Origin of the sequence: Corynebacterium sp. MSK004 (genome assembly GCF_030232515.1) — a bacterium.
Classification (GTDB): Bacteria; Actinomycetota; Actinomycetes; order Mycobacteriales; family Mycobacteriaceae; genus Corynebacterium; species Corynebacterium hesseae.
This window is the reverse complement of record NZ_JASPKB010000003.1, coordinates 1-57,044: the sequence shown is the minus strand read 5'-3', so window position 1 is coordinate 57,044 and position 57,044 is coordinate 1. Positions and strand designations below refer to the sequence as shown.

The window sequence follows — 57,044 nt, the reverse complement described above, 5'->3', positions numbered from 1 at the left end:
CAAGCGACGAATAGGCATTGTGTTGGTGAGAGGGCACAGGCCGAGATCGCAATCGAGTGCGGCTTTCAGGTCGGCTGACTGGACGATACCGGGGGAGGGCAGATCTTCAGGCTGGGCGCCCTCTTCATTGGTTTCCGCCGACCACACGCCTTGTTCGGACCTAAACAGCTCGAGGCTTCGCCCCCATCCGTCGCCTTCAACGTTCACCGACACACGTTCGGTCACCCAGTTCTCCGCGGCGTGCAGCTCCCACGTGGCCTCGTATCCATCGCCGTATTGCACTCCGGAAGCGGTCAAACCGGCTCCTAAAAAATGAACTGCGGCCTCGTTCCGGATGAGGGGAGTCTCGACATGCTCCCACTTATACGTGCGCTCCATGGTGAGGATTTTACAACGCTCGATGGTGCGAAAAGGCAGGTAGCTTTCGATTTGGACCGCGTACCGAGGACGAGGCTTACCGGCAGAATGGTGTATTCAGTAAGTCCGCGACGCAGAAGAATCCCATGAATGAGAGCACGGCCCACACGGCCGTTGCCATCTGAAAATGGGTGAATCGTTTCGAATTGAGCGTGAGCAATCGCGGCTTGGATGAGAGCACCGTGCTAAGCGCCATCTAGGTAAAGGCACAGGTCTTCAACGAGGTCACGGACTAGGCGTGGGGGGCGCTGGGATGAACTCGGCCCCAATGGGTGTGTGGTTACTTCCACCGGTCCAGTTTTGAATAGTGCGAAGTCCAGTGGAAATAGAGCCCTTCTCCCCCACCCACTCTCTTCGAAGCTTTTCGAGAAGCTCGACAGAGATTGTCGGTTCGGTGGCAAAGCTTTTCTCAATGGAACGCAGAACGGTGAGGTTGCGGGCAACCTCTTCCGCGCTTTTCCTTAAAGCCGCGGACTTCCTCCTCTTGGGCGAGTTCCGCGAGGACAACCTTATCGACGTTGGGCGCAATACCTTCAATGCGTGAGGAGGAGATCGCCTCAGAACGCATGAGTAAGCGGCCACAGACTCCAACTGGCCGGAAGCAGCATGACGGTTGAGCCTCAAGATCTCTCGCTCGATACGCGCTGCTCGGCTGGTGAGCTCTGGAGAAAAAGTCCACGCCTTACTAGCAAGATGGGCAGGGACATACGCTTGAAAAGGACCTACGGCCTTATCGCGCCGGGGAATGCCGGATCCTGCGTCGGGGATCCAGCTCTCGGTAACGTAGTGGGGCATGTAGAGGCTATCCATTCGTCAAACCCCAATGAGTGGTTGGATAACTCTTATCCAACCACTCATTGGGGTTTAGGTGCTAGATAACTCTTAAACATTCGGGCTTTAAGGCTGAAATGTAGCCTCAATGAGAATGCCAATGACAATCCCATCTGACCGGCCGCGCTGACCTCGGCCAAATCCCCAGACCTCGATCCCGAAACCTCCTGGTGGGTGGTGGGGCGTCGCCAAGCGCTTGGCGACGGCGACCTGCAGGTTGCGGGTTTCAGGTCTGGGGAAATGCAGTGGAGGCTGGAAACGCCGAAGCTCGTCGCCTAAGTCAACTGCGCAATGAGAACATCAATGACAACCTCAATGAGAATTTTGTCATTGAAGCGCTCAATGTTAGCTATGGCGGCTATAGCTGCACCGCGCAGTGTTGGAGGTGGAGGAGAAGGAATGCAGTTAGTCGCGGGGCTGCAGGCGCTTGACCAGCTGGTCGTGGTGGACTGGGGCGAGGCAGCCGGCGTCCACGACGCGCCGGGCTAGCTCCTTGTCCCCCATCTTGGCCGCGAAGGCCATGCCCATGGTGATGTCGTGGTCGGGGCGGCCGATAAGTGTAATCTCATCGCCAGGTTTGATGCGGCCAGGCTCGATGATGCGCAGGTAGGAGCCACAATCGCCGCGCTCCGTGAAGGATTTGAGCCAGCCCGGCTCATCCATCCAGCCGGAGAAGGTGGCACAAGGCGTGCGCGGGATAGACACTTCAAGCACGCACTCCCCCACCTGAATTCGCTGGTTAATCAGCATGTTCGGCCAGGAAATCCCCTCGGTGGTGAGGTTTTCCCCAAAGTAGCCATCACGCAGCACACGGTTGAGCGTGCCCTCCCAGTAATCGAGCTCCTCACGGGCGACGGCATACACGGCCTTCTCAGCGCCGCCGTGGTGGGCGTGGTCACCGATGGAATCCCCCACCACGCCGGAGCCGTCACCGTAGTTGGGCCCAGGTATCTCCAGGTCCAGGAAGGGGCGCGGCTGCTTATCGATGCCCGTGTACTCGTGCCGCCCGTGCGGCTCCGGGCGGCGGACAGCGACGTTCGTGGAGATAACCTTCATGCTCACCTATTGTGGCACACCTCACGCGCTCACATGTCGCGATCGCGGAAGAGAGCTTCGGCCGTCACGAGGTCGTAGAAGAAGAGGCGGGGGGCAAGCGGGAGGACGTCGGCAAGCATGGGCATGTCTTCCTTGAGCAGCGGGCTTTCCATGATGATGTCGTTCGCCGCAGCGCGGGAGGCCAGGGCGAAGGCATAGGAAATATAAGGCATCCACGCAGCGGCATTGAGCTCGTCGGCGGTGTTTCCGCTGGCAAAGGCGCCCAACGCGATGAGGGTGTGGCTAACGGACATGTCAACGCCCGCGTTTTGCACCAGCGAGGCCAGTGCCGTGGCGTCCTTGCGCAGGTGCTCGATGGTGCCCAGCGCATCGAGGGCGCCGTTGTTGGCAAAGCACTCGCGCAGCGCGGCGACGCGGCCGGCCTCCCCCATCAGATCATCGACGGGCGGTGTGGGGCTGTGAATGGTCGCAGCATTGAGCAGCATCGGGCGGGTCAGGCCATCGGCACCCGACTCGCGCACTGCGGTGAGCTCGGAGTTCTCGCTAGCGGAAGGATCGAGGAGGAGATCCAGGTAGCTATCGACGCCGGACTCGTCGGCGGCCTCCAGCGGGGAGTGGAACAAGCGCGTGCGCGCGAGTGAGCGGGCCTGCTGGTTTACGCTGACGCCGGTGCGAGCCAGGGCGTGGACCGCGGCCTCCGGTTGGGCGCGCAGCCGGTCGATGGTGCTGTCGAACATCGCTTGCAGCTTCGGGTTCGGGCTGCGCTGCGAGAGCACGTGGAGCGCGCGGAAGGTGCCCCACAGCTGTTCCGGAGTCCAGTCCTTTGAGGCCAGAGCTGCGGGCGAGCCTTCCGGCGTGATCACGATGGAGGCGCTGGAGGGGCGTGCGGGAGCAGCGAGGTTAGAGGAGGCACGGAGCTCGCGGACATCGACAAGCAGCGAGCCCTGCTCAGCAAGGTCGGCGGGCAGCTCAAACCCCTCTTCGGTGGGCGTGAGTTGGGTAGGCGCCACCGTGGGCCCGGCCAATGGCCAGACCCAGCCCACCAAATCTGCCTGCGGTTCTGCGTTCTGTTCAATGATGATTTCATCGCCATTGAGCAGACCACGGCTGACGAACGGGGACTTGCGGACGGTGGCCAGCGCCGCATAGATCAGGCTGGTGGATGCGGATGCTTCGTACTCGACAATGCGCCGCTCCAAGCTGCGGGCCTGGTGAGCCTCGCGCTCCCCCGCCGGGAGGGAGTCCAGGTAATCCTCGTAGGACAGCGTGGACCACATCAGGAAAAGCTCGGCCGTTGGCTGTTTGCGCACGGCGTTGGCCAGCGCGGCGTTGGGGACGGCGAGGCTGGTGACCGCCTGCGTGGTCTTCGAGGTGCGCGCCAGCTCCTTGATTTTCTGGCGGCCGTCGATGGTGACGAACTTCGCCAGCGGCAACGGGCGCGGCGAGTGGACGGTGAACATATCGTCCTGATCGAGCTGGCCAGCGAAAATTACTGGCTTATCGGAGTGCTCAGTGGGCTCTAGGCCGATGCGCTTGACGCGGCTGAACAAAGCCTCGGGCCAAACATCGAAATCCAGCTCATAGCCGGCTTCACTGGCCACGACCTCGCGGCGCGAGACCTCGGTGTCCTCGAAGGTGCGCAGGCCTTTTTCCAGTGCGATGGGCTTCTTTGGCGGGGAGGCCAGCGTGTAGCTGAAGGTCGAGTGCGCGCCGAGGGCATCGATGATGCGGAAATCCATGCCGCGCGGACCGTCGTTGGTGGCGCGCATGTGGAGGCCCTCGGCGAGGGAGATGAAGCGGACGTCGACAAGCTGCTCGTCGTGCCACAGCGACACCTTGTAGCGGCCCACCCACGGGTCTTCGTAGAGGTCACCCGGGAAAGGCTCGGCGATGCCTGCGTCGAAGGTCTGCTCCGAAATCTCCTCCTGCTCGCCCCCGAGGGGCGCGTAGGTGAGATCGATGCGCCACTCCCCTTCCGCAATGAGGTGCACGCGCGGCGACTTGGTGAACACGGGCTCGTTATCGAGGCCCCGGGCGTTGGGCAGGGTGGCGACGTCGAAGTCCCACTCGAAATCGCCGTGCTTGGCGACGTCCACCGGTTCCCTCTGCGGTACCCTCACCTGATCCGGTAGCGGTCCCACTTCCCAGCCGGCCCAGATGCCGAGTGGCTCAGCATTCTCGAGCGTGCCCTGCGGCGCGATGAGGGTGGTGCGGTCATAGACGATGAACGGCGCCTCATCGGTGATGCCGGTGAAGGTGACGGTCTCGATGAGGTCCTCATCGCCATCGCGCAGGGTTACCTCGATGCGGGTAAAAGGCCCAGGGATGCCGACTTCCAGCGGTTCTTCGGTGGCGAATTCGCGCACCGAATGGGGGCGATCGATGAAGTGAGACTTGACCACCCACCGAGGATCAGACAGATCTGCCTCAGGATAGGTAGCCGGCAGCTCCAGCATGAGAATGTTGCTCCCCCGGCGCAGTGAAATCCGGGGACCCTGTTCGGTGAGGTCAGTGGTGACCAACGGCGTTGTGGGAAGTGAATAAATCTCCGCGCTCATTTGCTTCATCATAGGACACGGCGGGGTGGTGTTGCCATGTCGCTGGTAGGCGGCCTGACTGTCCTATCCGTAGGACAGGTGTCCTATTGATAGGACAGTTGGCTATAGTAGGGCCATGGACCCAGTACAACTCCTCAAGAAAAGCCCGCTGAGCCTGAGCGAAATCTCGCGGCGCTCGGGAGTGTCGCGAAATACGCTCAATCTGTGGTTGCGTGGGACAGCTCAACCGAGCTTGACCGGGTTGGCCAAGGTAATGCGCGTGCTCGGATACGAGGTTTCCGTACAGGTACACCGCATGAGTGATGCCGCGGCCGCGACAGCCGCCAGAGTGCTTCTTGGGGAACTCGCAAGTGAGGAGCCAGACGTTAAAGCCTGGATTGACCGCTTCGTGCAGTGGGGTGACACCCCGGCCGGCGGCGGTAGCTGCCAGGCTCTCATTGAACGGGCCGCGTGGGCCTCCAACCCATATGGCCGCCACGGGGCTCTCCACTTCTTACCGTCAAATCCCATAACGCTTGCCTCAGCGGTTGATGCGAGCGGGCAACCATGGGCGATGTCGGGTGCCTTTGCAGCTCAACAAGTCTCGGGGCATATCGCTGGTGAAGGAGAACCTCGATCAACATTGATTTGGTGCACAAATCCAGCAGACATCGTGCCCTCGTTGCCCACTCGGATTCGCGCGAGTGCTGAACCCGTATCCGGAGGGATCACCCTCGTGCCTGTCGCTGGTGAAGAGCTCGCCGGCGCAACTAATGAAGCCGGAATACACTACGTATCACCGCATCAGCTTGCCATTGATGTGTGCGCAGAAAACTACATCGGAGGGGCATAGGTGATGAGAAGAGCAACGAGCCGAGTGAGCTGGGAGCACCATGAGCGGCCGCACGTTTCGGAGTTAGGGACTGACCGTGCGTTATTTCGATTAACCAAGCAACTTCCTGACTTGGTGTGGAACGCTGCCGCGCTGGAAGGAAACACGTTTACCCTCCCGGAAGTCCGCACGTTGCTCGATGCCGGACTTTTCCGTGGTGAAGGCGACGCAGAGGGGGACGGCGGTGGAGTGCGGCTCATGGATGGCGGGTTCATCCCTTTCGACCCTGCTGATGAATTGGGTGAAGCCCATGCCGATTTGCTGGTTTCCCTCCAAGGGCTTGACAACCCAGTCGAGCAAGCGTTGGCCTATTTCTGCTCAGCCACGCGTAGCCAGTTCTATTTCGATGGGAATAAGCGGACCGCCAGGCTTGTGGCGTCCGGTCTCTTGTTAAGCCATGGATACAGCTCATTGAATATCCCCCACGCTAGGCGGCTGGAGTTCAACCTTGCCCTCGATGAGCTCTTCCATGCTGACGACGCCACAACGCTGATGGATTTTCTGTACGACTGCCTAGCGGAGTCCTCCCAGTAAGCGCAGTAGGCCCTCCGCTTCCGAAGCGGAGGCCTACGTGGGGGCTGAATGCTCAGCGCATCCTTTAGTGCATAGTGCTGTAGTGCTTAGCGGAATATCTTCTGCAGAGCGGAGAAGTCAACCTTGACCACGCCGACAGACTGCAGGAATGCGGCGATGGCGCCGAGCAGGGCAGCCACAACGCCTGCGCCCAAGAAGCCGGCGCCGACGGGGTGGCGTGGCTAAAAGGAACAGAGTTGACGACACCAGCGGACTTGTTGTGGTCAATTGCCTGCTCGGAGATTTCTTCAGGGAGTGGCCGTATGGGGACTTGCCCAGAACACCGTTGACGTCGGCAAGCACTGCGTGGACACCATAAAAGGACAAACGGTGAACCCCAGGAGGTGGGATTCACCGTGGTGAGTGAATGGGCAGATTATGCCATCTGCAGCGTGGTCACGCAGGTACCGCCTTCGTCAGAGGTATCCAGGGGAACCTCGCCGGTCTTGCCGTCCTGCTCGATGGTGATGGTGCCCTTCTTGTCGGCCGGCAGCCAGTAGCCAATGAAGCCGTTGTCGAACGTCGTGGTGTCTTCGTTGACTAGCTCATTTCCTTCGTCATCCGTGATGGTGACGTGGATGTCTTCCTGGCTGAGCTCACCGGTGCAGGTGGTCAGGGAGTGGTTGAAGCAGTCGTGCGTACGGGAGAGGTACGGCGCGATGGAGAGGTAGAACTTGTCCTCCGGCAGCGGCAGGGAGGCCTGACCCTGTTCAGTAGCGAGGATGAGCTCGTTCGGGCGCACGGATGCGAGGAGATCGCTATTGCGTTCGTCCTTGGACTGGCGGTCCAGCTTGTCCACGATTTCCTGGCCATCCAACCCTTCGAGATCGAACTCGGCGAGGATCTCCTCGGCGGAGACCTGCTGGACCTCGGTGGTGGCAGCGGCGCTCTTCGAGGCTTCGCTCGGTACGGGGCTGTCACTAGAGCAAGAGGACAGGGTGATGGCTGCGGCGCAGGCGGCAGCAAGAGAAATGAGGCGTTTCATAAGTCTTCCGAATAGGTCCGATTGTGTTGACCCAAGCCTATACCCCACCGGGGTATCAATCAAAGAAATGAGAGAAGGATCATCTTTTTGCGCCACGCGGGATAGACTGTTCCTTATGACTGATACTGCAGGCACAACGCTGCTGCCCTGACCATCGTGGACTCGGTGGGCAATGCGCTTGCCGACGGCGACACGGTCACCATCACTAAAACCCTCAAGGTCAAGGGCGCGCAGCAGCCGCTAAAGGCCGGCACGAAGGCGCGCGGCATCCGTCCCACCGCGGCCTCATCGCCAGCGTGTCGGACTCAGCAGTTACGCTGAATTACATGATTACCGGCGCACTCAAAAATAATGTCGACCGCATCTGAGACACCTTCTGGTCCGGCGGCATTTCCAACCCTGTATCCGTCATCGAGCAGTTCACCTACCTGCTCTTTATCAAGGACCTCGACGAGCGCCAGGTCCAGATTGATAAGCGCCGGGCGCTGGGGGATCCCACCGCGACGGAAGACATCTTTGACGCCAGCCAGCAGGACTTGCGGTGGCGCAACCTCATTGAGGACCGCGACATCGCCCGCCGTAAGGTCACCATCATCAACAAGGTCTTCCCCTTTATCAAAGCGATGGGCGGCAAGGGGTTCCAGGAGCACATGGCCAACGCTTCCTTCGATATCGAATCTGAAGCCACGCTCTCACGCGTCATGGAACTCATTGACCAGCTGCACTTCTCCAACAAGGACATGAAGGGCGACTTGTATGAGTACATGCTGGACAAGCTGTCCACCTCGGGTACGAACGGCCAGTTCCGCACGACCAGCCACATTATCGAGCTCCTCGTCGCGCTCATGGAGCCCACACCACAGCAGCGCATCATCGACCCAGCGTGTGGCACTGCCGGGTTCCTGGTGGCTGCCAATGATTGGATTGCCCACCATCACCGCGCAGACCTGTTTAACAAGGACACGCGCACAACGTTTACCAATGAGGGTCTGACAGGCTTCGACTTTGACAAAACCATGGTGCGCATCGCGGCGATGAACATGTTCATGCACGGCTTTGAAGAACCCAACATTTCTTACCGCGATTCGCTGCAACAGCTGCCCACAACGTTCGATGAGGCCTTTGACCTTGTCCTGGCCAACCCGCCTTTTGCGGGCAGCCTGGATAAGGATGCCGTCGATCCCAAGCTCAAGTCGGTGACGACGGCCAAGAAGACGGAGATTCTTTTTGTCCACCGCTTCCTGCAGCTACTCAAGCCGGGCGGTCGCGCTGCGGTGATTGTCCCTGAAGGTGTCCTCTTCGGCTCTACCAAGGCGCACAAAGCCCTTCGCAAAACCTTGGTTGAGGATCAGCGCCTTGATGCGGTCATCAAACTGCCCTCCGGCGCATTCAAGCCCTACTCGGGCGTGTCCACCGCCGTCCTGTGCTTTACCCGCACGGACTCTGGCGGCACTGATGAGGTGTGGTTCTATGACGTCACCGCGGATGGCTACTCACTGGATGACAAGCGCATTCCGCTTCTTGACGCCCCTCTGCTCGGCCCCTCCCCTGCCTCACACATCCAGGACCTTAGCGATCCCGCGCTTGCCGAAGACCCCACACCCGTCACCCTTACCCAGGAACAACTCAAGCTCAATAACCTTCCGGACGTTGTCGCCCGTTGGCACTCCCGCACCACCGACGAGCGTGAGCGTGCCCGCACGGACTACTCCTTCACCGTGCCGAAAGACGAGATCGCCCAAGCCGACTACGACCTATCCATGAACCGCTACAAGGAGATCGTCCTCGAAGCGCAAGAAACCCGTGACCCCATGGACATCATTGCCGAAATCGAAGAACTCGACCGTGACATCACCCAAGGCCTTGCCAACCTCAAGGCCATGCTCAGCGAGGGGAAGGGGAAATAGCATGGTGAGCACTGCAAAGCATGACTGGCCGATGGTGCGGTTGGGGGATGTGTGTGAGCTGCAATATGGCAAGGCCCTTAAGAAAGAGGACCGGGTCGAAGGGGAATATCGTGTGTTTGGCTCTGCCGGTTCGGTTGGGACCCATGTAGAGGCCAATTTTGTAGGGCCTGTCTCTGTAGTTGGCAGGAAGGGCAGTGCTGGATTCGTAGAGTGGTCCTCCGGAAACTGCTGGATTATTGATACGGCATTCGGTGTATTTCCGAAGTCTGAGGAACAGGTTGACTCTCGATGGCTGTACTGGCTACTAAAGGATTTGCGACTTGGACGGCTTCAAAAGCATGCGGCTGTTCCAGGGATCTCTAAGGCAGACGTGGTCGAAGAAAAGTTTCTTCTCCCTCCCCTCGACGAGCAGCGTCGTATCGCGGCGATTTTGGATGAGGTGGATGAGGCGCTGTTTAGGGTTAATCAGTCCTTGGGAGACTTGCTCCAGCTTAAGCAAGAATTGTTTACGGATTTGTTCCTAAGAATTGAGCGGGAATCGACAATAATTGGTGAGTATCTCGAATCCACTCAGTATGGAACTAGCGACAAGGCGAACGAGAATGTCGGCATTCCAATACTGCGAATGGGAAATGTCTCTTACAACGGTGAAATTGATCTTTCAGATTTAAAATACGTTGAACTCGACGCCAGCGATCGAGAGAAATACTCGCTGAAGGCCGGTGATTTACTCTTCAACAGGACGAATAGTAAGGACTTGGTGGGAAAAACTGCTGTCGTCCCAGAGTTGCAGGAGGAATATACGTATGCAGGCTATCTAATCAGATGTCGAGTAAACGATAAAGCGGTTCCTGAATATATCTCTGGGTTCCTCAATTCGGTGCTTGGTAAGAAGATATTGCGAAACACCGCAAAAGCAATTGTGGGAATGGCGAACATCAACGCCAACGAGTTGAAGCGGTTGCCGATTCCTCAAGCATCATTGGACGAACAACAAGAGTTCGCATTCTTAACATCGCGAATCGACGACGTTGAATCTCAAATGAAGCGCCAGAGGAAGCTTCTGCAAGAACTACAAGAGTCCCTATCCACCCGCGCATTCCAAGGAGAGCTCTAATGGCTGTCGAAAGATGGGAGGCCTACTTGGTATCGGTGTTGGAAGCTCTTCACGCAAATGGAGCTGAGCTCCGACGTAGGGAGATCATCGAGATAACTGCGTCTTATGCGGGCATTACTGACGAAGAGAGGCTTGAGACCATTGCATCGGGGCAGTCTCGTTTTGAAAACCGCGTTGGGTGGGCGTTGACATTCCTTAAGAAAGCGAATGCCATTACTTCGCCGGCGCGTGCACGCTTTCAAATTACAGACTTTGGCCGTGACCTGTTGGCGCGCTACCCCGAAGGAATGACAGAGAAGCAGCTGTTGGGAGAGATTGCGGGCACGGAAGCGGCACTTACGTGGCGGGGCAGGAATCCTGGGCGTAAGGCTGGGGACGAGGTAAGCGCTGATAAGCAAAGCGTCCTTCCAGAGGCCGAGAGCGAGCTCGACCCGGTAGAGCAGGTGGAAACCGGTGTGTCTCGCAACAACGAATTCGTGGCTGGTGAGCTGCTGACTCGGTTGCACGACAATGAGCCGGCGTTCTTTGAACAGGCAGTGCTGGACTTGCTCATGGCCATGGGATATGGCGGTACGCAGGGCAAGGCTACGCGCACGCAACTGTCTAATGATGGTGGCATCGACGGGATTATTGACCAGGATGCGCTGGGGCTGTCCCGCATTTACGTGCAGGCTAAGAGGTATGCGTTGGATAAGAGCATCGGTCGTCCGGCTATTCAGGGATTCGTAGGCGCGCTGCAGGGTGCGCAGGCGGATCGAGGGGTGTTCCTGACTACAGCGACGTTTTCAGATAAGGCGCAGGAGTATGCGGATGCGGTGTCGTCACGCGTCGTTTTAATCGACGGAGACAGGTTGGCGAAACTGATGATCCGCTATGGCGTGGGTGTGCAGGTCAAGAGGACCGTGGCGCTGGTTGAGGTGGATGAGGATTACTTTGAGTAGTTCGGCGCTGTGTTTGCCTTTTCGAATATTTCGAATTGCTCTATGATGGCCTCATGAATGAAGTACGGAATCGCCCTCACACGACTCTCCCGCCGCACGACCTAGAAGCAATGCTCGACGTGAGCAGGTTCCTGGACCAACTGGAGGGACCTGCTGCGCTTGTGGGGCCTGACGGACAGACGGTAAATCTGCCCGAAGAAGCATTTAGCGTGCTGGCAGACGTTGTCCGGGCGATGAGACAAGGAAAGGCCATTACCCTTGCGCCCGTAGACCAGTTGCTCACGACGCAGGAAGCAGCAGATTTTCTGGGCATTAGTAGGCCGACTCTGGTGAAAAAACTTGAGGACGGGTCGATAGCGTTCGAGCGTCCCTCAGGAGGCAGGCATAGGAGAGTTCGGCTCGTTGACTTACTGCAGTACCGGGATGAGCAGCGGACTGAACGTCGTAAAGCACTGCGAGAGCTAGCGTCTGAGGCCCAAGCTGCCGGGGCCTATGGCGTAAATGCCGCAGACGCAGCTGACATTGCGCAGATCCTCAAGGATGCCCGTAAGGAAGTGGCAAAGAAGGCGCGGCGTGGCTAAATTTTCAGCGCTTCTTGATGCGTGCACGTTGGTGCCGATATCGCTTGCAGATACCTTCCTGTCGTTAGCGGAAGCTGGGCTTTATCGCCCACTATGGAGCGACCGGATTCTGGAGGAAACGCAGCTTGCGGTGAAAAGGATTCGTCCGGGGCTTTCGCCGGAGTCCGTCGAGCGGCGAATAGCCGTGATGCGAGACTTCTATGAAGACGCCAATATCACCGACTGGGAAGTACTCGAAAGCGTAGTTTCCTTGCCAGATCCTGATGACGCGCATGTCCTGGCAGCTGCCATCCAAGGTCGGGCGGATGTCATTGTCACGTTCAACGTCAAAGACTTTCCGCGGGATGAGCTCCAGCGATTTGGCATTGATGTGCAGACACCGGATGAATTCCTGCTCAACCAACTAGATCTCGATCCAGATGAAGTCTTAGATTGCCTTGTCCGACAAGCTCATGCCTTGCGTTATCCACCCGTACAACTAAAGGAACTTCTAGGCAGTCTCGAGCGATTGAATCTCCCAGGGTTCACGTCTGAGGCTCGAAGGCATTTGTGGCGAGTGCGATAAGTGAAGCCCGATGATGGCTTTCCCGGTGTGGTGAAAGTGTTATTTTGGCATTGATGAGGCGGAATTAACCTTTAAGCTAGACGTGATGTCGGCCCGTGTTGTCAGCACCCTGTGATGTTAAAGATTTACCTAATAAAGTCGGAACACCAAAATGAATGCTCCTACTCCACCCCATGATTCCCGCGGTGCCGCTTCAGGCGGACCTACCCGCAGCAGCAATTTCGGTTTTGTGCGCTACGTCTGGCCCACGGCGTATGAGGAGTGTCTGAAGGTAGAGCGGTTCGTGGATGCGGATCCGGTGATTTCCTGCTTCTATGCGCGCAAGGTACTGGAGCGGGTGGTGAACCACATCTGGGCATTCCGGAGCTTAGGTGATACTCGGTATCTCAGCTTGGCGGAGATGACCAGGGACCGTGGTTTCCTTCAGTGCGTGAAGAACGAGACCATTCTGCGCAAGATGACCATCTTGCGTAAGAGCGGTAATGACGCCGCGCACGCCGATGACATGGAGGGCAAGCAAGCGCCGGCCACTCCGCAGAAGGCGCGGGCAGTGGTAGCGCATTTGTATGACCTTATGGCGTGGGCGGTGCGTTATCACTCGGCTAACCCGAAGGCCGCGCCGGGCCCGCAAGCGACTTTTGATACCAGCCTGCTGGGCCAGAGCGCAGCTGATGCTTCTGGCATCCACGTTGCTGGGCGCTCCCAAGCGCAGACCGCCGCGTACCTCAAGAAGCTGGCGCAGCAGGATGAGGAGCTAAAGAAGAACCGGCTGCTGCTCGATGAGGCGCAGGAAGCTGCCCGCGATGCAGAGGAGAAGCGTCTTCGTGAGGCGGCCCAGTTCGAGCTCAAGCGGCGGAGTGCGGAGGTTCGCGCGAAGGCGGATCTCGCCGATGCGCAGGAACAAGCCGAAGCAGAGCGTGCGGCTGCACAGAATGTTGAAGAGAAGCTTGCTGCCAAAATTGAGGCGCTTGAGGCGAAGTTAGCCGAGCAGGAAGCGGCCGCAGCCGAGCGCGCCGGGGCGGGAGCACCGTCGGCTGCGCCTTTGGCGATCGGTGAGGCCGAGACTCGCCGACAGCTCATTGACCCGATGCTGGAAGTGGCCGGTTTTAGTGGTGACTCCGTCACCCGGGAGCTTGAGCTACACGGCATGCCTAACACGTCCGGTGTCGGTTATGCGGACTATGTCCTGTGGGATGATGACCGCACACCGTTGGCCGTCATCGAGGCGAAGAAGTCCATGGAGTCCATGAGCGTGGGCTCCCACCAGGTGAAGCTGTACGCGGACTGCATCGAGCGCGAATACGGAATACGGCCTGTCATGTTGTGCACTAATGGTTATCACATCGACCTGATCGATGATGCGGCCAACCTTCCTGGTTCTGGTGCGGGCTATCCCGCCCGTGAGGTGGAGGGCTTCCCCACCGCGCAGCAATTGCGCCGCATGATTGGCCGGCGCACCATGCGCACCCTGTTGAGCGAGACGCCGGTAGACACGGACATTGCTGGCGGCGGCGCCCGTGCGTACCAACTCGAGGCCATCCGTGCGGTGACGGAGACGTTGGAGGCGCGGAGGCGTCGCCAAGCATTGCTGGTCATGGCAACAGGAACTGGTAAGACGCGTGTGGCCGTGGCCACCGCCAAGCTGTTGCGTCAGGCCGGCTGGGTGGGCAAGGTGCTGTTCCTGGCGGACCGCACTGCCTTGGTCAACCAGGCGCACAAGGCCTTTGTGAGCATGTACGCGGAGTCCACGCCCGTGAACCTCATCAAGAATCCTGAGCAGGTGGGTGATGTGTATGTCACCACCTACAACACGATGATGAATCTCATCGGGGATGACGGTGACAAGCCGGCAAGATTCGGGCCTTTCGACTTTGACCTCATCATCGTGGACGAGGCTCACCGCTCCGTGTACAACCGCTTCAAGCGGATCTTGGAGTACTTCGATGCCTACGTAGTGGGGTTGACGGCGACGCCGAAGAGCGAGATTGACCATGACACGTATGCACTCTTTGAGATGGAGGATAAGACTCCGTCCTTTGAGTACGGACTTGATGAGGCCGTGGCAGACGGAAATCTTGTTCCCTTCAAGACGGCTCGGCAGGACTCGCTTTTCCTGCGGCGGGGCATGTCCTATGACGAGCTTTCCCCGGAGGAACAGCTGGCATGGGACACGTCCGACTGGGGTACCGATGAGGACGGCGGGCGCTTGGATCCGCCTGGTCAGGTTTCTTCGGCGGAGATTAACCGCTACCTGTTCAACAAGGACACCATACGCAAGGTCCTGAAAACCGTGGTGGAGAACGGGATCCGCGTGGGCGGCGACCAACTGGGCAAGACCATCATCTTCGCCCGGACTCAACGTCACGCGGAGCTCATCAAGCAAGTCTTTGACGCTACGTTCCCGGAGTATTCGCGCACTGGAGCCTCCGTGATTACCACGCACACGAAGTATGCGCAGTCGGCATTGGACGACTTCGCAGATCCGGACGGGGACGTCAACATCGCGATTTCGGTGGACATGCTTGACACCGGCGTGGACGTGCCCGAGGTGGTCAATCTTGTGTTCTTCAAACCTGTCTACTCCCCCACCAAGTTCTGGCAGATGGTGGGCCGAGGGACGCGACTGCGCCCGGACCTCTTCGGCCCGGGGATGGACAAGACGCACTTCCTCATCTTCGACTTCTGCGGCAACGTGGACGAGTTCTTTAAGGGTGAAGCCCGTGAATCGGCCACGGGCCGACCACGGTCGCTGTCGGAAAAGCTCTTTGATGCCCGCGTGGGGTTGCTTGCTCAGTTGGATAAGCACGCTACGGCCCCAGAGATGCGCGCCGAGCTTGCTGATTCCCTTCACGGCTCGGCGGCGTCTATACCGCTAGGCCACATCATGGTCCGCCCCAGCGACAAGGAAACCTTGCTGCGATACCGCGAACGCTCTGCGTGGGATGAGCTAAGTGAAGAGAAGGCTGAGCAGCTGCGCCGCCATATTGCGCACTTGCCGCTGGACACGATGAAGGACTCTGAGACAGCTAAGCGCTTTGACCTGGTGATTTTGAAGCTCCAGGTGGGGCTGCTCGACCACAGCCCGGAGTTCGCGGCACTGCGCCAACGCGTGGAGGGTATGGCGAATGATCTCATGGCCGTGAGCTCCACCATCCCCATGGTGGCCGAGCGGCGGTCCTTCCTCGAGCGCGCGCTGGATCCGGAGTGGTGGAAGAACGTTACGGTCGAGGACCTCGAGACCATCCGCATCGGCATGCGTTCGCTCATCCAGTTCGTGCCCAAGGGAAAGCGCAACGCCGTGACCCTCGACATCCAAGATGAGATGGGTGAACTCACGATCGATGATGAGATGCCTGGGCGGCTGCCCGGAACAGGCTCTTACCCCTCTCAGGCCGAACAACAGCTGCGTGATGTGCTGCAGGAACACGACAACGTTCTCGCGATGATCAAGTTGCGCAGTGCACGCGCGCTTAACGCAGAGGATGTTGCCGCGTTGGAAGCCATGGTGGCTCAGGCTGGCGGGGGAAGCGTGGGCTTCGAGGAAAGCATTGACAAGCTGCGGGAACGCATGGGTGGAGACAGTATTCCTGCCTTCATTCGCCGCTTGGTGGGCCTTGATGAAGCTGCAGTCCAGGAGCAATTTGCAGACCTTCTCAGCAACACTTCGTTCAGCGCCGCCCAAATCCGCTTCATCAAGATGCTGGTGGACGTGCTGGTTCACAACGGTGGCGTGGCCTACGAGGAAATTTTCCAGCCGCCCTTTGATGAAGAGGGCTCTGTCGTCGATATCTTCTACAACAAGACCGATGTCATCGTGGATTTGCGCAAGCGCCTTGAACGGATTGAAGCAACGGCACAGGCTAACTAAGTGCCGCCGCGCTGCGGGAAAGGACGCGGTCTAGCTGGGTCTAACTGGGGTGATGTCCGTGCGGTGACTACACTGTCTAACCATGACTAACCCGAGCGATAACACCACCCACCGCTACACGCCGGAGCTCGCCGCGCAGATTGAAAAGGCCTGGCAGCAGTACTGGAAGGACAACGGCACGTTTAACGCGCCGAACCCAGTCGGTCCGCTCGCGGAGGAGGGTAAGGAGCTTCCCGCGGAGAAGCTGAACATCCAGGACATGTTCCCCTACCCTTCGGGCGCAGGCCTTCACGTGGGCCACCCGCTGGGCTATATCGCTACGGATACCTATGCGCGTTATCAACGCATGCTGGGCAAGAACGTCCTGCACACGCTGGGCTATGACGCCTTCGGCCTGCCGGCGGAGCAGTACGCCATCCAGACAGGTACGCACCCGCGCACCACGACGGAGGCGAATATCAAGAACATGCGCCGCCAGCTGGGCATTCTGGGCTTGGGCCACGATCCGCGCCGCTCCGTGGAGTCCACCGACCCCTCCTTCTTCAAGTGGACGCAGTGGATCTTCCTGCAGATTTATAACTCCTGGTTTGATGAGGAGCAGCAGAAGGCGCGCCCGATCTCTGAGCTCATCAAGGAGCTTGAGGTGGGCAAGCGCACCACCAAGGACGGCCGCTACTACGCGGATCTCACTAAGGAAGAGCAGCGCCACGCGCTCGACGAATTCCGCCTGGTTTACCTGTCCAACTCCACCGTGAACTGGTGCCCGGGCCTGGGCACGGTGCTGGCTAATGAGGAGGTCACCGCGGAGGGCAAGTCCGAGCGCGGTAATTTCCCGGTCTTCCGCAAGAACCTGCGCCAGTGGATGATGCGCATTACCGCCTACTCCGATCGCCTGCTCGATGACCTGGAGCTTCTGGATTGGCCGGAGAAGGTCAAGTCCATGCAGCGCAACTGGATTGGCCGCTCCCGCGGCGCGGAGGTCACTTTCCACGCTGAGGGCTACAACATCGACGTCTTCACCACTCGCCCGGATACCCTTTTCGGCGCGGAGTATGTGGTGCTGGCTCCGGAGCACGAGCTTGTCGACGCCCTCCTCTCCCCCATCCCCTACGAGGATGACGTCGACGAGCGCTGGACCTTCGGCCACGATGATCCGAAGGAGGCCGTGGAGGCCTACCGTGCTTCCATCGCCGCGAAGTCTGACCTGGAGCGCCAGGAGAACAAGGAAAAGACCGGCGTCTTCCTGGGCACTTATGCCACCAACCCGGTCAACGGCAAGAAGGTCCCGATCTTCATCGCGGACTACGTCCTCACCGGCTACGGCACCGGCGCCATCATGGCGGTCCCGGCGCACGATACCCGTGACTACGAGTTCGCCACCGTCTTTGGCCTGCCCATTACGGAGGTCGTCGCTGGCGGCGACATCACCAAGGAGGCGTATACCGAGTCCGGAAAGGCCGTAAACTCCGCTAACGATTCCCTGGACATCAACGGCATGTCCAAGGATGAGGCCATCGCCGCCATCATCCCGTGGCTGGAGGAGCAGGGCGTGGGTCGCGAGAAGATCCAGTACAAGCTGCGTGACTGGCTGTTTGCCCGCCAGCGCTACTGGGGCGAGCCCTTCCCCATCGTCTACGACGAGGCGGGCCAGGCCTACCCGCTGCCGGAGTCGATGTTGCCCATCGAGCTGCCTGAGGTGGAAGATTACAAGCCGGTGTCCTTCGACCCGGATGATGCCGAGTCCTCCCCGCAGCCGCCGCTGGCCAAGGCCCGCGAGTGGGTTGAGGTGGAGCTGGACCTGGGTCTTGGGGATGGCCCCAAGACCTACTACCGCGATACCAACGTCATGCCGCAGTGGGCAGGTTCGTCCTGGTACCAGCTGCGCTACATCGATCCGACGAACGATGAAGTCTTCTGCGATCTGGAGAACGAGCGCTACTGGACGGGCCCGCGTACAGAAGAGCATGGCGCCAACGATCCGGGCGGCGTAGACCTCTACGTCGGTGGCGTTGAGCACGCTGTGCTGCACCTGCTCTACTCCCGCTTCTGGCATAAGGTCCTCTTCGACCTGGGCTACGTGAGCTCCAAGGAGCCCTACCGCCGCCTGTACAACCAGGGATATATCCAGGCCTACGCCTACACCGATTCCCGCGGCGTCTACGTCCCGGCCGCTGAGGTAGTAGAACGCGATGGCGCGTTCTACTACGGGGATGAAGAGGTCAACCAGGAGTACGGCAAGATGGGCAAGTCCCTGAAGAACGCCGTGGCCCCGGATGACATCTGCAACGAGTACGGTGCCGATACCCTGCGCGTGTACGAGATGTCCATGGGCCCGCTGGACACTTCGCGCCCGTGGGCGACGAAGGACGTCGTCGGTGCGCAGCGCTTCCTGCAGCGCCTGTGGCGCTTGGCTATCGACGAAAACTCTGGCGAGCTGTCGACGACGGACGCCGAGCTTTCCGAGGATGACCTGAAGCAGCTCAACCGCACCATCGCCGGCGTGCGCGATGACTACGAGAACCTGCGCCTGAACACCGTGGTGGCCAAGCTCATCGAGTACGTGAACTACCTGACCAAGGCCTACCCGAAGGGCGCTCCGCGCGCCGCGGTGGAGCCCTTGGCCCAGCTGGTATCCCCTGTTGCCCCGCACATTGCGGAGGAGCTGTGGAAGCGCTTCGGTCACGAGGAGACCATTACTTACGAGTCTTTCCCGGAGTTCGATGAGAAGTACCTCGTCGACGATGAGATTGAGGTTCCGGTGCAGATCAACGGCAAGGTCAAGGCCCGCGTCATGGTGCCCGCCGATGCCGACCAAGCCACCGTCGTGGGCGTGGCAAAGAGCGATGAGCGCATCGCCGAGCTGACCGCTGGCAAGAACGTGGTCAAGGAGATCTACGTCCCGGGCCGCATGGTCAACCTGGTGGTGAAGTAAAACCAACGCGGCCCCGATCTCGGGGCTGGGGCTGGGCCAGAGCTAATCCAGCTCTTGGTTCAGCTCCTCGCGCACCTTGGTGATGATCGCGCCAAGGAAGCCCTCGCAGCCATCGGTAATCATGGGAAACGTGGAATCATCCTCAAGGACGCCCAGCGTGAAGAGCAGGTCGCGGGTGATGGCGTGCGTGTAGTCGTATTCCGGGTTGAACTCCCACTCGCCGCGGAATAAATGGACTAGTTCGAAGGACAGTTGAGGAATGCCCTCCGGTTCGGCGTAGGCATAGGGGATGTTGTTCAGGACGACCTGCGTTGCCCAGAGCGGATCGCTCATGGCCTTGCGGCCATACTTGGTGAGCTTGATATCCGTCGCCGTGGTCTTGATCCAATCCAAGTCCGTCAAGAAACCCCGCAAGTTCAGCAACGGCTGGTGGTAGTCCTCGCGCTTGACCTCATCAAAATCATTGGGGCTATTCAGTCCCTCCTTGAGCCGCGCGACGGCCGCCTGCTTGAGGTAGCCGGCCCCGGTCAGGCGTGGATATTCCTCGATGACCTCGAGGTATTCGCGTATACGCTGGCCTACGTGGAGGGCGGTGGCGTCGTCAAGCGCCGGCAGCTCATAGTCGGGGCGCAGCTCCGGGTAGGCTTCGTGGATGTCCGCGCGCCATTGTTTCAGCAGCTCCGGGGAGGGCACGGGGATGTCCTCGAAGGGTGTGGAGCGGAAGGGATCGAGCGGGAGATCCCCAGGAAGCGCGGGCTTGGTGCCGCCCTCGAGGTTGGCGGCCTCCGTGCCCATGGTGGCCAGGCGCTGTGCCACTGCTGGCGGGAAGAACGTGGTGAGGCGTTGGTGGATTTGGTCCAGTGTGTAGTTGGGGAAGAGCGCGAAGATGCGCTCCATACTATCCGTGGGCACGGCCATGTAGGCCATGGTGGCCTGGACATCGAGGACCACCTTGAACATCGCCTCGGCACTTCCGAGCTCACTCATCAGATCGGGACCCTCACCGGCGATAAGCGCGGGAAGGCCCATGACGACGCGCGAGCTATCGGCCACGCTGATGCTGATATTCCAGGCGCCGTCCGAGGGGTGGTAGTGCGCTACCTCCCGGAAAGTCTCGAAAAAGTCCTGGTCGATGATGCTGAGGACGTCGATTGGCGTGCCTTCCTCACCCACGAGGATTCCCGGATGAGAGGGCTCGAGGCCCAACGCGGCGTGAACGATGATCATCATCTCGCCCACGGTGAGTTCCGCGGGGGCGGCGACGAAGCGGGACGTGGTGAAGAAGGGATTCTCCACGTCGATGCGGACGTTCCTAGCGAGGTTCATAGTGACCGACAGTATTAGAAAACCGTGCTAGCCGCGCGCCAACGCTTCGCCCACACGCTTGCCAGAGTGGATGCATCCGCCGAGGAAGGTGCCCTCCAGCGCATTCTTGCCGTGCATGCCGCCGCCACCGAAACCGGAGGCCTCACCGCAGGCGTAAAGGCCGGGGAGTACCGTGCCATCGGGATTGAGGCACTGGCCATCGAGGTTGGTCTCCAGGCCACCGAGCGTCTTGCGGGTCAGGAACTTCAGGCGCACCGCGATGAGCGGGCCCTTGGATTCATCGAGGATGCGGTGCGGGGGAGCCACGCGGATGAGTTTGTCGCCGAGGAAGCCGCGGGCCACGCGCAGGTAGTTGACTTGGGCGTCCTTGCTGAAGGGGTTGTGCAGCTGAGAATCGCGGTCTTCCAGGACTTTTCGAAGTTGGGTCACATCAATGGTGGGGGAGCCCTCTGGAGAGATTTCGTTCATTCCAACGACGAGATCCTCCAGGTTGTCTTCCACGACCCAGTCGATACCGTTGTCCATGAAGGCCTTGACGGCCACGTGAGTGCCGGGGCCCAGCTTGCCGGCGAGCTTCTTGAATTCCTTATCTGTCAGATCCGGGTTCTGCTCCGAGCCGGAGAAGATGAACTCCTTGTCCACGATGGCCTTGTTGAGCACGAACCAGGAGTAACCGTGCCCGGTCTGGCCAATGTAGGCGAGCGCGGCCAGGTTGTCGGTGCCGGGGAAGAGGTTGGTGGGCAGGCGGTTGCCTTCGGCGTCGAGCCACAGCGCCGAGGGCCCAGGGATGATGCGGATGCCGTGGCCGGGCCAGATGGAGTTCCAGTTGGTCATGCCCTCGGTGTAGGCCCACATGCGGTCGGTGTTGACCACGGAGGCACCGGCCTGTTGGGCGATGTCGATGCCGCGGCCGTCGACATGCGCGGGAACACCCGTGACCAGTTCCTTCGGGCATTCGCCCCAACGCTCAGTGGGCCACATCTTGCGCACCTTCTCCAGGTTGCCGCCGATGCCGCCGGTGGCGATGACCACGGCGGAGCCGCGGAGCTCAAAGTGCTTGACGACGTCCCTCGGGCTCGCCTCACCACGCGCCTGGCTGGTGGGGGAGAGGACGCTGCCGCGCACGCCGACGACGCGGGGGCTACCAGTGTCGTCGTTGTCGACGACGAGCTCGTCCACGCGGTGGCGGAAGTGGAATTCGACTTGGCCCTTCTCTTCTGCCTTAAGGAGTGGTTCGCGGAAAACGCGCACGACCTCTGGGCCCGTGCCCCAGGTGAGGTGGAAGCGCGGCACGGAGTTGCCGTGGCCGGAGGCATCCCCGGAACCGCGCTCGGCCCAGCCGATGGTGGGGAGGACGTTGAGGCCCAATGACTTGAGGTAGCCGCGCTTTTCATTGGCGGCGAAGCGCACGTATTCGCGGCCCCATTTCTCACCCCAATAGTCGTGACGGTCCTCCTCGGTCACTGGGTCATAATCGGCTGAGTTGGTCCAGTCCCGCCACGCCAACTCTTCGGAGTCCTTGACCCGCATCATGGATTGTTCGGGAGAATTGACATAGTACAGCCCGCCGAGTGACCAAAAAGCCTGCCCGCCGAGGTTATTGCGGTTTTCTTGTTCAAGGAAGATGACGTGCTTGCCACCTTTGAGGGCCTCGTAGCCGGCGACCATGCCGGCGAGGCCGCTGCCGACGATGATGACGGAGCCAGTGGTCGAGGTAGTTTCTTTCATGACAGTAATGATAAAAGAAACTCGCCCGAGTTGTGTGACTTGGCTCGCAATTCAGTGGTGCAACTTAGCCGTCGGCCCCGCATGATTTAAGTCTTCATCGCTTAGCTTCCTCCCGGACCCCATCGTTTCGGGCAGGGGATAGGCGTTGAGGGGTTTGTCGGTTTTAGGCTCCTGACCATGGGGTTGGGGTGGGCTAGATGCCAAGAAATAAAAACTCAAAACGGTACCTATAGGTTGGCAGGTAGGCTAAGATTCTCGCTAATACTCGTCGTACGCGGCCCGTATAAACAATTCCTGCGGTCTTGCTCGTGCGCGATATTTGCTCAAGAAGAAAGTTCTCTCATGACCACATCAACCCCGCACAAGACTCGCTCAACGCGCGATACCTTCAATACGCGCTTTGTCTTCCTCATGGCTGCTATCGGCTCCGCCGTTGGCCTGGGTAACATCTGGCGCTTCCCGTATGTTGCCTATGACAACGGTGGCGGTGCCTTCCTCATCCCGTACATGGTTGCCCTGCTCACCGCCGGTATTCCCATCCTGTGGTTCGACCTGGCTATTGGTCACCGCTTCCGTGGTTCCGCGCCGCTGGCCTTCCGACGCATCAGCAGCCGCTGGGAGGGAATCGGCTGGTTCAAGGTCGGCGTGAACTTCTTCATCGCCATCTACTACGCCGCCATCATTGCCTGGGCGGCGCTCTACACCGTTAAGTCCGTGACCCAGGCATGGGGCGATGATCCTGCGGAGTACTTCATGGGTGACTTCCTCCAAGCTGAGCCGGAGGCGACCTACTCAGGGCACATCGTCCCGTCCATCCTTGGCGTCATGATCCTCGTGTGGATCGTCTGCATCGCCACGCTGGCCACGAGCATCAATGAGGGTATCGGCAAGCTGACGTCCATCTTCCTGCCTGTCCTGGCCGTCATGTTCATCATCCTGGTCATCCGTGCCTTCTTCCTCGACGGCGCCGCCGAGGGCCTCAACGCCTTCTTCACCCCAGATTGGTCCGTGCTGAGCAACCCGTCGGTGTGGATCGCCGCCTACGGTCAGATCTTCTTCTCCCTGTCCATTGGCTTCGGCATCATGATTACCTACGCCTCCTACCTCAAGCCGCGCACCAACCTCACCAACACCGGCCTGGTTACGGCCTTTGCTAACTCTTCCTTCGAGGTGCTGGCCGGCATCGGCGTCTTCGCCACCCTGGGCTACATGGCCGCCCAGCAGGGCGTGGCGGTGGATGAGGTGGCATCCTCCGGCATCGGCCTGGCCTTCATCGCTTTCCCGACGATCATCAACCTCATGCCGCTCGGCGGACTGTTCGGGGTCCTCTTCTTCGGCTCTCTCTTCCTGGCCGGCGTGACCTCGCTGATTTCCATCATGGAGGTCGTCGTCTCCGCCGTGGCAGATAAGTTCAACATCTCTCGCCGCGTTTCCGCCATCACCGTAGGCGGCACCATGGCTGTGGTGTCGTGTGTTCTTTTCTCCACGTCCTCGGGCCTGGTCACGCTGGACATTATGGATAAGTTCACCAACAACCTGGGCATCGTCTTCGGCTCCATCTGCGCTCTGGTGGTCGTCGGCTGGGTCACCGGCCGCCGTCGCGAGATCCAGCAGCACCTCAATGCTGTATCGCAGTTCAAGGTCGGTGGCTTCTGGCAGTTCCTGACCTTCATCGCCACCCCGCTGCTGCTGGTCTACTTCCTGGTCAACGAAATCCTCACCATTGCCCGCGAGGGCTATGAAGGCTACTCCTCCACCCAGATTGGCCTCTTTGGCTGGGCGGTGTTGGGTCTCATCCTGCTTGCTAGTTTCCTCATGCCGCTGGTGGCCTTCCGCGGGAACAAGTACCTCGATGGCATGGAGACCTCGGACTACGGCGTTCCCGTAGGTGGGCGCCCAGCCGGCACCCCGAACCCGTTTGCCACGGCTAACACCGCTACACAAACCGCGGATGACAAGTAACGAGTATTAGGAAAGGTCAACGACAATGACTACAAGCGCAATCCTGCTCTTCATCCTCTTCGTCGTCGTCATCTGGGGCGGACTGGTGATCTCCTCTATTTGGCTGGCCCGCAGCGACGATGACACCACGGGCGAGCTGGGCAATGCCCTCGGCACAGACGACGAATCCCTGTCCCACCGCGTGCACTAAACAGCGGGACGCGGTGCGCTCTGCTCCCGCTTAAATCTCAACCACCGTGCGGCCGTGGCGGGAGCCGGCGCGTAGCTCGGTGGCTGCGGTGGCGACGTCGGAAAGCGGCACCGTTTCCGTGATCGAGTTCAGCATGTTGAGGTCGAGGTGTTCGTCGAGAAGCTGCCAGGCAGCCTCGCGCACCGCGCGGGGCGCGTCGACGGAGTTACCGCCGGCCAGCACGATGCCGCGCAAGATGAACGGCAGCACCGAAGCGGGAAGATCCGGGCCGGCCGCCATACCGGTGGCCGCAACCACACCACCCCAGCGCACCTGCGCCAGCACGTTGGCCAGGACGGTGGAGCCGGCGGTGTCAATCGCGCCGTCGTACAGCGCCTTCTGCAGCGGGCGGCCGGTCTCCGACAACTCCGCGCGGTCCAGAACGTGATCTGCGCCGAGTGCGGTGAGGTAGTCCGACTGAGAATCCACGCGGCCGGTCACGGCGGTGACCTCGTAGCCAGCGGACTTGAGTAGCTGGACCGCGACGGAGCCCACGCCGCCAGTGGCGCCGGTGACCAAGATATGGCCCTGTGTCGTGCCGTGCGCGCGCAGCTGGTTCACGCAGATAGCGGCGGTGTAGCCGGCCGTGCCAATCGCGGCGGCATCGTGTGCGCTGAAGCGCTGGGGCACGGGGATGGTGGCCTCTGCATTGACGCGCTGGCGCGTGGTGTAGCCGCCGTGGCGGAACTCGCCCAAGCCATCGCCGCAGGCGACCACAAGTTGGCCGGGGCTCAAGCGGGAATCGGAGGTCTCCGCCACGGTGCCCACCGCATCGATGCCGGGGACCAGGGGATCGATGCGCATGACGCCTTTGTCACCCTCCAAGGCCATGGCGTCCTTGTAATTGAGGGAAGAAAACTGCACATCTACAACCGTGTCACCTTCCCCGAGCAGGGGCTGCTCCTGGAAGGAATGGCTTACTCCGGACTCCGTGCGAGTGACAATAAGTGTGCTCATGGGCACTATCGTACAGAGGATGTGAAGCAGCGTTTTCCGGCTAATGCTTCAGCCAGCGTCCAGAGAACATCGTTAGGGTAAAGCGCATGACTGGGATAAAAGCTCAACACCCGCGCAATAGGCTGCGGCCCGCGCCGAATCCGTATCGGCACCTGCTTCGTGATTCCTTCCTAGTCGCGGCCTTGTCCTTGGTGGTCGTGATGCTGGCGACGGTGGGCAAGCCATTCATGGACATCCCCGGCGTGGTTGACGGCTCCGCGCATGCCGTGCGCCAGGTGAACACCCAGCTCTTAGGCGGTTTTGAGAACTCTTCCGTGTGGTACGGCGGGTGGACCGACCTCGTGGGAAATATCGCTCTTTTCATGCCGCTGGGCGCGGCGCTCTACGTAGCGGGACGCAACCTGTCGGGAATTAAATGGGGCCTGGGCGGGGCGATGCTCATCGGCCTCATGGTCAGCCTGTGCATAGAAAGCGCCCAATACATATTTGCTCTGGGCTTTAGTGATGTCGATGACCTTCTATACAACACCGTGGGCTCTGTCCTCGGCGCCGTACTCATGGCGCGCTTGGGGCGCGAAGGGCAGACGAAGATTCTGCGCCGCCTGGGATTCCTCCTTGCGTTGGCAGCGGTGGTGCTCCTCGCTTTGGTGGTGCTGTAGTACTTAGCTGGGCGTACGCACGAGCTTGGCGACGTCCCCCGCCACCCGCCGCGCATAGGGTGAGACACCAGTAATCGTGGCCGAGCCCGGGCCCGTCCACGAGCCATAGCCCACGGGGAAGAAACCTTCCACCGTGGGCTTTCCTTCTGCCAGCAGCCCGGGGAAGGGGCGCAGTGCTGGGCGGAAGCCGGTGGCCCAGATGAGATCGCTAAAGCCCTCGCGGTTGAGCTCCTCGAGTGAGGAGAACATGCCGGTGGCGTTCAGAATCCCACTATCGCGGGCTTTGAGCACTGGCGGGACCATGACGATATCCCCCAGTTCTGTTTCGGGGCCCGGGTCCGGCTCGCCCCGCAGCTTGGCCAGCATGCGCTGGCGGTTGCGGCTAAAGAGCACGCGCCCGTCTACATCATCCGGCATCCAGCGCGGAGGGTGCGCGGTAAACCACGTGGTGTCCACGCCGGCGAGGGCGAGCTCGGCGGCGATCTGCGCGCCGGAATTACCAGCACCGACAACGGCTACAGGATTGTTGTGGCCGCGCTCTAAGAAAGGACCGCACCCCGGGTAGCTCGCCGTGTGCCATTGGCGCCCCTGGAATTCACCGGGGTAGAAGGGGATGAACGGCGCGGACCAGGTGCCCGTTGCGGCCACGACGGTGCGGGCACGGAACTCACCGTGGGTGGTGAGGAGGCGGAAGCGGGAGGCGTCGTCAAGCACGCGCTCCACCGCCACCCCGTGCCGGACCGGCAGGTCATAGCGCTGCTCATAGCGGGTGAGGTAGTCCACCACGTGGGAAGCCGGCGGGAAGCCCGGGTAGGCGGGCATGGGCCAGCCGGGCAGGGTGGAGGACTGGGCATCGCTAAAGAGCGTGAGTGAATCCCACACGTGCTGCCAAGCTCCGCCGGGGGAGGGGTTGGCGTCGAGGATGAGGAAGTCGAGCTTCTGGCGGCGCAGGTAGTAGCCGGTGGCCAGGCCGGATTGGCCGCCACCCACCACGATGCAATCGTAGGTATGCATCTATTGGATGAGCTTTCGTTCGCGGGCGGCGGAGACGGCTGCGGTGCGGGTTTCCACGCCGAGCTTCTGATAGACGTGGATGAGGTGGGTTTTGACCGTGGCCTCGGAGATGAAGAGCCGCTGGGCAATCTGCTTGTTGGAGGCTCCCGTGGCCAGCGCTTGCAGGATCTCCAGCTCGCGGGGAGACAGCGCGGTTTCCGGCTGCGCCAAGCGCTCCGCCAGGAGGTTCGTGACTTCAGGCGCCAAGGTCCGCTTGCCCGCGGCGGTGTCGAGCACCGCGGCGTGCAGGGTGTCTTCGGGGGCGTCCTTGAGCAGGTAGCCCAACGCGCCCGCCTCCACGGCGGCCAGGATATCCGCCTGCGTGTCATAGGTGGTCAGGATGAGTACCGGAGGTCCATCGAGCTCGCGCACGCGCCGGGTGGCGGCGATGCCGTCAACATCCGGCATCTGAATATCGCAGACGACCACGTCAATGTGGGGAGCATCAGCATCCGCCAGCTTTTCGACGGCCGAGCCATCGGAGCCTTCCAACACCACCTCGATATCGGGGAAAGCGTTTAGAATCGCGCGCAGCCCGGCGCGGACCACGGGGTGATCATCGATGAGCATCACGTTGACCATTGCTGCTGCTTCCTGTTGGGATTCGCACCGCGAGTGCGGTGCCGGCGGGTGAAGATTCTACCTGGACGGTCCCGCCGACGCTGCGAACACGCTGCTCCAGGCCGGTCAGCCCGAAGCCGCGCGGGCCCTCGATGCCACGGCCGTCATCGACCACATCGAGGATGATTCCATTCTCGAAAGAGCCCAGAGTGACCACGGCCTTGTCGGCATCGGCGTGTTTCATGACGTTGGTCAGCCCTTCCCGCGCGGCGCGCAAGATAACGTGGAAAAACTCGGCGGGGACGTCCGCACTGCCAGTGAGCTTGAGCCCGAAGCGGGTGCGCAGCCCCAGGCCCTTGGCTTGGGCTTGGAGCTCATCCACGAGGGAGCGCAGTTCCGCGTCGATGGAGGAGGCAGGGGCTGCGAGCTCTTTGACGAAGCGCCGGGCCTCGGTCAGGTTGTCCTGGGCCACCTTTTCAATGAGTGCGAGCTGTTCAGTGACGTCCTGCTGGGTAGACGTCTTCTTGGCGGCGCGGCTGAGCAGGACGATGGAGGAAAGCCCCTGCGCCACGGTGTCATGGATTTCGCGGGAGAGCCGCTCCCGCTCCTCGAGGCGCCCGGCTTGATGCTCGCTGGCGGCGAGCTCTTCCTGGGTCTCACGCAGCTGCTTGGCGACGGCCTCGTGGTGCGCCGCCTCCGCCTGAACCCGGCGGGCGGCGTGGTAGACGGCCACGGCGAAGCAGGTGCCGATGAACGGGCCGATGGCCGCGGCGGCGGTCCAGAATTGCGGGTGGATCCATGCGGGGACGAAGGCGGCCACGGCCCACAGGACCACGCTGGCGAGAATGCCCGGCCAGAAGGGCAGTGCATGGATGAAGACGAAGACCAGCGGGAACTCGAGCCACATGAAGTCTTGGGCGTGCACCATGAGGCCGATCCACAACAAGCACAAAGCGGCGAGCCACAGCGTGGTGGGGACGGGGCGGGTAATGGTGCGGGAACCGAAGATGACGAAACACGTGTAGACCACTGCGAGTGCAATGGAGAGGCCGAGGACGCGGGCGTCGAGGCGCTCATCGGCCCAGGCGCGGAGCACTCCGAACACGAGGAGGAAGCCGAACATGGCATGCAGTCCCACGGTCCACAGTTTGTTGCTCATCATCACGAGGCACCAGCCTATCGCCTAGGTAGGGGAGCGCGAATCAACCAACTGGTTGAGTAGAGGTTCAACTGGCTACCCGATTACTTTCGGCGTCCGCACACGCAGGATAAATAGTATGTTCCTGGCATTGAGAGAGATAGTCACCGCCCGCGGTCGGTTCTTCCTGATCGGCGGCGTCGTGGCTCTAATTACGTTGTTGCTCGTTATGTTGTCCGGCCTGACCCAAGGCCTGTCCAAGCAAAATACCTCCGCGCTTGAGGCACTCGGGGAGCAGAATCCTTATGTGACCTTCTCGACGGAAGATCCCTCCTTTACCGAGTCGGAGATCTTCGCCGAGGATGTCCCCGCTTCTGGTATTCCGCTGGGTACCTCCCAAACCAAGCTGGAGGGCCACGGCGGCGTGGCGGTTATCGGTTTGCCCGCCGGCACCCAGATCCCCGGCTCCAGCACCGTGATTCCGGAGGAAGGCATGGTCTTGAGCCAATCCATCGACGAGGCCCTGAACGCGCCGTCCCGGGGCACCCTCGGCGGCGTGGACCTGGACGTGAACGCGGTGGTTGAGGATGAGTATTACTCCCACTCCCCGGTGGTGTGGGTCGCTACCGAAACCTGGCAGAAGGTCTCCCATTCCCCCGAGGACATGGTGGGCGTGGCCGTGCTTTCCCAGGAGCCGACCGACACCTCCGTGTCCATGGGCAAGGCCCTGTCCGGCCTGCCGGCCTATAGCTCGGAGCGCGGTTCCCTGCTGACCATGCAGGCCTTCCTCTACGGTATCTCCGCGCTGGTCACCATCGCCTTCCTGAGCATCTGGACCATCCAGCGCACCCGTGACCTGTCCATCCTGCGCGCCCTTGGTGCCAGCGTGAAGTACCTGCTCAAGGACGCTATCGCTCAGGCAGCCATCATCTTGGCGATTGGCGTTGGGGTGGGCGCGCTCGTCGGCTGGCTGCTGGGCCTTGCCGCCCAAGGTGCCGTGCCCTTCGAGGTCTCCGCCATGACCGTCATCGTCCCCGCACTCGGCATCTGGCTGCTCGGCATCGCCGGTGCCTTCCTGGCCACCCGCCGCGTTTCCAAGATCAACCCGCTCGACGCCCTAGGAGGCAACGCCTAATGACTACCACCGTTACTCCCGCCCTGTCACTGCGCGACATCGTGGTGACCTACCCCGACGGCCAGTCCCGCACAACTGCGCTCGACGGCGTGAGCCTAGACGTTAAGCCCGGCGGGCTCACCGCCGTGATTGGTGAGTCCGGTTCCGGTAAATCCACCCTGCTCTCCGTGGCCGCTGGACTTATCGAGCCGGACTCCGGATCCGTTGAGATGCACGGCACCCGCGGGCTCATCTTCCAGCAAGCCAACCTGTTGGCAGCCCTGACTGCGCGCGAGCAGCTGCTCATCATTGACCACATGGAGGGCCGCAAGCCCCGCGGTGACCGGGCTGACGAGCTGCTCAGCTTCGTGGGCTTGGAGGGCTTTGGCAACCGCCGCATGAACCAGCTCTCCGGTGGGCAGCGCCAACGCGTCAACATTGCGCGTGCGCTCATGGGCCAGCCTTCCGTGCTGCTTGCTGATGAGCCAACCTCCGCCTTGGACTCCAAGCTCTCCCGCGAGATTGCCAAGTTGCTACGTGGTGTCACCGATGACTTCGATACCGCAACTCTGTTCATCACGCACGACCGCAGCCTGCTCGACTATGCCGACAACGTGGTCGAGGTCAAGGATGGAAAGCTCTCCGAATATTCCGAGCTAGCCGCGTAAGAACCCGCTCATCTCTCACATGTTCATACAAAGGGGTAAATTAATACCCCGTTATGATTCGACCCCGCAAACCCCGAGTAAGCCCGACTGACTACCCGCGCATGCAGCAGTGGACCGCATTGCATGCGCTTATGTTGAGCATCACCGTGGTGGCCTGCGGGGTCTTTATCGTCGCTGCCCGCAGAATCAAGGGAACCTCCCGCGAGACCTTCATCCGCCGGATGGTGGGCTGGGCCTTGCTGGTGGCGGGTACTGCGTGGACGGTTATCTCCCTGGATCCGAAGCAATTCGATATCCGCGAGTCTTTGCCTTTGCATCTGTGCGATGTGCTGCGCCCTATCCTGGCGCTGGGGCTCATTACCGGCAACGAACATGCCCTGACCTTGACCTACTTCTGGGGCATCATCCTCAACCCGCAGGCCATCATTACCCCGGATGTCATCTACTACTTCTCCCCGCGCTGGCTGCGGTTTGGTACCTATTGGTTCTTCCACATCGTGGCCCTTGCTGTTCCGCTAGCGCTGACCTTTGGTTTGGGCTACCGGCCGACGTGGAAGGGCTATCGCTTCGCCGTGAAGGTCACCCCTGTATGGATGGCCACCGCCATGGCGGTCAATGCGAAGACCGACGGCAATTATGGCTTCCTTAACCACGCGCCGGGAAGCCCCTCTATCATCAACCTGCTGGGACCCTGGCCCGGCTACATCGCGGCAGAGACTCTCGCCGTCGCAGCAGCATGGGCGGGGATGACGTGGCCCTGGGAGAACACTTCGCTGCGCCGCGGCACGGTGGCGGTGGGGCCACGCGGGCTCATGCGCAAGTCCGTCGGTACCGCGTCCGGGATCCTGCGCCGGGCCACGGTACGTTTTCGTAAATAGTGGCCCGCGAACCGCGAAATTCGAGGGCTTCGTTGCGAAAACGTACCCACACGGTGGTGGCTAGGTACGGATCGATCAAATAAGGTCCCAGATCTTCGAATTTCTGGGGTGCTATTTGATCGAAACGTACCTTGCTGCGGAGCTAGCGCCGGGCCACGGAGCTAGCGTTGCGCGTTGAGGAGCCGCGCAATGGCTTGCGGGATGGCTGCCGCGATCTGGGACGCAGAACAGGGTGCGAAGCCCTCGGGGGTCTCGGCCGCGATGGCCGCCGCGTGTGCGTGGATAGCGCCGGCGTGGAGGACCTCGGTGATGGTTCGGGCGGTGGTCGCGGCGGCGGTTTCGGTGGAGGTTTCGGCGAAGAGCTGGGCCATGACCGCGCCGAGGATGCCGGAGAGCACGTCCCCGGAGCCCGGGGTCGCGGCAAAAGAGTGACCGGCATTGAAGGAATAGAGCGGCTGGCCCGGGGCGGTAATTCGGGTGAGACGGCCTTTGAGCAGGATGATGCTGTCCAACTCTTCGGCTAGCTCGTGGAGGGCAGCGCCCCACCCAGCAGACGCATCGGGCGTAGAGCTGAAGGCGGCCTCGTAGAGGCGGCTGAACTCGCCTTCATGCGGGGTGAGGATGGTCATCGGGTGCTCGGTAGCTTTCTGGCGCAGGGAGGTGTTGCGCGCCAAAAGTGTCAGGGCGTCGGCATCGAGAACGGTGGGCAGGTCCTGCGCTAGCACCTTGCGCAGTTCGGTGGCCACCGCTGCATCGGTACCGCGGCCGGGACCCACGACCCAGGCCTGGGCCTGACCGGCGGAGGACACATCGGGATGGCAGACCAGCTCGGGCAGAAGAGAAGTGATCGAGTTATCGCCGATGAACCGCACCATCGAGGGCGTGGCGCGCACCGCCGCGGTAGCGCAGAGGATTCCCGCACCCGGGTAGGTGCCGCTTCCGGCGGCCAGGGCAACGACGCCGCCGGAGTACTTATCGGAGCGCGCGCTCGGTGTGGGATCAACGATGGGGCCAGTGCAGCCAACTGGCCAGGGGCGGGAAGCGCGCCCGCCCGGCAGATCGAGTTCGCCCGATTGCCACGCAAAGGGCGTCGGCACGGAGGGCTCGTGGGCGATGAATGCCGCTGGTTCATCGAGTTCGGCGAGGGTCTCAGCGAAAGAAGGTGCGCCGGGCAAGAAGAGATCGGAGACCACAACCTGCCCGCATTCGGCGGCCAGCGCGTGGCCGAGGCGTGGCGAGCCAAAGGTGACGGTGACGTCGGCGTGGACGGCATCCGCGGCGCACACTCCCGTGTCGGCATCGACGCCGGTAGGAATATCGACGGCTAAGACAGCAGCCCCGGCAGCGGTGGCTTCGCGGTAGAGCGAAAGCGCGGTGCCGGTTAAACCCCGTGCGGATCCGAGGCCGGCGATTGCGTCGATAAGCAGCGCGCTTCCTAAGGGCGCGCTGCCGTTAGGCAGCGCGTCGGAAGGAAGGACCGTGCCACCGGCGGCACGGAACGCGGCGAGGGCCTCCTCGTGGCAGCGGTCCGGCACCAGAGCGTGGACCGTAACCCCGCGTGAGGCCAGCTCCGCCCCGGCAAAAAGCCCGTCCCCGCCGTTGCCGCCGGAACCAGCGAGTATGAGCACCGCGCCGGGGCGAGCCTCCAGCATCACTGAAGCAGCGTCTGCCACCGCCGCGGCGGCCAGCTTCATGAGCTGATCCTCATGAGACTGCTGTTCCAGCAGGTGCTTTTCAGCGGCACGGACAGTGGCAACGGTATAAGCGGGGCGCATAACCCACACCCTAGCGCGCGGGTTGGCAGGTAGGGCACCAGAAGAGGTTGCGGCCCTGCATGACCTGCTCCCGGATTTCGGTGCCGCACACATGGCACGGCAGCCCGGCGCGGCGGTAGACATAGACCTCGCCGCCGTGGTCATCTTTGCGCGGCTCGCGGCCCATGGCCTCCGGTGTGTGCGCGGGACGGACCGTGTCGATGCGGCCGTGCTCGACGCCATAGTCCATGAGCTCCACCAGGTCCGACCAGATGGCATCGAACTCCGCGTGGTCGAGCTGCGTGCCCGGGATGAAGGGGGAGAGCCCTTGGCGGAACAGCACCTCCGCGCGGTAGATATTGCCCACACCAGCAAAGAGGCCTTGGTCCATGAGCATCGCGCCGATGCTGCGCCGCGAGGCATGCACGCGGGCCCACAGCGCATCAGAGTCGGCATCTGTGCGGAGCGGATCCTGGCCCACCTTCGCCACCTTGGCCTGGTATTCCTCCTCCGTAATGAGCGTGCAGAACTGCGGGCCGCGCAGGTTCGCGGCCGTCGTTCCGTTATCGATGCGCAGCCGGATTTGCCCCCACACATCAGCGGAAGGCTCAAAGCGCAGGGACCCAATGAGCCCCAAATGGATGTAAATCACGTGGCGCGGGTTATCCGCATCGAAGTGGAGGAAGAGGTGCTTGCCAAAAGCTTCGGCGAGGGAGAGGGGTGAGGCGTCGACAAGCGCGGCCTCCGCAGCAAACCTGCCCTGGGGGCTGCTCACAGCCAGCGGCGCGCCGCGAAAGTCCGCATTGAGTGTCCGAGCAAGGCGGTGAATAACGTGTCCCTCAGGCATGTCAGGAAGTCTACGCGGGGGCAGTGCTGCTGTAGACTTTCCGGGTACTACCCGTTGAACGGAAGGGCCATAAATACTATGGGGCGCGCAATCGGTTTTGACCGTGAAAAATACATTGAGCTGCAGTCGGAGCACATCAACGCTCGACGCAAAGAAATCGGCGGGAAGCTTTACCTGGAAATGGGTGGCAAGCTTTTCGATGACATGCATGCCTCCCGCGTGCTGCCCGGTTTCACCCCGGATAACAAGATTGCGATGCTTGAGCGCATCAAAGATGACGTAGAAATCCTCGTCTGCATCAACGCAAAGGACATCGAGCGCCAGAAGATGCGCGGTGACCTGGGGATCCTCTACGAAGACGATGTGCTGCGGCTTGTCGACGTCTTCCGGGGCCGCGGCTTCCTTGTCAATAACATCGTCATGACGCAGCTCGAGGACGGCAACAGCCAGGCGGAGGCCTTCATCGAGCGCCTCGAGCGCCTGGGGCTGACGGTGGCGCGCCACCGCGTCATCCCGGGCTACCCCGCCAACATCGACCTCATCGTCTCCGAGGAGGGGTTGGGCAAGAATGACTACGTGGAGACCACCCGTGACCTCGTGGTGGTCACCGCACCGGGGCCGGGCTCCGGCAAGCTGGCTACCGCGCTGTCGCAGGTCTACCACGAGAACGTGCGCGGTGTGCAGGCGGGCTACGCCAAGTTCGAGACCTTCCCCATCTGGAACCTCCCGCTGGATCACCCGGTGAACCTGGCCTACGAGGCCGCCACGGTGGACCTCAACGACGCCAACGTCATCGACCACTTCCACCTCTCCGCGCACGGCGAGTCCACGGTGAACTACAACCGCGACGTCGAGGCCTTCCCGCTGCTGAAGTCCCTGCTTGAGCGCCTGACCGGCACCGTTCCCTACCAGTCCCCGACGGACATGGGCGTGAACATGGTGGGCTTCTGTATCACCGACGACGAGGTCTGCCGCGAGGCCTCCCGACAGGAAATCATCCGTCGCTACTTCAAGACTTTGGTGGAGGAGGCCCGCAACGGCCTCGACTCCACGCAGTCCGAGCGCGCCGCCGTGGTCATGGCGAAGGCCGGCATCAAGTCCACCGACCGCCCGGTGGTGCTCCCGGCACGTCAGAAGGCGGAGGAGACCGACGGCCCGGCGTCCGCGCTGCAGCTTCACGACGGCACCATCATCACCGGCCGCACCTCCCCACTCCTGGGCTGCTCGGCGGCCACCTTGCTCAATGCGCTCAAGCACCTGGCGGGCATCGACGATGACCTGCACCTGCTCTCGCCGGAATCCATCGAGCCGATCCAGACGCTGAAGACCAAGCACTTGGGCTCGCAGAACCCGCGCCTGCACACCGACGAGGTGCTCATCGCACTCTCTGTCTCCGCGGCCAAGGACGAGAACGCCCGCCGCGCGCTCGACGCGCTGAAGGAACTCGAGGGCTGCGATGTCCACACCACCACCATCTTGGGTTCCGTGGATGAGGGCATCTTCCGCAACCTAGGTGTCCTGGTGACCTCCGATCCGGTCTTTGCCCGCAAGAGCGCGCTGTACCAGAAGCGCTAAGACTCCACCGAAAAATTGGGGATCTTGCCATTAGCAGGCCTAGACTTGCGGGCGTGACTATTGGCAAGATTCTCCTCTACTACTGCTTTACTCCCATTGAGGACCCCACCGCGATCATGCTGTGGCAGCGTAACCTCTGCGAGAAGCTCGGGCTGAAGGGCCGCATCCTCATTTCGGAGCACGGCATCAACGGCACCGTGGGCGGGGACATGGAGGCCTGCAAGCGCTACGTGCGCGAAACCCGCGAGTACCCGGGCTTCAAGAAGATGGAGTTCAAGTGGTCCGAGGGCGGTGCGGAGGATTTCCCGCGCCTCTCGGTTAAGGTGCGCGATGAGATCGTGGCCTTCGGCGCGCCGGGTGAGCTCAAGGTGGATGAGAACGGCGTCATCGGCGGCGGCGTTCACCTCAAACCCGAAGAGGTCAACAAGCTAGTAGCAGAGCGCGGCGAGGAGGTCGTCTTCTTCGACGGGCGCAATGCCATGGAGGCGGAAATCGGCAAGTTCAAGAATGCCGTGGTGCCGGACGTGCGCACGACGCATGACTTCATCGCCGAAATCGAGTCCGGAAAGTACGACTGGATGAAGGACAAGCCCGTGGTCTCCTACTGCACGGGCGGCATCCGCTGCGAAATCCTCTCAGCGTTGATGAAGAACAGAGGCTTCAACGAGGTCTATCAAATCGACGGCGGCATTGTGCGCTACGGCGAAAAGTACGGCAACGATGGCCTGTGGGAAGGCTCGATGTACGTCTTTGACAAGCGCATGCACCACGAGTTTGGCCAGGGCCTAGAGGATCCGGGCTTCATTCAGCTCGGCCACTGCGTGCATTGCGGGGCGGGAACCAACACGTTCCATAACTGCATTAATGAGGACACGTGCCGTAAGCAGGTGCTCATCTGCGATGACTGCATCCAGCATGTGGAAACACAGCACTGTGGGCGGCCGGATTGCGCCGAGGTGGCAGCTGCCCAGGCGCAGGGCTAGTTTTCGATAACCGGGGCGAGCAGGATCTGGATATCGTTGATGCACCAGATCATGAAGTTGCCGGCCATGACCCAGAAGATGGCCATCCAACCGCGCCAGCGCACATAGGCCTTGAGCTTGCGCACCATGATGACGGCGCAGCCAATCATGCCGATGAAGGGGATGATTAGCGTCGTCGTGGCGAACACGGTGCGCTGGGTCCTCGTGCAGAGCCAGGCGGCATACTCGGCGCGGAGGCAGTCGGTCGTGGTTCCGGCGACTTTAAAGATGCCCGCGAGGAGAAGCGCATAGAGCGCTGAGCCGATAAGGATGGCAATCATAAACCACAGAGCTTGGCGCGAGGAGCGGCGGTTGGCTTCGGCGACGGCGAGGGGATCGGGTTCGTCGGCAAGCTCGTCAAATGTGCGGGGCTCGGGGCGAGGCAGGTTCGTATAGTCCGCGTCGGACGTGAGATCGTTTTCGGGGTGCTCAGCTGCCATGGTGTGCCAGTCTAACGCGCTTGGGCCGTGTAGGTGCTGGGGCAGACCAGCACGGGCACGCCTAGGTGCGGAAGCAGCTCGGTGGCGGTGCTGCCGATGAAGACGCGCTCGATGGGGCCCATGGGGTCGGAGCCTAAGCAGAGGAGGTCGCCCTTCTTCCACTTCAGCGAGTCCACTGCGCCGGACCAGCCATGGCCGCTGCCGATGGCCGTCGTGACCGAAAGCTCGGGGTAGGCATCCGCGATGAAATCGTGTGCCCGGTCCAACAACGAAAGCGAATGCTCGCGCCAATTGGGGGCATCGGAAGGAAAGGTGGGGGAGTATTCGAGGGGGACGTCGACAAGCCCCTTGGCTGAAAACGCCAGGATGCGCAGGGGGATACCGCCGCGCTGCGCAATGCAGGCCGCATGCATGAGAGCGGGATCATCGGCGCTGCCAAGATCGGTGAAAGCAAAATTAATGCGGGTGATGCCGTGCTTAGACAGCTTGATGCCGCGCGGAGTCAAGCCCACCGGGAGTGGCGCATAATGCAAAAGCGCATCGGCGGTAGAGCCCGAGAAGAAACGGCCCTTGGGTGCGGATTGGTTTGCGCCGAGGAGGATGACGCTCGCGTTAAATTCCTTGGCCGCCTCCTCCAAGAGCTGTGGGCGCGAGGGCCCTGCGATGAGAACGGAGACGTTCTTATCGAGCTGGGACTTGTCTACCCCAGCCGCGTTCAATGCCTGTTTGACGGCCCGCTCGCAGGCGGCGCGTTCCTTCTTGAACCACTTTTTATAGGAACCGGTGAGCTTGCTGAGCGACGTCACGGTGAGTGGTTGCGAAATAGTAGATACCACGCGGATCTGAACGGGCGTGGAACGCGCGATCCACGCGGCAAACTCGATAGCTTCCGTGCCGGTGGAGCTGGGGCTCCACGAAACAAGGACGCGGAGCGGAGGGACCGTGGCGTCTGGGGAGCACTGTCCTTCCGCGGGGTGTGAAGAATTCTTAGCCATTCATCAAAAGGTTCGGGGTCGTTTTATTCATTATCGGCCCTTCACGCCTTAAAATAAAAATCCGCTCTACCGGCGCTTTTTGGTCTATTTTCCTTCCATGATTGGCCGGTAGACATCGGCCAGTTTGGAGATCAGGTTAACCAGGGAGTTGGCATCCTTGATGTCGTCCGGATCGAGCCAACGCAGGATCTCCGCCAAAGCCGCCGCACGCTGGCGAGAGACGATGGTCAGCTCGGATTCACCGAGCTGGGTAAGGGCGACGAGGACACCGCGGCGGTCCTTCTCGTCGCGGTGGCGTTCCACGAAACCTTGGCGTTCCAATTGGTACAGCGCATTGGAGGCGGTAGGCATCCGGATGAGCTCTGCCTGGGCGATGGTGCTCACGCGTGAAGGGCCGCGCATGCGCAGCTGGTTCATGATGGAGACCTGCGACGTGGTGAGGGATGTGCCCTCTGTCGTGCGCTGGAAAATGAGCATAAGTTTGTTGAGCGCGGGCTGGATCTGGCGGGCGACTTCCAGGGCATCCTCGTAAGGGATGGGGGATTCGATAGTTTCTTCACTCATGGAAAATAAGTGTAGCTAGTAATTTCGCGGAGCGGTAGTTAGCCGATTAAAAAATTTGGTTTCCCACCGCGAAGCACTATGAAAGGGCCTAGATTGTTGACGCCGCCGGCACTACACTGTCCGGCGTGAATTCTCCGTCAAAGGCAGAGTCTGCAAAGACAAGGCCAGAAGTGGCCTACCGCAACGAAGTCTCTTATGAATGGGAGCGTGCACAGCATCTGCGCGAGCTTCGCGCGGGAAAGGTGACGCGGGAAGAGCTATGTGATGCCGACTTTCTCCTTCGCGCGGCGGCGGAACACCATGGCGTCGACATGTGCAAGCCGTGCCCAGTGTGCGGTTCAGACATGCGGCTGACCCGTTGGGTTTATGGAGATGCTTTAAAACGCCGGGCGGGAAGCGCGCGGAGCGCTGCGGAAATTGCGGACATGGCCGCTGAAGGGCTGGAATTTACCGTGCATTTTGTGGAAGTGTGTCCGGCGTGCCGCTGGAATCATCTGCTTCGAGCTGCCACGGTCTATGCTCTAGGGTAGTTTTGGCTTCCCAGTTCACGCCGGTAAGCTGCATGTATTTACAGTTTTTGTACAGGATTGATGAGGACACGGATCAGTGACCGAAAAGGAAACCTCCGGGCGAAAGTCAGGTAATCGCAGGAAGAGCACCTCACAGAGCGCTCAGCGTTCGTCCGGCCGCAAGCGCCGCTGGCCGTGGATCGTGCTGGCTGTTTTGTTTGTACTAGTGGGCATTCCTGCCCTGCTCTTCGGCTACGCGTATACGCAATACGACGTCCCCGGGCCCAAGGAGCTGCAGCCGAGCCAGATCTCCACCATCGTCGCCGGCGATGGTGAAACTCAGCTGGCCAAGCTCGTTCCGCCGGAAGGCAACCGCCGTCAGGTGACGTTGGAAGAGATCCCGGATTATGTGGAGGACTCGGTCCTCGCTGCCGAGGACCGTGAGTTCTGGACCAACTCGGGCTTCTCCTTCACTGGTCTGGGCCGCGCCGTCTTGGGCAAGCTCACGGGTGATAGCACTGCCGGTGGTGGTTCCACCATCACCCAGCAATACGTGAAGAACACTCTGGTGGGTGACGAATACTCCTACGTCCGCAAGATCCGTGAGCTCATCTATTCGGTGAAGATGACCAATGAGTGGGCCAAAGAGGACATCCTGAACGCCTACCTCAACACCGTCTATTTCGGCCGCAATGCCTACGGCATCGAGGCTGCCTCCAATGCCTACTTCAATAAGGACGCCAAGGACCTCACCGTGGAGGAAGGCGCCATGCTCGCCGGCCTCATCCAGTCCCCATCGGTCTTGGATCCGTGGGTGGATGAGGAACGCTCGCAGAACCGCTGGAACTACGTCATGGATGGCCTGGTTGAGATGGGCGATCTGGATGCGGCTGAGCGGTCCCAGATGGCTTTCCCGGAGACCCGTGATCCAAGCGAATACTCCGCCTACACCGAGGCACCCGGTGCTTATGGGCACATCAAGAACCAGGTCACTGATGAACTGGCGCGTGTGGGTATTACCGAGGACCAGCTGGCCACCGGTGGCCTCAAGGTGACCACCACTATTGACATGACCGTGCAAAACGCGTCAACCGACGCCGCCCACGAGCAGCTTGGAGTGCTGCAGGAGGACGCCCGCGCCGCCGCCGTGACCATTGACCCGGCTACGGGTGCCGTGCGCGGCTACTATGGCGGCGATGATTCTGGCGGCTGGGATTATGCCAATTCCCCGCTGCAGACAGGCTCAACCTTCAAGATTATGACCCTGGCCGCAGCACTCCAGCAGGGCATCGATCTCAATACTTATTACTCCTCGGCGCCCTACCAGCTGCCAGGATCGCAGATCGTGACCAACGACGTGGGTGGCGGCTGCGGTAGCTGCTCCATCGCTGAGGCAATGAAGAAGTCTTATAACACGTCCTTCCTGCGCCTCCAGGATGACTTGGAAAACAAGACGCAGGACACCGCGGACATGGCCCACGCATTGGGCGTTGCGCGCAGCCTGCCGGGGATTGAAAAGACCCTGACAGAGAACGGCGGTACGCCGTACGAAGGCATCGTGCTGGGCCAGTACCAGTCCCGCCCCCTCGACATGGCGACCGCTATGGCTACCTTGACCAACCAGGGTGTGTGGCACCAACCGCACTTCGTGCAGAAGGTTGAAAACGCCAACGGCGAGGTTCTTTATGAGAACCCGACCGACGGCGGTGAGCGCCGTGTCTCCGCCAACGTGGCTAATAACGTTATTTCTGCGATGCAGCCAATTGCCGCATGGTCGAATGGCGCGCTAGCTGGCGGGCGCCCGTCTGCGTCTAAGACTGGTACCACCCAGCTGGGTGACACCGGTCAGAACAAAGATGCGTGGATGGTCGGTTCCACGCCGCAGCTCGCTACAGCAGTGTGGGTAGGCACGGCCGACAACACCTCCGCGATTTTCAATCAGTGGGGCGGCATCATGTACGGCTCGGACGCACCGACGAAGATCTGGAAGGCCATCTTGGATACCTCTCTGGCTAATGCTGAGCAGCAGACCTTCCCGCAGGCCTATCCGATCAACTACGGCGTCGGCAGCTGGGGTTCGGGCTATGTCTATGACCCGAGCCAGACCACGACGTGGGACCAGACCCCGGCAAGCCCGGAGGGCGAAGCCGCTGAGGGCGAGGGCGAGGCAAAACCAGAGGAAGGCCAACACCATGAGGAGGGGCATGGTGATGCCCCGGCGCAGCCGGCCCAGCCTGAGCAACCGGCTCAGCCCGCCGATCCTGAGGTCCCCTCGCTGGATGAGATTCTCAATGGAGATGGCCTCGACCAACTACTTGGCCAATAGGAGACTGATCCCTGGTGAGCCAACACACGACTTCTCAGCTAGTCCCTCTCTCTTCTGAGTCGATGGTCCGCGGCGCCGTCGACGCCCTGGGCGGGCCGACGGGGCGTTTTGCTCGCTCAGCCCACTCCGGGTGGTGGACTCCACTGCGAGTGATCATCACGCTGGCGTGGACATTCCTGGCGTTTGGGTTCTTGAGTAAGGCAACCTGTGCCGGTAGTCGCAAGGGCGAGGATGGCCTCATTAGCCTGAATTGGGACGGTAACCGTCAGTACACGTCCTTCTGCTACAACGACATCATCCCGCTCTACGGGGGCCGTGGACTAGACCAGCCGGGCTTCCCCTATGCCTATTCCTGGGTTGAGGGGGATATCACGCGCTACATGGAGTACCCGGTGTTGGCCGGCATGTTCCAGGGCGCCGTCGCTTGGCTGGCGCGCACCACGTACCCGGCCGTCGAGTGGATTGGGATTGCCGATGTCAGTTGGTACTTCGGGCTGACCGCGCTCATCATGTCCCTCGTGTGGGTAGGCACCGTGGTTATGGTTTTCCAGCTCACAGGTAACCGGGCGTGGGACACCGTCCTCATGGCAGCTAGCCCCCTCGTGGTCATGCATGCCTTTACCAATTGGGACATCCCGTCGGTGGCGTTCATGGTCGGCGCTCTGCTTGCGGTGACCAAGGGCAAGAACTGGCTCGCCGGCATTCTCATTGGGCTCGGCACGGCCTTTAAGCTGTGGCCCCTGTTTATTCTGGGTGCCTTTCTGGTGCTGGCCATCCGCAACAAGCGCTGGGCACCTTTCATCAAGATGTTCGTGGCAACTGTTGCGACGTGGCTCGTGGTGAACCTTCCCGTGGCGGTGGCCTACCCCGAAGCCTGGCGCGAATTCTTCCGGCTCAACCAAGAGCGTGGGGCGGAGTGGACCACGATCTACGCACTCCTGACTCGCGTTACGAACGTGAGCTTTGAGGCCGAATTCCTCAACACCTTCTCCCTCGTGGCCTTCCTTGTGAGCTGCGCAGCAATCGCCGTCATGGGGCTTAAAACCCCGCGTGCGCCGCGGGTGGCTGAGATGATCTACCTCATCATCATGGCCTTCCTTATCTTCAATAAGGTGTGGTCGCCGCAATACTCGCTGTGGCTCATTGTCCCGGCGCTCTTGGCGCTGCCACGGTGGCGCCTCATCTTTAGCTGGGCGCTTGCCGACGCCCTCCTCTGGCCCATCCTCACCTGGCACATGCTCGGCTCGGAGAACAAGGGCCTGCCGCACGAGATGCTGGACATCGCGGTGATCACCCGGGATGGTTTCATCATCGCCATCGGCGTGCTCATCATCCGTCAGATGTGGGGCAAGTCGGAAGACAAGGTTCGTGCCGCGCACGGTGGCAGGGATCCACTGGCGGGGGACTTTGCGCGATGACCATAACAATCGTGGGCATCATCTCCATCACGATAGGTTTCTTGTGCGTATTGGGTGCCTATTACCTGTTTCAGCGTTCTGAAGACCGAACCTGGCCCATCATGCTGGGGTTGCTGGCTCTGCTTTTCCTTACGGTGATACCTGCGAGTTCGGCAATCTTCGTCGCCGCGACTCACTAGGGGGCGGCCGAGGAGACAAGGGATTTCCTTTTCCGCCGGTCAGTGCGGTACTGTGTGAGGGTTGCTTGACGCAACAGACCCTCCTGCCATATCCGCAAAGGTGATATGGCCGATACCAATTACTAGACCATAGGAGGTGATGAGGTCCGTGCGTCACTACGAAGTCATGATCATTCTGGATCCCAATCAGGATGAGCGCACCGTAACCCCGTCCCTAGACAAGTTCCTCGAAGCAATCCGCAAGGATGGCGGCAAAGTCGAAAAGGTTGACGTGTGGGGCAAGCGCCGTCTTGCATACCCGATCAACAAGAAGGAAGAGGGCATCTACGCAGTCGTGGATCTGGAGTGCGAATCCCACTCCGTTCTCGAGCTCGATCGCCGTCTGAACCTGAACGACTCCATTCTGCGTACCAAGGTTCTGCGCACCGACAGCAAATAGCGGATACTGGGTTTCGAGCAATCCACGTAACCGATATTAAGGAGTAAAGACATGGCTCAGGGAGATACCAATATCACGGTCGTTGGCAACATTGTCGCCGACCCGGAACTGCGCTTCACCCCGGCGGGTGCCGCAGTGGCAAATTTCCGTGTTGCCTCCACCCCGCGTCGCTATAATCAGCAGACTTCCCAGTGGGAGGATGGCGAGGCCATGTTCCTCACCTGCAACGTGTGGCGCCAAGCCGCAGAAAACGTTGCGGAGACCCTGACCAAGGGCATGCGCGTTATTGTTACTGGCCGTTTGCGTCAGCGCTCTTACCAGACTCGTGAGGGCGAGAACCGTACTGTCTTTGAGATCGAGGTCGATGAGGTCGGCCCGTCCCTGCGTTATGCAACCGCTCAGGTAAACCGCAAGTCCGGCAACGGTGGCGGAAACTATGGCGGCGGCCAGCAGCAGGGTGGTGCTAACTACGGCGGCGGCAACCAAGGCGGTTTCTCCGGAAACCAGGGTGGTTTCTCTGGAAACCAGTCCCAGTCTTCTGCCCCGCAGCAGTCCCAGCAGTCGGCTCCGAGCAACGATCCGTGGAATTCGGCACCCCAAGCGGGAAGCTTCGGTGGTGCGGATGCAGAACCCCCGTTCTAAGACTGTCACGCAAGTATTCATTTAACTCAATTGAAAGGCAGGGATCATGAAGCTGATCCTCACCGCTGCCGTTGAGAACCTCGGCGCCCCCGGCGAAATTGTAGAGGTTAAGGACGGCTACGGACGTAACTACCTGCTTCCGCGCGGCCTGGCAATCGTTGCCACCCGCGGTGCTGAGAAGCAGATCGAGGGCATCAAGCGTGCCCAGGAAGCTCGCGCAATCCGCGACCTGGACCATGCACGCGAGATCCGTACCCAGCTGGAGGAGCTCAAGGACGTCAATGTCCCCGTGAAGACCTCCGAGTCCGGCAAGCTCTTCGGCTCCGTGTCCGCAGAGGACATCGTGAAGGCCGTTGCCGCCGCTGGCGGCCCGAAGCTGGACAAGCGCATCGTTGTGCTTCCCAAGGGCCTGGTCAAGAAGACCGGCAACTACCAAGTCGAGCTGAAGCTGCACGCTGACGTTATCGGCAAGGTGAACTTCTCGGTCGTCGCTGCCTAAGAACTAAGGCGCACGACGGTCACCCTCCGTCCAGCCGCGTGTGAGGCGCGGCGATGGTACGCAGGTAAGTGACCCACAGACAACAGCAAGGTTTAAGGCCGTGCTCCTCCCACTATGTGAGGTGGTGGAAGGTGCACGGCCTTGAGCCGTTTTCTAGGCATGTGGGATGGCGGATCGTCCCCAAGCAGGGCAAGCAGGGCATGTGGATAACTCGCGGAACTTGTGGATAAACCTGTGTGCAGTTTACAGTGAGTTTACTCACGCCGCCTTTTGTTAACCCGCAGGTAGCGCCGATTTCGGGTTGAAGGCCCTACTTTTTCACGGGTTTTGTGCGTATATTCACACCTTGAAAAACATGCTCTGACCTGCGGTAATTATCTTCGCTGGTCACGGGCTTGCAGAGTTATCCACAGGCTTGACCTCGCGCTTTGCGGAGCCTTCGTCCGCTGAGCTGGTAATTCCACAGGGATCTGTGGATAACTGTGGCAGTTATACCCAAGGGGCAGTGTCCATTGCCTCGGCTACACTGTTGTGTACTACGCGCGGTTGCCGCTTGGCACTGCCTTAAAGCCTGGCCGTCCGGAGCGGATAGAAGCTGAGATTTTCAGGGGCGGTCAGGGTGGGATCGATGAACGGTGGGATTGATGGACAATGACTAATGCCAGTTTTGATGACGATCAGGTTCCACCGCCGCCCGAACCGGTAGAGGAGGAACCCCGCCGCTCCTACCGTCAGGAGGAGCCGAAGCGTTACGGCGAATTCCGCCAGCCACCCGCGGACCGGGAAGCAGAGCAAGGCGTTCTTGGCGCTATGCTCCTGAGCCCGAACACGGTGATGGAGGTCATTGAAGAGCTGGAGCCGGAGGACTTCTACTATCCTGCGCACACGCTCATTTATCAGGCCATGATTGACCTCTATGCCGCGGGCACCGATATTGATGCGGTGATTGTGGCAGCTCGGCTCGATCGCTACAACAACCTCGAGCGGGTCGGCGGCGCGCCCTATCTGCACACCCTGCTGGCCACGGTGCCGACTGCCGCCAACGCTCGCTACTACGCGGAGATCGTGGCGGAAAAGGCGGTGCTGCGCAAGCTGGTCGACGCCGGAACCAGAGTTGTCCAGCTCGGCTTCCAAGGTTCCGAGGACATGGAGATCGAATCGGTTCTGGACCGCGCCCAGCAGGAAGTCTTCGCGGTGGCACAGAAGAAGACCACCGAGGACTACCGGGCACTGAGCGATCTTATCGATCCCACTATCGACGAACTCGCCGCCCTGCAGCAAAACGGTGTGGAATCGGGCGTGCCCACCGGGTTCATCGACTTGGATAACCTGACCAATGGCTTGCGCGCCGGCCAGATGATTATCGTCGCCGCCCGCCCCGGCGTGGGCAAGTCAACGCTCGCCATGGACTTCATGCGCTCGGCATCTCTGCAGCACAACAAGACCTCCGTGGTGTTTTCCTTGGAGATGTCCGCCTCGGAAATCGTCATGCGCTTGCTGTCGGCGGAGGCGGAAGTGAAGCTGTCGGATATGCGCGGTGGACGCGTATCGACTGAGGACTGGGCAAAGATCGATGACACCCTCAACCGCATCCAGGATGCGCCCCTGTTCATCGATGATTCCCCGAACCTCACCATGATGGAGATTCGCTCGAAAGCCCGCCGCCTCAAGCAGCAGCACGGGCTCGACCTCATTGTGCTGGACTATATGCAGCTGATGTCCTCGGGCAAGAAGGTGGAGTCCCGCCAGCAAGAGGTTTCGGAGTTCTCCCGCCAGCTCAAGCTGCTGGCCAAGGAGCTCGAGGTCCCGCTCATCGCGATTTCCCAGCTAAACCGTGGCCCAGAGTCCCGTACCGATAAGAAGCCACAGCTGGCGGATCTGCGTGAATCCGGCTCGCTCGAGCAGGACGCCGACATGGTTATGCTCCTGTATCGCCCGGACTCACAGGACCGCGATGATCCCCGCGCCGGTGAGGCGGACATCATCTTGGCCAAGCACCGTGGCGGCCCGATCGACACGGTGAAGGTGGCGCACCAGCTGCACTACTCCAAGTTCGTCAACATGGCGCACGGTTAAATCACAGGTCCACCACGGCGTTGGGGTCACCCAACCGTGGGCCGAGAATGACTAAGACTAGGAAGACGGCTGCTGCGGCGAGTGCGAGCCACCGCCACACGGGGAAGAAGCGTTCGCCACACAGCCGGGCGAATGCCGCGCCGATCAGCGCGCCGAGCGTATTGAAGATGAGGTCATCGATATCGGTGCGTCCCAGGGCGAAGGCGTACTGTGCTGTCTCCAGCGCCAGGCTCAGCGCGAAGCCCCACGCGGCCGTGGCCTTGAGTGAACGGCACATGCTGAAGACGAGCATTCCGAAGGGAATGAAGAAAGCGGTATTGCCCGCGTACTCAAAGAGCGGGCCAAACCACGTGCCACCGGAAAATTCATCGAGCGGCACCAAGCGCAGATCGCGGACACGCTGGTTCTCCGGCTTCCAGAGGTAGCCAATCTGAAAGAAGGACTTCAGCGTAGTCAGCGTAACCATGACCGCGACCCACGCGCCAAGGGCGACCCTATTGAGCAAGGGTCTTACCCTTGAATTCTGGCAGGGTCAGCGCCGCGACAGCAGCGGTGCCGAAGGCGGCCGCGAAGAGGACGAAGAGCCAGCCCGTTCCTGCCACCGCGATGAGCGGCGGAACGATGAGCGGCGCCAGGATGGATGCGAGCCTGCCGAAGCCGGCGGCAGCACCCGTACCGCGCCCGCGCAGCGCGGTGGGATAGAGCTCGGGACCGATGGCGTACAAAGCACCCCACGCGCCCAAGTTGAAGAAGGACAGCAAACAACCGGCCAGGATGATCGTGGCCTCAGTGCTGGCAAAGCCATAGAGACCTGCGGAAAGCGCGGAGCCCACGAGGAAGGCAGCCAGCGTGGTGCGGCGCCCCCATACTTCGATGAGCCAGGCCGCGGCGGCGTAGCCGGGCAGCTGGGCCAGGGTGATAATGAGCGTGAAGCTGAAGGACTTCACCAGGGAGAATCCGTCGGCGACCAGCAGCGAAGGAATCCAGATGAAGGCGCCATAGTAGGACAGGTTGACGCAGAACCAGATGGTCCACAACGCGAGAGTGCGCCCGCGCAGGGACGGCGACCAGATGCTGGCGGCGGTGACGTCTTCCTCGGAGTAGGTCGGTGCCGGGGTCGTGCGGTCGATGTCCGTCGAGTCCACCTCTGCCTCAAAGGAGGCGACGATCTCCTCTGCCTCCTCGTGGCGGCCTTTCGACTCTAGGAAGCGCACCGATTCCGGCAGGTGGAGGCGTACGAAAAGTGCATAAAGGGCGGGGACCATGCCGAGCGCGAGCGCCCAGCGCCAGCCGCTTTCCGACGCCCCCACAACAAACGTTCCAACTACCGCGGCCAGGATCCAGCCCACCGCCCAGAAGGCCTCCAGCAAGACCACCATGCGCCCGCGGACCTTGAGTGGGGCGAACTCGGAAATCAACGTGGAGGCCACCGGCAGTTCGGCGCCCAGGCCGAGACCGATGAAGAAGCGCAGGACGATGAGAAGCGTGAGGCCCGTCGCCAGGGCGGAGGCACCCGTGGCGAGGCCATAGACCAACAGGGTCAAGGCAAAGACGTGGCGGCGGCCAAACTTATCGGCCAAGAGGCCTCCGAAGGTAGCGCCCAAGGCCATGCCGATGAAGCCCACGGACGCCAGCCACGAGGATTGGGTCGGCGTGATTCCCCAGTGCACGGCCAGAGCGGCCATGATGAAGGAGATGAGGCCCACGTCCATGGCGTCGAGCGCCCAGCCAATGCCGGAGCCGAAGAGAAGACGTTTGTGTTTGCCGGTGACGGGAAGGCGGTCGAGCCTCTCCGTGCGAGAGATAGAGCGATGATCAAGACGATTCATGCAGGCTAAGCATACTCTGCGGAGTGAAAGCTTTTCAGGCGCAAAGAATTACTGACAACAAAAACCGAACTCAACGCCATGGCTATACCCGCGAAAAGGGGGTTGAGCAGGCCAAAAGCGGCAACAGGTAGAAGAATAATATTATAGGCGAAGGCCCAAAATAGGTTGCCCTTGATGATGCGCAGGGTAGCGCGCGCAAGCCGTACGGCATCGGCCACAGAGCGCAGGTCGTTATTCATCACCGTGATATCAGAGGCCTCGATGGCGACATCAGCCCCAGCACCCATCGCGATGCCGAGGTCCGCCTGTGCGAGTGCCGCGGCGTCGTTCACGCCATCGCCGACCATGGCCACGGTCTTTCCTTGCTGCTGAAGCTGGGCTACAGCGTCCACCTTGTCAGAGGGCATAACCTCTGCTGTCACGTTGGCTTCATCAATGCCTACCGCCCGCGCCACCGCGTGGGCTGCACTGGCATTGTCCCCTGTGAGCAGATGGGGTGTAAGGCCTAGGTTCTGGAGGGCGGAGATGGCGGCGGCTGCGGACTCCTTAACGCGGTCCTGTAGCTCGATGGTCCCCACCACGTCATCCGCCGCGTAGACGCCGACCTGCGTCCCAGTGCCGTCGTAGCCCGCAGGCGGGCGTCCCACCCGCACGCGGGTACCTTCAACGGTTGCTTCGATCCCTTGGCCCGCTAGCTCGTGGTAGTTCTCGGCTGCAGGGGTGTTGCCGTCGTAAGCCGCGCGGATGGCTCGCGCGATGGGGTGCTCGGAGCCCTGCTCCGCGGCGGCAGCAAGACGGAGAACCTCCTGCTCTGAGTGCCCCGCAGTGGCCTGAACCGCCGCTACTGACATCTGGCCTTCGGTGATGGTGCCCGTCTTATCCAGAACGATGGTGTCGATCTGGCGGGTCGATTCGAGGATCTCCGGGCCCTTGATGAGTATTCCCAGTTCGGCGCCGCGCCCGGTGCCCACGAGGATTGCGGTGGGCGTCGCCAAGCCCATGGCGCAAGGGCACGCAATGATGAGGACGGAGACGGCGGCCACGAAGGCCGGGGCAACTCCGCCGACCCACAGGTGAGCCACGAGCGCGAGGATAGCGATGCCGATGACGATGGGAACGAAGACAGCGGCGATGCGGTCGGCGAGGCGCTGCACCGGGGCCTTCGAGGTCTGGGCTGCGGTGACGAGCGCGCCCATCTGAGCAAGGACGGTGTCGGAGCCGACGCGGGTGGCGCGCACCTCAAGCCGCCCGGAGGCGTTGATGGTTGCACCCGTCACCGTGCTGCCGGGTGAAACCTCAACCGGTAATGATTCGCCGGTGAGCAGGGATTCGTCCACGGCGGAGTGGCCGTTGAGGACCACACCATCGGTGGCGATCTTCTCGCCGGGGCGAACCACAAAAATGTCGCCCTCGTGAAGGTCACCGATGGAGATCCGGGTTTCAGTATCGCCGCGCAGCACCGTCGCCTCTTTGGCACCCATAGTCAGCAGCGTGGTGAGCGCCTCGGAGGAGCGGCCCTTTGCTTTGAGCTCAAACCAGCGCCCAAGCAGCAGGAACGTAATGACCATCCCCACTGATTCGAGGTAAATGTGGTCCATCTGCGCGTCATTGGAACGCAGCGTCATATGCATGGTCATGCCGGGCATGCCGGCGTTGCCGAAGAAGAGCGCGTAGAGCGACCAGCCAAAGGCGGCGGTGGTGCCCAACGTGATGAGCGTGTCCATCGTGGCGGCGCCGTGCTTCAGGTTGGCCCACGTGGCGCGGTGGAAGGGCGCGCCTCCGATGACGTAGACGAGCGTTGTGAGTACCAGGCAGGCCCACTGCCAGTTCTGGAATTGGAGGGCCGGGACCATGGAGAGGAGCATCACGGGCAGCGAGAGCGCCGCAGAGACGAGCGTGCGCTGCAGGATGTCGGAAGCCTCACCCTCGCGGGCGGTGTCCGCCGTGCTTGCCGACGCCTCCCCCTCATCGTCCACCGCAAAAGCCCCGTAGCCTGCGCCTTCGACGACGTCGATGAGATCGGCGGGGGTTGTTGTGGCTGGGTCATAGCTCACGGCGGCAGATTCCGTGGCGAAGTTGACCGTGGCTTCGACGTTGTCGAGCTTGTTGAGCTTGCGTTCAACTCGGGATGAGCAGGAGGTGCAGGTCATCCCGGTGATACCGAGGGTGAGGCTGGTGGTCATGATGCTTAGGCCAACTCGTAGCCGGCTTCGGCGATGGCAGCGGCGACCTGGTCATCGCTAAAGCCCTCACCAGTCACGGTGACGGCGCCGGTGGTGTGGTCAGCGGTAACGTCGGTGACGCCCTTGATCTCCGAGATCTCTTCCTTCACGGAGAGTTCGCAGTGGCCGCAGGTCATGCCGTTAACGGTGTAGGTGGTGGTGCTCATGGTCGTGATCAGACTCCTTAAGTAGTGGGTAGATACACCGTTGAGCGTATACCCCCTAGGGGTATAGGCGCAAGGAATAATTGGGCCTTGTGTACCGTTGAGAGTTGAAAGAACCTACAAATTTCCCCGAAACAGATAGGAAGAGACATGGCAACGATTGACATCACTGAAGAGACGTTCCAGGAGACCATCTCCGGCGATGGCATCACCCTCGTGGATGCCTGGGCGGAATGGTGCGGTCCGTGCAAGCGCTTCGGCCCGGTCTTTGAGAAGGCATCCGAGGAGCACCCTGATGCCACCTTTGCCAAGTTGGATACCGAGGCAAACGAGGAGCTGGCTGCGAAGCTGCAAATTAACTCCATCCCGACGTTGATGGTTTTCCGTGACGGCATCTTGGTTTTCCGCGAGTCGGGTGCATTGCCGCCGGCAGCCCTGGAAGATCTCATTAGCCAGGTCAAGGCTCTCGATATGGATGAGGTCCGCGCCCAGGTGGAGAGCCAGCAGGCCTAATAATTCCGGATGTTTCTGAAAAGGCGGTCGAGATGGACCGCTGCGCGCTTTCCTGTGAGTATCGCTACACTCGCAGGAAAGCGTCTTTACATATAAAGCACTAACGAGCGCTGCATTGATTACTGCTGCAGGAACCACTAAGGAGTGAGCGCAATGGCAAACCCATTCAGCAAAGGTTGGAAGTATGTGATGGCTTCTTTCGATCAGAAGATCGATGAGAACGCTGATCCCAAGGTCCAAATCCAGCAGGCCGTGGAAGGTGCAAAGGAACAGCACCGCCAGATTTCCGAGCACGCAGCGGAGATTATTGGCCGCAAAACCCAGCTGGAAATGCAGCTCAACCGCCTAGTGAAAACTCAGAAGGACTACCAGGATCAGACGCGCCGGGCCTTGGAGTTGGCGGACGCTTCCGAGGATCCGCAGAAGGCCGCCGAGTACAACCAGGCAGCGGAGGTTGTGGCGAGCCAGCTGGTTGCCGTAGAAAATGAGCTGGCGAATCTGAAGTCCCAGCACGAGGCTGCCGCGCAAGCGGCGGAGCAGGCAAAGGCCCAGCAACAGCAGTCGGAGGCCCGACTGAAGGAGCAGCTCGCGCAGGTGGACCAGTTGCTGTCCCAAGCCGATCAGGCGGCGATGCAGGAGAAGAACGCTGAGGCTCTGGACTCCATGAATGAGCTCAAGCCGGATGACTCGACGCCTACGATGGATTCGGTACGCGCCAAGATTGAGAAGCGCTACGCTGATGCGCTCGGCGCCCAGGAGCTGCACCAGGCAGCTGGTGGTAGCCGGATTCAGGAGATTTCGGCGGCGGGACACGATATGGCCGCTATGTCCCGCTTGGATGAGATCCGCGCTGAGATGGCCAAGAACAAGGAGCTGGAAGGCTCATCCTCCAAGACCACAGAGGAGCTCGAGGCCGGCGCCGAAGCCAAGGACGCTGAGGATAAGTAGTAGCCAGCGCGAAAAGGGGCCTTCTGGAGCAGGCCGCATTCTGCGGCCAGGGGATTTCACCACCCCGCGCTCCAGAAGGTCCCTTTGTTAAGGTCCCTGTGCGCCTCGACGGTCTAGCTGCCCTGGCGGCGGATATTGATTAGCACGCCGCGGATGCCGGAGTGGAAGCCATCGCGCAGGTTGACGCGCTGGGTTTCGGTGAGCGTGTACTCGTGCAGCGTTTCGCAGGCGAACTGCAGCAGCGGACGGTCGATCTCCGGCGGCAGACCGCCGCCGGAAAGGAGATGGGCTTGGTCGCGCTGATCGGCGCTCGCGGCGTTGTCGAACCACCACGAGGCATATTGCTGCCCCACGTCAAAGGGGGACTGGAAGCCGGCGGAGCTCCACACTTCCTCGGGGAGGGGAACATACTTCGAGCGCAGCTTGCGGCGCGGCGCCATCATCGACGGCTTGGGCGCGGCCGGTTTGGGGGCAGGCTTCGGGGCTTCGGTGCCCGTTTCCTCTTCTGAGTCCGCGGGCTTCTGATCCGCGGCGCTGGGCTTTGTGGTTTGTTCGCCGCAGGGGGCGGGTTCCTCTTCGTCGGCGGGGGCGCTCGGTGCTGCCGACTCTGGGTGCGAGGCGGTGGCAGCCACGTCTTGCGCCGCGGCGGAAGGTGTTGCCGGCCCAGGTTTTGGCGCAGAGGGGAAGGCAGCTTGTGCCTCGGTAGGTTCGTCGCACTCTGGGGCGTCCTCGGTGGCGGAATCGCTAGCGTCTTCGCTTCCTTCTCCGGTGCTCTGGGGCTCGCGGATGGTCGGCGGCAGCGGGCCTTCAAGGACCTCAAGCTCCATCGCATCGGCGAAGTCCTCCCGCGGATCGAGGATCGTGGTGGAGTCGCAGGCATGGCGCAGAGCTGAAGACATGGAGTCCCATCCGAAGCCATAAAGGTGCACGCGCACACCATTGTTGACGGCCTCCTGGACCCCGGGAATCATGTCTGCGTCGCCGGAGACCAAGACGAAATCCGTGACTTGGCCCTTCATAGCGGAAACGATCATATCGGCGACGAGGCGGGTGTCCACGGCTTTCTGGGTTCGCCGTTCGCCCCATTCGATGAGCTGACCGGTGCGCAATTGGACGCCATCGCAGACCCGCAGTGCTCGCTGGTAACGGTGGGGGCCGGTATCGGGGATTCCGTCGTACCAGTATTGGCGGTGGATGGGGTTGCCTACTTGGTTCTCAATCATGGAACCGAGGGAGCTGACTACTTCGGGTAAATCAATCTCTAGCTGGGCGCGGGCCCCCGTCTCCCAAGAGTTATAAAAGCTGGCCAGTAGGTATGACGTGTCAACGAAGACAAGTGTTCGTTCAAGCATGGCTCCTAAATTCCGTTCTATCGTTTCTAACTAATTTTTCTATGATCACTTTCGTGAGGTCTCCAGCTTAAGGCTGGTGTCATCCAGTGTGCCCCATTAGTCACAAAACGTCGATAACCTTGGGGAAATTCCCAGGTAATAAACGTGTTTGCCGCAAGTCTTGCGGAGGTTGCAGGGCAGGTTATATGGTTAGTTACATGAGTAACCAACCAACTAGGGAGACTGCATGGATAACTCCGCGCAGCCACTCTTTCGTCAGATAGCGGTACTCATCGAGGACGCCATCATTGAGGGCACTCTCGCCGAGGGCGCCCAGGCACCGTCCACGAATGAGCTCGCCGCTTTCCACAGCATCAACCCCGCCACTGCCCGCAAGGGCCTGACCCTCCTCGTGGATCTCGGAATCCTCGAAAAACGCCGAGGTATCGGCATGTTCGTCACCTCTGGTGCCGCAGACCTTATCCGGGCGCGGCGTCGCCAAGACTTTGCGGCTGAATACGCCGCACCGCTCATCGACGAAGCCGTGCACCTGGGCTACACCCGCCAGCAACTCCATGACCTCATCGACCTTGTCGCAGAAAGTCGAGGACTCTACTCATGATTTCTACCCCGCACTTCACCTTCGACGACGGCCTCACGCACGGCCTCGTCGGCCCCAACGGCATTGGCAAGACCACCTTGCTGCGCAAGATTGCTGGCCAGCTCGGCGGCTCCGGCATCAAAGTCGACGGCGACAAGCCCTACGACAATGAAAAAGTCCTCAACAAGGTTGTCCTCATGGGCATAGATAACCCACTGCCTGAAGGTTGGAACGTGAAGAAGATCTTCACCGTGGCAAGCCTGCGCTGGCCCACGTGGAGCACAGCGCGCGCTGAGGAGCTGGTCGAGCGCTTCGAGCTTCCAATGAAGAATTACTCGGGCCTTTCCCGCGGGCAGAAGTCCGCAGCGAGCTTCATTGTTGCGGTGGCCTCGGGGGTGCCATACATGCTTCTCGACGAACCCTATCTCGGCCTCGACGCCGCCAAGCGGGAGGTATTCTACGACGTCTTGCGTGAAGAGCACGGCCGCACCATTATCGTCTCCACCCATCACCTTAACGAGCTGTCTGGTTTGCTCGATACCGTGGCGCTGATGGGGGAGAACCCGCTGTCCGGTCCCATCGATGAGTTCATTGAGGGCGTCGTCCAGCTCACTGGCTCTGCCGAAACCCTCGATCGCGCGCTGGGGCGCCTGCAGCTCCCAGTGCTTGAGCGCGAAACCTCAGCCGTAGCAGACCGCGCGCTTGTCGACGCCCGCCCCAACCACACCGCCAACGTCTTTGCCATGGCTCAGAAAATGGGGCTTCGCGCCACCGAGGTATCCCTCGAACAGGCAGTTCTGGCATTGGGGGAGGCGTGATGAAGCTTTATAGGCATATGGCGCTGAGCTGGAACAGCTTCTTCTACGCCTTGTGGATTGTCATCCTTCCGGTGCTGGGAATGGACCGCGGGCAAGGGTGGGCCATCGGGTATTCACTCCTTATGGCGCTCCAGCTCTACCTGGTCCAACCTGACTTCTCGCGCTACCTCACCTTTGGTCTCAGTACGCGCGTCTGGAACGGGCACCGGCGAATCAATGCCTCCCTGGCGCTGCTGCTCATGCTTGTCAGCGCACCCTGGGCTTTCCCGTGGTGGGTCCTCATAGCGCCAACGGCAGCGTGGATATTCTGCATGGCCAAGCGCGTCGAGCCATCGCGCATGACCGCGAGCTCCCTCATCGTAGGCAGCGATGGTGATTCTTCGACGGGCTGGTTCTCAGCGTCCCCGGTTTCGCAAATTGTGGTGCGCCCCCAGGTGCGCGCCTGGATGTGGATGGCGATCGGCATCGCCCTCGCGATCGCGGTGAATCTCGTGTTGATCAAGCTGTGGGATACTGGCGTGGGCATCGTGGGTGTCATTGTTACGTTGATTGTCCTACCGCTAGTGGCTGATTCAATCCGCAGCTCACTCAAAGATGCAGTGGCCTTTGGACTGCCGCGCGGTGTGTGGGCCAAGGTCACTTTGCTGTGCACGGCAATCCCCGTGGTCCTGTCGGTCTTGGCCGATCTTGTATCCATGATGTGGACCGGCAATCCAGCCGGATTCACCATCGTGTGTCTTGCAACGACGTCACTACTTTTAACTTTCGCGATTACCGACAAACTGACGTGGCTCTACACAACTGCGCTAGCGGGAGCAATCGCCGTACTGTTCATAGCGTGGCTTATCAATCCCAGCGTTGCGATGGGGTGGACGCTCACAGGGATGGCAATCATCTACGTCGTGTGGGTTGCCGCGTATCCCCGGATGGCAACAAAGACCAACGTGTTTAGCCCGGGCCTCATGGGCTGGTTTGGGGCACGCTGAGCGCCATCCAATGTCTGCGTTAAAAGGTTGTCTTTGTGCACTTCAAGAAGGGGTAAAAACCTTCATTGAAGTGCACATTTGTGTTTTTTCAAGGCCGTGTGTAACTTTATGTGAGTCAGCGCGACCGACAGCGCCCCACAGGAACTGAGATTCTTGGAGAGAGGCGGTAGGAAAACAGGCCCTGACAACAAATATTTTCTTTACTCGCAGTACTGCGTACCGCCAAAGGCGTTCCGTATGGCTGTGTGGTGACGATGTTTGAGAACTCAATAGTGTGCCAATGTACTTTTTGTGTTGGTTGATTTTATTCATTGTGGCCGTGTTATGCCATATGTATGGCACGGTTGGTGTATGCCGGATGGCGCTTTTCTTTCAAGCGGCGTCATTGTAAATAACATAAGTTGTTTGGGCGTAAATGATTTAAAATCTTCTGACTTTGCCAGCCTCCTGTTTATCCCCGTCGGGTTGGGGGTTGGTTTCGAGATTTTTTCTTTATGTAATTTTTGGATTTGCCAGTTCAGGTGACACTGCTTTTTGTGGTGTTGTTTGTTGTGGTTTGTCTTTTTGTCTAGGTTTGGGCTTTTCACGGCCTTTTTTGTGGAGAGTTTGATCCTGGCTCAGGACGAACGCTGGCGGCGTGCTTAACACATGCAAGTCGAACGGAAAGGCCTCTTGCTTGCAAGGGGTGCTCGAGTGGCGAACGGGTGAGTAACACGTGGGTGATCTGCCTTGCACTCTGGGATAAGCTTGGGAAACTGGGTCTAATACCGGATATGAACTGCCTTTAGTGTGGTGGTTGGAAAGTTTTTTCGGTGCAAGATGAGCTCGCGGCCTATCAGCTTGTTGGTGGGGTAATGGCCTACCAAGGCGTC

51 protein-coding genes, 1 rRNA gene and 2 pseudogenes (1 of these 54 running past the window's edge) are annotated in these 57,044 nt (G+C 60.8%); 33 read left to right on the top strand and 21 right to left on the bottom strand.

Features of this window, described 5'->3' with window-relative positions; all coding sequences use genetic code 11:
* Positions 1 to 378 carry the 5' portion of a putative glycolipid-binding domain-containing protein gene (locus QP999_RS04370; protein WP_284847764.1) on the bottom strand. The gene continues 213 nt to the left of window position 1, outside the view, so only the first 378 of its 591 coding nucleotides appear in the window; its start codon is at positions 376 to 378; the stop codon falls past the left edge of the window.
* Complete coding sequence (locus tag QP999_RS04365) at positions 306 to 554, bottom strand: Fic family protein (protein WP_284847844.1); 249 nt, start codon at positions 552 to 554, stop codon at positions 306 to 308. Before QP999_RS04365 ends, QP999_RS04370 begins: the two co-directional genes overlap by 73 nt.
* A gap of 275 nt (positions 555 to 829) precedes the next feature.
* Between QP999_RS04365 and QP999_RS04360 the strand changes: the two genes are divergently transcribed.
* On the top strand, positions 830 to 961 hold the full coding sequence (locus tag QP999_RS04360) for a hypothetical protein (protein ID WP_284847763.1): 132 nt from the start codon (positions 830 to 832) through the stop codon (positions 959 to 961).
* Positions 962 to 1,653: 692 nt separating this feature from the next.
* Here the strand turns inward: QP999_RS04360 and QP999_RS04355 are convergent.
* Positions 1,654 to 2,304, bottom strand: coding sequence for an MOSC domain-containing protein (locus QP999_RS04355; protein ID WP_070644803.1), 651 nt, complete (start codon positions 2,302 to 2,304; stop codon positions 1,654 to 1,656).
* 29 nt (positions 2,305 to 2,333) lie between these two features.
* Positions 2,334 to 4,862: a hypothetical protein gene (locus tag QP999_RS04350; RefSeq protein ID WP_284847762.1), complete on the bottom strand. Its 2,529-nt coding sequence runs from the start codon at positions 4,860 to 4,862 to the stop codon at positions 2,334 to 2,336.
* A 115-nt stretch (positions 4,863 to 4,977) separates the two neighbouring features.
* Here QP999_RS04350 and QP999_RS04345 point away from each other — a divergent pair, with 115 nt between their 5' ends.
* A complete protein-coding gene (locus QP999_RS04345) occupies positions 4,978 to 5,694 on the top strand; it encodes a helix-turn-helix domain-containing protein (protein ID WP_284847761.1) in 717 nt (238 codons plus the stop codon).
* A 114-nt stretch (positions 5,695 to 5,808) separates the two neighbouring features.
* Entirely contained in the window at positions 5,809 to 6,267 is a 459-nt protein-coding gene (locus QP999_RS04340; protein ID WP_083315670.1) for a Fic family protein, read from the top strand.
* 415 nt (positions 6,268 to 6,682) lie between these two features.
* Here QP999_RS04340 and QP999_RS04335 read toward each other — a convergent pair whose 3' ends face one another.
* The gene (locus QP999_RS04335) at positions 6,683 to 7,291 is read right to left on the bottom strand and encodes a CueP family metal-binding protein (RefSeq protein WP_284847760.1); all 609 of its coding nucleotides are present in this window, start codon (positions 7,289 to 7,291) and stop codon (positions 6,683 to 6,685) included.
* 153 nt (positions 7,292 to 7,444) lie between these two features.
* Between QP999_RS04335 and QP999_RS04330 the strand changes: the two are divergent.
* The 8 genes and pseudogenes from QP999_RS04330 to leuS form a co-directional block, all read left to right on the top strand.
* Positions 7,445 to 7,585, top strand: a pseudogene (locus tag QP999_RS04330) (PhnA domain-containing protein); the annotation flags it as partial.
* A gap of 32 nt (positions 7,586 to 7,617) precedes the next feature.
* A pseudogene (locus QP999_RS04325) lies at positions 7,618 to 9,198 on the top strand (type I restriction-modification system subunit M).
* A gap of 1 nt (position 9,199) precedes the next feature.
* Positions 9,200 to 10,315, top strand: a complete 1,116-nt coding sequence (locus QP999_RS04320) for a restriction endonuclease subunit S (protein WP_284847759.1) — start codon at positions 9,200 to 9,202, stop codon at positions 10,313 to 10,315.
* The gene (locus tag QP999_RS04315) at positions 10,315 to 11,256 is read left to right on the top strand and encodes a restriction endonuclease (RefSeq protein ID WP_284847758.1); all 942 of its coding nucleotides are present in this window, start codon (positions 10,315 to 10,317) and stop codon (positions 11,254 to 11,256) included. The genes QP999_RS04320 and QP999_RS04315 overlap by 1 nt, the downstream gene beginning before the upstream one ends.
* Before the next feature lie 110 nt (positions 11,257 to 11,366).
* Positions 11,367 to 11,837: an excisionase family DNA-binding protein gene (locus QP999_RS04310; protein WP_284847757.1), complete on the top strand. Its 471-nt coding sequence runs from the start codon at positions 11,367 to 11,369 to the stop codon at positions 11,835 to 11,837.
* A complete protein-coding gene (locus tag QP999_RS04305; RefSeq protein ID WP_284847756.1) occupies positions 11,830 to 12,402 on the top strand; it encodes a PIN domain-containing protein in 573 nt (190 codons plus the stop codon). Before QP999_RS04310 ends, QP999_RS04305 begins: the two co-directional genes overlap by 8 nt.
* Positions 12,403 to 12,553: 151 nt before the next feature.
* A complete protein-coding gene (locus tag QP999_RS04300; protein WP_284847755.1) occupies positions 12,554 to 16,270 on the top strand; it encodes a type I restriction endonuclease subunit R in 3,717 nt (1,238 codons plus the stop codon).
* A gap of 82 nt (positions 16,271 to 16,352) precedes the next feature.
* Complete coding sequence (leuS, locus tag QP999_RS04295; protein WP_284847754.1) at positions 16,353 to 19,202, top strand: leucine--tRNA ligase; 2,850 nt, start codon at positions 16,353 to 16,355, stop codon at positions 19,200 to 19,202.
* A 42-nt stretch (positions 19,203 to 19,244) separates the two neighbouring features.
* On the opposite strand, the gene QP999_RS04290 is transcribed toward leuS, so the two are convergent.
* Both QP999_RS04290 and QP999_RS04285 read right to left on the bottom strand, forming a co-directional pair.
* The gene (locus tag QP999_RS04290) at positions 19,245 to 20,528 is read right to left on the bottom strand and encodes a hypothetical protein (RefSeq protein WP_284847753.1); all 1,284 of its coding nucleotides are present in this window, start codon (positions 20,526 to 20,528) and stop codon (positions 19,245 to 19,247) included.
* A 27-nt stretch (positions 20,529 to 20,555) separates the two neighbouring features.
* A complete protein-coding gene (locus QP999_RS04285; RefSeq protein ID WP_284847752.1) occupies positions 20,556 to 22,256 on the bottom strand; it encodes an FAD-binding dehydrogenase in 1,701 nt (566 codons plus the stop codon).
* Between the two features lie 342 nt (positions 22,257 to 22,598).
* Here QP999_RS04285 and QP999_RS04280 point away from each other — a divergent pair, with 342 nt between their 5' ends.
* On the top strand, positions 22,599 to 24,218 hold the full coding sequence (locus QP999_RS04280; protein ID WP_284847751.1) for a sodium-dependent transporter: 1,620 nt from the start codon (positions 22,599 to 22,601) through the stop codon (positions 24,216 to 24,218).
* Positions 24,219 to 24,243: 25 nt separating this feature from the next.
* A complete protein-coding gene (gene metS, locus QP999_RS04275) occupies positions 24,244 to 24,408 on the top strand; it encodes a methionine/alanine import NSS transporter subunit MetS (protein ID WP_154736132.1) in 165 nt (54 codons plus the stop codon).
* A gap of 30 nt (positions 24,409 to 24,438) precedes the next feature.
* On the opposite strand, the gene QP999_RS04270 is transcribed toward metS, so the two are convergent.
* A complete protein-coding gene (locus QP999_RS04270; RefSeq protein WP_284847750.1) occupies positions 24,439 to 25,404 on the bottom strand; it encodes an MDR family oxidoreductase in 966 nt (321 codons plus the stop codon).
* An 86-nt stretch (positions 25,405 to 25,490) separates the two neighbouring features.
* Between QP999_RS04270 and QP999_RS04265 the strand changes: the two genes are divergently transcribed.
* Entirely contained in the window at positions 25,491 to 26,063 is a 573-nt protein-coding gene (locus tag QP999_RS04265) for a VanZ family protein (RefSeq protein ID WP_284847749.1), read from the top strand.
* 3 nt (positions 26,064 to 26,066) lie between these two features.
* On the opposite strand, the gene QP999_RS04260 is transcribed toward QP999_RS04265, so the two are convergent.
* From QP999_RS04260 to QP999_RS04250, 3 genes are read right to left on the bottom strand one after another with little or no spacing between them, the layout of a single operon-like run.
* Positions 26,067 to 27,077, bottom strand: a complete 1,011-nt coding sequence (locus QP999_RS04260) for an NAD(P)-binding domain-containing protein (RefSeq protein WP_284847748.1) — start codon at positions 27,075 to 27,077, stop codon at positions 26,067 to 26,069.
* Positions 27,078 to 27,698 carry a response regulator gene (locus QP999_RS04255; protein ID WP_070524185.1) on the bottom strand — a complete coding sequence of 207 codons (621 nt, stop codon included), beginning with the start codon at positions 27,696 to 27,698 and terminating at the stop codon, positions 27,078 to 27,080.
* A complete protein-coding gene (locus tag QP999_RS04250; protein ID WP_284847747.1) occupies positions 27,673 to 28,839 on the bottom strand; it encodes a sensor histidine kinase in 1,167 nt (388 codons plus the stop codon). Before QP999_RS04250 ends, QP999_RS04255 begins: the two co-directional genes overlap by 26 nt.
* 115 nt (positions 28,840 to 28,954) lie before the next feature.
* On the opposite strand from QP999_RS04250, the gene QP999_RS04245 reads away from it, so the two are divergent.
* From QP999_RS04245 to QP999_RS04235, 3 genes are read left to right on the top strand one after another with little or no spacing between them, the layout of a single operon-like run.
* Positions 28,955 to 29,950, top strand: coding sequence for an ABC transporter permease (locus QP999_RS04245; RefSeq protein ID WP_070524189.1), 996 nt, complete (start codon positions 28,955 to 28,957; stop codon positions 29,948 to 29,950).
* The gene (locus QP999_RS04240) at positions 29,950 to 30,597 is read left to right on the top strand and encodes an ABC transporter ATP-binding protein (RefSeq protein ID WP_070745199.1); all 648 of its coding nucleotides are present in this window, start codon (positions 29,950 to 29,952) and stop codon (positions 30,595 to 30,597) included. The genes QP999_RS04245 and QP999_RS04240 overlap by 1 nt, the downstream gene beginning before the upstream one ends.
* A gap of 53 nt (positions 30,598 to 30,650) precedes the next feature.
* A complete protein-coding gene (locus QP999_RS04235) occupies positions 30,651 to 31,475 on the top strand; it encodes a YwaF family protein (protein ID WP_070524193.1) in 825 nt (274 codons plus the stop codon).
* 161 nt (positions 31,476 to 31,636) lie between these two features.
* Here the strand turns inward: QP999_RS04235 and QP999_RS04230 are convergent, their stop codons facing one another.
* Both QP999_RS04230 and QP999_RS04225 read right to left on the bottom strand, forming a co-directional pair.
* Entirely contained in the window at positions 31,637 to 33,250 is a 1,614-nt protein-coding gene (locus QP999_RS04230) for an NAD(P)H-hydrate epimerase (protein WP_284847746.1), read from the bottom strand.
* A gap of 10 nt (positions 33,251 to 33,260) precedes the next feature.
* The gene (locus tag QP999_RS04225; protein WP_284847745.1) at positions 33,261 to 34,076 is read right to left on the bottom strand and encodes an Fpg/Nei family DNA glycosylase; all 816 of its coding nucleotides are present in this window, start codon (positions 34,074 to 34,076) and stop codon (positions 33,261 to 33,263) included.
* Positions 34,077 to 34,154: 78 nt separating this feature from the next.
* Here QP999_RS04225 and QP999_RS04220 point away from each other — a divergent pair, with 78 nt between their 5' ends.
* Together QP999_RS04220 and trhO are read left to right on the top strand one after the other, a co-directional pair.
* Complete coding sequence (locus tag QP999_RS04220) at positions 34,155 to 35,651, top strand: DUF1846 domain-containing protein (RefSeq protein WP_070524200.1); 1,497 nt, start codon at positions 34,155 to 34,157, stop codon at positions 35,649 to 35,651.
* A 53-nt stretch (positions 35,652 to 35,704) separates the two neighbouring features.
* Complete coding sequence (gene trhO, locus QP999_RS04215; protein WP_284847744.1) at positions 35,705 to 36,634, top strand: oxygen-dependent tRNA uridine(34) hydroxylase TrhO; 930 nt, start codon at positions 35,705 to 35,707, stop codon at positions 36,632 to 36,634.
* Here the strand turns inward: trhO and QP999_RS04210 are convergent.
* From QP999_RS04210 to QP999_RS04200, 3 genes are all read right to left on the bottom strand, one after another.
* Positions 36,631 to 37,113 (bottom strand): hypothetical protein, encoded by a 483-nt coding sequence (locus QP999_RS04210; protein WP_070561807.1) that lies wholly within the window; start codon positions 37,111 to 37,113, stop codon positions 36,631 to 36,633. The two genes, trhO and QP999_RS04210, sit on opposite strands and share 4 nt — an antisense overlap.
* A gap of 11 nt (positions 37,114 to 37,124) precedes the next feature.
* Complete coding sequence (locus tag QP999_RS04205) at positions 37,125 to 38,108, bottom strand: universal stress protein (RefSeq protein ID WP_284847743.1); 984 nt, start codon at positions 38,106 to 38,108, stop codon at positions 37,125 to 37,127.
* Between the two features lie 84 nt (positions 38,109 to 38,192).
* Positions 38,193 to 38,672 (bottom strand): MarR family winged helix-turn-helix transcriptional regulator, encoded by a 480-nt coding sequence (locus QP999_RS04200; RefSeq protein ID WP_070524207.1) that lies wholly within the window; start codon positions 38,670 to 38,672, stop codon positions 38,193 to 38,195.
* Between the two features lie 170 nt (positions 38,673 to 38,842).
* Between QP999_RS04200 and QP999_RS04195 the strand changes: the two genes are divergently transcribed.
* From QP999_RS04195 to dnaB, 8 genes are all read left to right on the top strand, one after another.
* Entirely contained in the window at positions 38,843 to 39,202 is a 360-nt protein-coding gene (locus tag QP999_RS04195) for a DUF5318 family protein (protein ID WP_143335008.1), read from the top strand.
* A 76-nt stretch (positions 39,203 to 39,278) separates the two neighbouring features.
* Complete coding sequence (locus QP999_RS04190) at positions 39,279 to 41,507, top strand: transglycosylase domain-containing protein (protein WP_284847742.1); 2,229 nt, start codon at positions 39,279 to 39,281, stop codon at positions 41,505 to 41,507.
* A 62-nt stretch (positions 41,508 to 41,569) separates the two neighbouring features.
* Entirely contained in the window at positions 41,570 to 42,925 is a 1,356-nt protein-coding gene (locus QP999_RS04185) for a glycosyltransferase family 87 protein (protein ID WP_284847843.1), read from the top strand.
* Entirely contained in the window at positions 42,922 to 43,104 is a 183-nt protein-coding gene (locus QP999_RS04180) for a hypothetical protein (RefSeq protein ID WP_070524214.1), read from the top strand. Before QP999_RS04185 ends, QP999_RS04180 begins: the two co-directional genes overlap by 4 nt.
* A 148-nt stretch (positions 43,105 to 43,252) precedes the next feature.
* Entirely contained in the window at positions 43,253 to 43,543 is a 291-nt protein-coding gene (gene rpsF / locus QP999_RS04175) for a 30S ribosomal protein S6 (protein WP_180952128.1), read from the top strand.
* 51 nt (positions 43,544 to 43,594) lie between these two features.
* Positions 43,595 to 44,185 (top strand): single-stranded DNA-binding protein, encoded by a 591-nt coding sequence (locus tag QP999_RS04170; RefSeq protein ID WP_010187897.1) that lies wholly within the window; start codon positions 43,595 to 43,597, stop codon positions 44,183 to 44,185.
* Positions 44,186 to 44,231: 46 nt separating this feature from the next.
* Complete coding sequence (rplI, locus tag QP999_RS04165) at positions 44,232 to 44,684, top strand: 50S ribosomal protein L9 (protein WP_070524218.1); 453 nt, start codon at positions 44,232 to 44,234, stop codon at positions 44,682 to 44,684.
* 651 nt (positions 44,685 to 45,335) lie between these two features.
* A complete protein-coding gene (dnaB, locus tag QP999_RS04160; protein WP_010187892.1) occupies positions 45,336 to 46,760 on the top strand; it encodes a replicative DNA helicase in 1,425 nt (474 codons plus the stop codon).
* A gap of 1 nt (position 46,761) precedes the next feature.
* On the opposite strand, the gene QP999_RS04155 is transcribed toward dnaB, so the two are convergent.
* From QP999_RS04155 to QP999_RS04140, 4 genes are read right to left on the bottom strand one after another with little or no spacing between them, the layout of a single operon-like run.
* Positions 46,762 to 47,226: a VanZ family protein gene (locus QP999_RS04155; RefSeq protein ID WP_284847842.1), complete on the bottom strand. Its 465-nt coding sequence runs from the start codon at positions 47,224 to 47,226 to the stop codon at positions 46,762 to 46,764.
* A gap of 28 nt (positions 47,227 to 47,254) precedes the next feature.
* Complete coding sequence (locus QP999_RS04150) at positions 47,255 to 48,589, bottom strand: MFS transporter (protein ID WP_070524220.1); 1,335 nt, start codon at positions 48,587 to 48,589, stop codon at positions 47,255 to 47,257.
* A 5-nt stretch (positions 48,590 to 48,594) separates the two neighbouring features.
* Entirely contained in the window at positions 48,595 to 50,772 is a 2,178-nt protein-coding gene (locus QP999_RS04145; RefSeq protein WP_284847741.1) for a heavy metal translocating P-type ATPase, read from the bottom strand.
* 5 nt (positions 50,773 to 50,777) lie between these two features.
* Complete coding sequence (locus tag QP999_RS04140; RefSeq protein WP_070563962.1) at positions 50,778 to 50,978, bottom strand: heavy-metal-associated domain-containing protein; 201 nt, start codon at positions 50,976 to 50,978, stop codon at positions 50,778 to 50,780.
* 147 nt (positions 50,979 to 51,125) lie between these two features.
* Here QP999_RS04140 and trxA point away from each other — a divergent pair, with 147 nt between their 5' ends.
* Positions 51,126 to 51,488, top strand: coding sequence for a thioredoxin (gene trxA, locus QP999_RS04135; protein WP_070524226.1), 363 nt, complete (start codon positions 51,126 to 51,128; stop codon positions 51,486 to 51,488).
* A 153-nt stretch (positions 51,489 to 51,641) separates the two neighbouring features.
* Entirely contained in the window at positions 51,642 to 52,436 is a 795-nt protein-coding gene (locus QP999_RS04130; protein WP_070533741.1) for a PspA/IM30 family protein, read from the top strand.
* A gap of 113 nt (positions 52,437 to 52,549) precedes the next feature.
* Here the strand turns inward: QP999_RS04130 and QP999_RS04125 are convergent, their stop codons facing one another.
* Entirely contained in the window at positions 52,550 to 53,788 is a 1,239-nt protein-coding gene (locus QP999_RS04125; RefSeq protein WP_070684645.1) for an NYN domain-containing protein, read from the bottom strand.
* A gap of 226 nt (positions 53,789 to 54,014) precedes the next feature.
* Between QP999_RS04125 and QP999_RS04120 the strand changes: the two genes are divergently transcribed.
* The 4 genes from QP999_RS04120 to QP999_RS04105 all read left to right on the top strand — a co-directional run.
* The gene (locus tag QP999_RS04120) at positions 54,015 to 54,389 is read left to right on the top strand and encodes a GntR family transcriptional regulator (protein WP_010187877.1); all 375 of its coding nucleotides are present in this window, start codon (positions 54,015 to 54,017) and stop codon (positions 54,387 to 54,389) included.
* On the top strand, positions 54,386 to 55,186 hold the full coding sequence (locus tag QP999_RS04115; protein WP_070561788.1) for an ATP-binding cassette domain-containing protein: 801 nt from the start codon (positions 54,386 to 54,388) through the stop codon (positions 55,184 to 55,186). Before QP999_RS04120 ends, QP999_RS04115 begins: the two co-directional genes overlap by 4 nt.
* Positions 55,186 to 56,172 carry a hypothetical protein gene (locus tag QP999_RS04110; RefSeq protein ID WP_070561786.1) on the top strand — a complete coding sequence of 329 codons (987 nt, stop codon included), beginning with the start codon at positions 55,186 to 55,188 and terminating at the stop codon, positions 56,170 to 56,172. Before QP999_RS04115 ends, QP999_RS04110 begins: the two co-directional genes overlap by 1 nt.
* 594 nt (positions 56,173 to 56,766) lie before the next feature.
* Positions 56,767 to 57,044, top strand: a 16S ribosomal RNA gene (locus QP999_RS04105); the annotation flags it as partial.

Excerpts from the sequence above, each read along its gene's own strand:
- QP999_RS04360 (WP_284847763.1), top strand. The coding sequence starts at position 830 with ATGGAACGCAGAACGGTGAGGTTGCGGGCAACCTCTTCCGCGCTTTTC.
- QP999_RS04355 (WP_070644803.1), bottom strand. The coding sequence starts at position 2,304 with ATGAAGGTTATCTCCACGAACGTCGCTGTCCGCCGCCCGGAGCCGCAC.
- QP999_RS04350 (WP_284847762.1), bottom strand. The coding sequence starts at position 4,862 with ATGAGCGCGGAGATTTATTCACTTCCCACAACGCCGTTGGTCACCACT.
- QP999_RS04345 (WP_284847761.1), top strand. The coding sequence starts at position 4,978 with ATGGACCCAGTACAACTCCTCAAGAAAAGCCCGCTGAGCCTGAGCGAA.
- QP999_RS04335 (WP_284847760.1), bottom strand. The coding sequence starts at position 7,291 with ATGAAACGCCTCATTTCTCTTGCTGCCGCCTGCGCCGCAGCCATCACC.
- QP999_RS04320 (WP_284847759.1), top strand. The coding sequence starts at position 9,200 with ATGGTGAGCACTGCAAAGCATGACTGGCCGATGGTGCGGTTGGGGGAT.
- QP999_RS04315 (WP_284847758.1), top strand. The coding sequence starts at position 10,315 with ATGGCTGTCGAAAGATGGGAGGCCTACTTGGTATCGGTGTTGGAAGCT.
- QP999_RS04310 (WP_284847757.1), top strand. The coding sequence starts at position 11,367 with ATGCTCGACGTGAGCAGGTTCCTGGACCAACTGGAGGGACCTGCTGCG.
- QP999_RS04300 (WP_284847755.1), top strand. The coding sequence starts at position 12,554 with ATGAATGCTCCTACTCCACCCCATGATTCCCGCGGTGCCGCTTCAGGC.
- leuS (WP_284847754.1), top strand. The coding sequence starts at position 16,353 with ATGACTAACCCGAGCGATAACACCACCCACCGCTACACGCCGGAGCTC.
- QP999_RS04290 (WP_284847753.1), bottom strand. The coding sequence starts at position 20,528 with ATGAACCTCGCTAGGAACGTCCGCATCGACGTGGAGAATCCCTTCTTC.
- QP999_RS04285 (WP_284847752.1), bottom strand. The coding sequence starts at position 22,256 with ATGAAAGAAACTACCTCGACCACTGGCTCCGTCATCATCGTCGGCAGC.
- QP999_RS04280 (WP_284847751.1), top strand. The coding sequence starts at position 22,599 with ATGACCACATCAACCCCGCACAAGACTCGCTCAACGCGCGATACCTTC.
- metS (WP_154736132.1), top strand. The coding sequence starts at position 24,244 with ATGACTACAAGCGCAATCCTGCTCTTCATCCTCTTCGTCGTCGTCATC.
- QP999_RS04270 (WP_284847750.1), bottom strand. The coding sequence starts at position 25,404 with ATGAGCACACTTATTGTCACTCGCACGGAGTCCGGAGTAAGCCATTCC.
- QP999_RS04265 (WP_284847749.1), top strand. The coding sequence starts at position 25,491 with ATGACTGGGATAAAAGCTCAACACCCGCGCAATAGGCTGCGGCCCGCG.
- QP999_RS04260 (WP_284847748.1), bottom strand. The coding sequence starts at position 27,077 with ATGCATACCTACGATTGCATCGTGGTGGGTGGCGGCCAATCCGGCCTG.
- QP999_RS04255 (WP_070524185.1), bottom strand. The coding sequence starts at position 27,698 with ATGGTCAACGTGATGCTCATCGATGATCACCCCGTGGTCCGCGCCGGG.
- QP999_RS04250 (WP_284847747.1), bottom strand. The coding sequence starts at position 28,839 with ATGATGAGCAACAAACTGTGGACCGTGGGACTGCATGCCATGTTCGGC.
- QP999_RS04245 (WP_070524189.1), top strand. The coding sequence starts at position 28,955 with ATGTTCCTGGCATTGAGAGAGATAGTCACCGCCCGCGGTCGGTTCTTC.
- QP999_RS04240 (WP_070745199.1), top strand. The coding sequence starts at position 29,950 with ATGACTACCACCGTTACTCCCGCCCTGTCACTGCGCGACATCGTGGTG.
- QP999_RS04235 (WP_070524193.1), top strand. The coding sequence starts at position 30,651 with ATGATTCGACCCCGCAAACCCCGAGTAAGCCCGACTGACTACCCGCGC.
- QP999_RS04230 (WP_284847746.1), bottom strand. The coding sequence starts at position 33,250 with ATGCGCCCCGCTTATACCGTTGCCACTGTCCGTGCCGCTGAAAAGCAC.
- QP999_RS04225 (WP_284847745.1), bottom strand. The coding sequence starts at position 34,076 with ATGCCTGAGGGACACGTTATTCACCGCCTTGCTCGGACACTCAATGCG.
- QP999_RS04220 (WP_070524200.1), top strand. The coding sequence starts at position 34,155 with ATGGGGCGCGCAATCGGTTTTGACCGTGAAAAATACATTGAGCTGCAG.
- QP999_RS04210 (WP_070561807.1), bottom strand. The coding sequence starts at position 37,113 with ATGGCAGCTGAGCACCCCGAAAACGATCTCACGTCCGACGCGGACTAT.
- QP999_RS04205 (WP_284847743.1), bottom strand. The coding sequence starts at position 38,108 with ATGGCTAAGAATTCTTCACACCCCGCGGAAGGACAGTGCTCCCCAGAC.
- QP999_RS04200 (WP_070524207.1), bottom strand. The coding sequence starts at position 38,672 with ATGAGTGAAGAAACTATCGAATCCCCCATCCCTTACGAGGATGCCCTG.
- QP999_RS04185 (WP_284847843.1), top strand. The coding sequence starts at position 41,570 with ATGGTCCGCGGCGCCGTCGACGCCCTGGGCGGGCCGACGGGGCGTTTT.
- QP999_RS04180 (WP_070524214.1), top strand. The coding sequence starts at position 42,922 with ATGACCATAACAATCGTGGGCATCATCTCCATCACGATAGGTTTCTTG.
- QP999_RS04170 (WP_010187897.1), top strand. The coding sequence starts at position 43,595 with ATGGCTCAGGGAGATACCAATATCACGGTCGTTGGCAACATTGTCGCC.
- rplI (WP_070524218.1), top strand. The coding sequence starts at position 44,232 with ATGAAGCTGATCCTCACCGCTGCCGTTGAGAACCTCGGCGCCCCCGGC.
- dnaB (WP_010187892.1), top strand. The coding sequence starts at position 45,336 with ATGACTAATGCCAGTTTTGATGACGATCAGGTTCCACCGCCGCCCGAA.
- QP999_RS04155 (WP_284847842.1), bottom strand. The coding sequence starts at position 47,226 with ATGGTTACGCTGACTACGCTGAAGTCCTTCTTTCAGATTGGCTACCTC.
- QP999_RS04150 (WP_070524220.1), bottom strand. The coding sequence starts at position 48,589 with ATGAATCGTCTTGATCATCGCTCTATCTCTCGCACGGAGAGGCTCGAC.
- QP999_RS04145 (WP_284847741.1), bottom strand. The coding sequence starts at position 50,772 with ATGACCACCAGCCTCACCCTCGGTATCACCGGGATGACCTGCACCTCC.
- QP999_RS04140 (WP_070563962.1), bottom strand. The coding sequence starts at position 50,978 with ATGAGCACCACCACCTACACCGTTAACGGCATGACCTGCGGCCACTGC.
- trxA (WP_070524226.1), top strand. The coding sequence starts at position 51,126 with ATGGCAACGATTGACATCACTGAAGAGACGTTCCAGGAGACCATCTCC.
- QP999_RS04130 (WP_070533741.1), top strand. The coding sequence starts at position 51,642 with ATGGCAAACCCATTCAGCAAAGGTTGGAAGTATGTGATGGCTTCTTTC.
- QP999_RS04125 (WP_070684645.1), bottom strand. The coding sequence starts at position 53,788 with ATGCTTGAACGAACACTTGTCTTCGTTGACACGTCATACCTACTGGCC.
- QP999_RS04120 (WP_010187877.1), top strand. The coding sequence starts at position 54,015 with ATGGATAACTCCGCGCAGCCACTCTTTCGTCAGATAGCGGTACTCATC.
- QP999_RS04115 (WP_070561788.1), top strand. The coding sequence starts at position 54,386 with ATGATTTCTACCCCGCACTTCACCTTCGACGACGGCCTCACGCACGGC.
- QP999_RS04110 (WP_070561786.1), top strand. The coding sequence starts at position 55,186 with ATGAAGCTTTATAGGCATATGGCGCTGAGCTGGAACAGCTTCTTCTAC.